Origin of the sequence: uncultured Roseovarius sp. (assembly GCF_947489715.1) — a bacterium.
Classification (GTDB): Bacteria; Pseudomonadota; Alphaproteobacteria; order Rhodobacterales; family Rhodobacteraceae; genus Roseovarius.
Genome location: NZ_CANLER010000005.1, coordinates 112977 through 168835 on the forward strand (window position 1 = coordinate 112977; position 55859 = coordinate 168835).

58 protein-coding genes (2 of these 58 cut by a window edge) are annotated in these 55859 nt (G+C 56.4%); 20 read left to right on the forward strand and 38 right to left on the reverse strand.

Going from position 1 to position 55859, the window contains the following annotated elements; all coding sequences use genetic code 11:
• Positions 1-147 carry the start of a 6,7-dimethyl-8-ribityllumazine synthase gene (locus Q1B27_RS14095; RefSeq protein WP_299848427.1) on the reverse strand. Its footprint begins 399 nt before the window's first position, so only the first 147 of its 546 coding nucleotides appear in the window; the start codon lies at positions 145-147; the stop codon falls past the left edge of the window.
• Positions 148-151: 4 nt separating this feature from the next.
• Positions 152-1303, reverse strand: coding sequence for a 3,4-dihydroxy-2-butanone-4-phosphate synthase (gene ribB, locus Q1B27_RS14100; protein ID WP_299848428.1), 1152 nt, complete (start codon positions 1301-1303; stop codon positions 152-154).
• Positions 1304-1602: 299 nt separating this feature from the next.
• Here ribB and Q1B27_RS14105 point away from each other — a divergent pair, with 299 nt between their 5' ends.
• Complete coding sequence (locus Q1B27_RS14105) at positions 1603-2301, forward strand: VPLPA-CTERM sorting domain-containing protein (protein WP_299848429.1); 699 nt, start codon at positions 1603-1605, stop codon at positions 2299-2301.
• Positions 2302-2651: 350 nt separating this feature from the next.
• On the opposite strand, the gene Q1B27_RS14110 is transcribed toward Q1B27_RS14105, so the two are convergent.
• Positions 2652-3578 (reverse strand): GlxA family transcriptional regulator, encoded by a 927-nt coding sequence (locus tag Q1B27_RS14110; RefSeq protein ID WP_299848430.1) that lies wholly within the window; start codon positions 3576-3578, stop codon positions 2652-2654.
• Between the two features lie 249 nt (positions 3579-3827).
• Here Q1B27_RS14110 and Q1B27_RS14115 point away from each other — a divergent pair, with 249 nt between their 5' ends.
• The 3 genes from Q1B27_RS14115 to Q1B27_RS14125 are packed head-to-tail and all read left to right on the forward strand — an operon-like array spanning position 3828 to position 6259.
• Positions 3828-4760 carry a homocysteine S-methyltransferase family protein gene (locus Q1B27_RS14115; protein WP_299848431.1) on the forward strand — a complete coding sequence of 311 codons (933 nt, stop codon included), beginning with the start codon at positions 3828-3830 and terminating at the stop codon, positions 4758-4760.
• 24 nt (positions 4761-4784) lie between these two features.
• Positions 4785-6005 (forward strand): NAD(P)/FAD-dependent oxidoreductase, encoded by a 1221-nt coding sequence (locus tag Q1B27_RS14120; RefSeq protein ID WP_299848432.1) that lies wholly within the window; start codon positions 4785-4787, stop codon positions 6003-6005.
• Positions 6002-6259: a hypothetical protein gene (locus tag Q1B27_RS14125; RefSeq protein WP_299848433.1), complete on the forward strand. Its 258-nt coding sequence runs from the start codon at positions 6002-6004 to the stop codon at positions 6257-6259. Before Q1B27_RS14120 ends, Q1B27_RS14125 begins: the two co-directional genes overlap by 4 nt.
• Before the next feature lie 113 nt (positions 6260-6372).
• Here the strand turns inward: Q1B27_RS14125 and Q1B27_RS14130 are convergent, their stop codons facing one another.
• On the reverse strand, positions 6373-6606 hold the full coding sequence (locus Q1B27_RS14130; protein WP_299848434.1) for a hypothetical protein: 234 nt from the start codon (positions 6604-6606) through the stop codon (positions 6373-6375).
• Between the two features lie 138 nt (positions 6607-6744).
• Between Q1B27_RS14130 and Q1B27_RS14135 the strand changes: the two genes are divergently transcribed.
• From Q1B27_RS14135 to Q1B27_RS14155, 5 genes are all read left to right on the forward strand, one after another.
• Positions 6745-8310, forward strand: coding sequence for a BCCT family transporter (locus Q1B27_RS14135; protein ID WP_299848435.1), 1566 nt, complete (start codon positions 6745-6747; stop codon positions 8308-8310).
• 27 nt (positions 8311-8337) lie between these two features.
• Positions 8338-10191: a glycine betaine ABC transporter substrate-binding protein gene (locus tag Q1B27_RS14140; RefSeq protein WP_299848436.1), complete on the forward strand. Its 1854-nt coding sequence runs from the start codon at positions 8338-8340 to the stop codon at positions 10189-10191.
• Positions 10192-10212: 21 nt separating this feature from the next.
• Entirely contained in the window at positions 10213-10668 is a 456-nt protein-coding gene (locus tag Q1B27_RS14145) for a universal stress protein (protein WP_299848437.1), read from the forward strand.
• A gap of 372 nt (positions 10669-11040) precedes the next feature.
• Positions 11041-11373: a hypothetical protein gene (locus Q1B27_RS14150; RefSeq protein WP_299848438.1), complete on the forward strand. Its 333-nt coding sequence runs from the start codon at positions 11041-11043 to the stop codon at positions 11371-11373.
• 12 nt (positions 11374-11385) lie between these two features.
• The gene (locus Q1B27_RS14155) at positions 11386-11670 is read left to right on the forward strand and encodes a hypothetical protein (protein WP_299848439.1); all 285 of its coding nucleotides are present in this window, start codon (positions 11386-11388) and stop codon (positions 11668-11670) included.
• A gap of 150 nt (positions 11671-11820) precedes the next feature.
• On the opposite strand, the gene Q1B27_RS14160 is transcribed toward Q1B27_RS14155, so the two are convergent.
• From Q1B27_RS14160 to Q1B27_RS14240, 17 genes are all read right to left on the reverse strand, one after another.
• The gene (locus Q1B27_RS14160; RefSeq protein ID WP_299848440.1) at positions 11821-12003 is read right to left on the reverse strand and encodes a hypothetical protein; all 183 of its coding nucleotides are present in this window, start codon (positions 12001-12003) and stop codon (positions 11821-11823) included.
• Between the two features lie 585 nt (positions 12004-12588).
• A complete protein-coding gene (locus Q1B27_RS14165; RefSeq protein WP_299848441.1) occupies positions 12589-13005 on the reverse strand; it encodes a diol dehydratase small subunit in 417 nt (138 codons plus the stop codon).
• The gene (locus Q1B27_RS14170; protein WP_299848442.1) at positions 13002-15290 is read right to left on the reverse strand and encodes a propanediol/glycerol family dehydratase large subunit; all 2289 of its coding nucleotides are present in this window, start codon (positions 15288-15290) and stop codon (positions 13002-13004) included. Before Q1B27_RS14170 ends, Q1B27_RS14165 begins: the two co-directional genes overlap by 4 nt.
• A 50-nt stretch (positions 15291-15340) precedes the next feature.
• On the reverse strand, positions 15341-16012 hold the full coding sequence (locus Q1B27_RS14175; protein WP_299848443.1) for a cysteine hydrolase family protein: 672 nt from the start codon (positions 16010-16012) through the stop codon (positions 15341-15343).
• A complete protein-coding gene (locus Q1B27_RS14180) occupies positions 16009-16638 on the reverse strand; it encodes a hypothetical protein (protein ID WP_299848444.1) in 630 nt (209 codons plus the stop codon). The genes Q1B27_RS14175 and Q1B27_RS14180 overlap by 4 nt, the downstream gene beginning before the upstream one ends.
• A 24-nt stretch (positions 16639-16662) precedes the next feature.
• Positions 16663-16947 carry a BMC domain-containing protein gene (locus Q1B27_RS14185; RefSeq protein ID WP_299848445.1) on the reverse strand — a complete coding sequence of 95 codons (285 nt, stop codon included), beginning with the start codon at positions 16945-16947 and terminating at the stop codon, positions 16663-16665.
• A gap of 50 nt (positions 16948-16997) precedes the next feature.
• The gene (locus Q1B27_RS14190) at positions 16998-17234 is read right to left on the reverse strand and encodes a EutN/CcmL family microcompartment protein (protein ID WP_299848446.1); all 237 of its coding nucleotides are present in this window, start codon (positions 17232-17234) and stop codon (positions 16998-17000) included.
• Complete coding sequence (locus Q1B27_RS14195; protein ID WP_299848447.1) at positions 17231-17671, reverse strand: hypothetical protein; 441 nt, start codon at positions 17669-17671, stop codon at positions 17231-17233. The genes Q1B27_RS14190 and Q1B27_RS14195 overlap by 4 nt, the downstream gene beginning before the upstream one ends.
• Positions 17671-18282 carry a BMC domain-containing protein gene (locus tag Q1B27_RS14200; RefSeq protein WP_299848448.1) on the reverse strand — a complete coding sequence of 204 codons (612 nt, stop codon included), beginning with the start codon at positions 18280-18282 and terminating at the stop codon, positions 17671-17673. The genes Q1B27_RS14195 and Q1B27_RS14200 overlap by 1 nt, the downstream gene beginning before the upstream one ends.
• Before the next feature lie 2 nt (positions 18283-18284).
• On the reverse strand, positions 18285-19862 hold the full coding sequence (locus Q1B27_RS14205; RefSeq protein WP_299848449.1) for an aldehyde dehydrogenase family protein: 1578 nt from the start codon (positions 19860-19862) through the stop codon (positions 18285-18287).
• On the reverse strand, positions 19862-21133 hold the full coding sequence (locus Q1B27_RS14210; RefSeq protein ID WP_299848450.1) for an aminotransferase class III-fold pyridoxal phosphate-dependent enzyme: 1272 nt from the start codon (positions 21131-21133) through the stop codon (positions 19862-19864). Before Q1B27_RS14210 ends, Q1B27_RS14205 begins: the two co-directional genes overlap by 1 nt.
• Positions 21134-21221: 88 nt before the next feature.
• Complete coding sequence (locus Q1B27_RS14215) at positions 21222-22226, reverse strand: phosphotransferase (RefSeq protein ID WP_299848451.1); 1005 nt, start codon at positions 22224-22226, stop codon at positions 21222-21224.
• 21 nt (positions 22227-22247) lie between these two features.
• Positions 22248-23018, reverse strand: coding sequence for a 3-oxoacyl-ACP reductase FabG (gene fabG / locus Q1B27_RS14220; RefSeq protein ID WP_299848452.1), 771 nt, complete (start codon positions 23016-23018; stop codon positions 22248-22250).
• A 17-nt stretch (positions 23019-23035) separates the two neighbouring features.
• Positions 23036-23848, reverse strand: a complete 813-nt coding sequence (locus Q1B27_RS14225; protein ID WP_299848453.1) for an ABC transporter permease — start codon at positions 23846-23848, stop codon at positions 23036-23038.
• Positions 23848-24702 (reverse strand): ABC transporter permease, encoded by an 855-nt coding sequence (locus Q1B27_RS14230; RefSeq protein ID WP_299848454.1) that lies wholly within the window; start codon positions 24700-24702, stop codon positions 23848-23850. The genes Q1B27_RS14225 and Q1B27_RS14230 overlap by 1 nt, the downstream gene beginning before the upstream one ends.
• The gene (locus Q1B27_RS14235; RefSeq protein WP_299848455.1) at positions 24702-25787 is read right to left on the reverse strand and encodes an ABC transporter ATP-binding protein; all 1086 of its coding nucleotides are present in this window, start codon (positions 25785-25787) and stop codon (positions 24702-24704) included. Before Q1B27_RS14235 ends, Q1B27_RS14230 begins: the two co-directional genes overlap by 1 nt.
• A gap of 73 nt (positions 25788-25860) precedes the next feature.
• Positions 25861-26994: a PotD/PotF family extracellular solute-binding protein gene (locus Q1B27_RS14240; RefSeq protein ID WP_299848456.1), complete on the reverse strand. Its 1134-nt coding sequence runs from the start codon at positions 26992-26994 to the stop codon at positions 25861-25863.
• Positions 26995-27197: 203 nt separating this feature from the next.
• On the opposite strand from Q1B27_RS14240, the gene Q1B27_RS14245 reads away from it, so the two are divergent.
• The 3 genes from Q1B27_RS14245 (at position 27198) to Q1B27_RS14255 (ending at position 31347) form a co-directional block, all read left to right on the forward strand.
• The gene (locus Q1B27_RS14245; protein WP_299848457.1) at positions 27198-28238 is read left to right on the forward strand and encodes an AraC family transcriptional regulator; all 1041 of its coding nucleotides are present in this window, start codon (positions 27198-27200) and stop codon (positions 28236-28238) included.
• 531 nt (positions 28239-28769) lie between these two features.
• A complete protein-coding gene (locus tag Q1B27_RS14250; protein WP_299848458.1) occupies positions 28770-29252 on the forward strand; it encodes a hypothetical protein in 483 nt (160 codons plus the stop codon).
• Between the two features lie 154 nt (positions 29253-29406).
• The gene (locus Q1B27_RS14255; protein WP_299848459.1) at positions 29407-31347 is read left to right on the forward strand and encodes a sigma-54-dependent Fis family transcriptional regulator; all 1941 of its coding nucleotides are present in this window, start codon (positions 29407-29409) and stop codon (positions 31345-31347) included.
• Positions 31348-31553: 206 nt separating this feature from the next.
• On the opposite strand, the gene Q1B27_RS14260 is transcribed toward Q1B27_RS14255, so the two are convergent.
• The 9 genes from Q1B27_RS14260 to Q1B27_RS14300 all read right to left on the reverse strand — a co-directional run bounded on the left by Q1B27_RS14260 (position 31554) and on the right by Q1B27_RS14300 (position 41972).
• Positions 31554-32597: an NAD(P)-dependent alcohol dehydrogenase gene (locus tag Q1B27_RS14260; RefSeq protein WP_299848460.1), complete on the reverse strand. Its 1044-nt coding sequence runs from the start codon at positions 32595-32597 to the stop codon at positions 31554-31556.
• A gap of 60 nt (positions 32598-32657) precedes the next feature.
• Positions 32658-34295, reverse strand: a complete 1638-nt coding sequence (locus Q1B27_RS14265; RefSeq protein ID WP_299848461.1) for a molecular chaperone GroEL — start codon at positions 34293-34295, stop codon at positions 32658-32660.
• Between the two features lie 48 nt (positions 34296-34343).
• Positions 34344-35159 (reverse strand): iron-sulfur cluster assembly protein, encoded by an 816-nt coding sequence (locus Q1B27_RS14270; protein ID WP_299848462.1) that lies wholly within the window; start codon positions 35157-35159, stop codon positions 34344-34346.
• A gap of 4 nt (positions 35160-35163) precedes the next feature.
• Positions 35164-36189, reverse strand: a complete 1026-nt coding sequence (locus Q1B27_RS14275) for an amidohydrolase family protein (protein WP_299848463.1) — start codon at positions 36187-36189, stop codon at positions 35164-35166.
• A gap of 89 nt (positions 36190-36278) precedes the next feature.
• Positions 36279-36650, reverse strand: a complete 372-nt coding sequence (locus Q1B27_RS14280; protein WP_299848464.1) for an MmoB/DmpM family protein — start codon at positions 36648-36650, stop codon at positions 36279-36281.
• Between the two features lie 19 nt (positions 36651-36669).
• Entirely contained in the window at positions 36670-37734 is a 1065-nt protein-coding gene (locus Q1B27_RS14285) for an aromatic/alkene monooxygenase hydroxylase subunit beta (RefSeq protein WP_299848465.1), read from the reverse strand.
• A 51-nt stretch (positions 37735-37785) separates the two neighbouring features.
• Entirely contained in the window at positions 37786-38844 is a 1059-nt protein-coding gene (locus Q1B27_RS14290; protein WP_299848466.1) for an NADH:ubiquinone reductase (Na(+)-transporting) subunit F, read from the reverse strand.
• Positions 38845-38933: 89 nt separating this feature from the next.
• A complete protein-coding gene (locus Q1B27_RS14295; RefSeq protein WP_299848467.1) occupies positions 38934-40598 on the reverse strand; it encodes an aromatic/alkene/methane monooxygenase hydroxylase/oxygenase subunit alpha in 1665 nt (554 codons plus the stop codon).
• A gap of 1101 nt (positions 40599-41699) precedes the next feature.
• Positions 41700-41972 (reverse strand): hypothetical protein, encoded by a 273-nt coding sequence (locus tag Q1B27_RS14300; protein ID WP_299848468.1) that lies wholly within the window; start codon positions 41970-41972, stop codon positions 41700-41702.
• Between the two features lie 72 nt (positions 41973-42044).
• Here Q1B27_RS14300 and Q1B27_RS14305 point away from each other — a divergent pair, with 72 nt between their 5' ends.
• Genes Q1B27_RS14305 through Q1B27_RS14315 form a run of 3 tightly spaced genes read left to right on the forward strand, consistent with a single transcriptional unit; the run spans position 42045 to position 43665 of the window.
• Positions 42045-42326: a hypothetical protein gene (locus Q1B27_RS14305; protein ID WP_299848469.1), complete on the forward strand. Its 282-nt coding sequence runs from the start codon at positions 42045-42047 to the stop codon at positions 42324-42326.
• Positions 42326-43456 (forward strand): WD40 repeat domain-containing protein, encoded by a 1131-nt coding sequence (locus Q1B27_RS14310; protein WP_299848470.1) that lies wholly within the window; start codon positions 42326-42328, stop codon positions 43454-43456. The genes Q1B27_RS14305 and Q1B27_RS14310 overlap by 1 nt, the downstream gene beginning before the upstream one ends.
• A 29-nt stretch (positions 43457-43485) precedes the next feature.
• Complete coding sequence (locus Q1B27_RS14315) at positions 43486-43665, forward strand: hypothetical protein (RefSeq protein ID WP_299848471.1); 180 nt, start codon at positions 43486-43488, stop codon at positions 43663-43665.
• Positions 43666-43677: 12 nt separating this feature from the next.
• Here the strand turns inward: Q1B27_RS14315 and Q1B27_RS14320 are convergent, their stop codons facing one another.
• Entirely contained in the window at positions 43678-44619 is a 942-nt protein-coding gene (locus Q1B27_RS14320; protein WP_299848472.1) for a hypothetical protein, read from the reverse strand.
• 134 nt (positions 44620-44753) lie between these two features.
• On the opposite strand from Q1B27_RS14320, the gene rpoN reads away from it, so the two are divergent.
• The 4 genes from rpoN to Q1B27_RS14340 all read left to right on the forward strand — a co-directional run bounded on the left by rpoN (position 44754) and on the right by Q1B27_RS14340 (position 48720).
• On the forward strand, positions 44754-46109 hold the full coding sequence (gene rpoN / locus Q1B27_RS14325; RefSeq protein ID WP_299848473.1) for an RNA polymerase factor sigma-54: 1356 nt from the start codon (positions 44754-44756) through the stop codon (positions 46107-46109).
• The gene (locus Q1B27_RS14330; protein WP_299848474.1) at positions 46099-46614 is read left to right on the forward strand and encodes a GNAT family N-acetyltransferase; all 516 of its coding nucleotides are present in this window, start codon (positions 46099-46101) and stop codon (positions 46612-46614) included. The genes rpoN and Q1B27_RS14330 overlap by 11 nt, the downstream gene beginning before the upstream one ends.
• 480 nt (positions 46615-47094) lie before the next feature.
• Entirely contained in the window at positions 47095-48249 is a 1155-nt protein-coding gene (argE, locus tag Q1B27_RS14335) for an acetylornithine deacetylase (RefSeq protein WP_299848475.1), read from the forward strand.
• A 141-nt stretch (positions 48250-48390) separates the two neighbouring features.
• Entirely contained in the window at positions 48391-48720 is a 330-nt protein-coding gene (locus Q1B27_RS14340; protein ID WP_299848476.1) for a DUF6794 domain-containing protein, read from the forward strand.
• A gap of 61 nt (positions 48721-48781) precedes the next feature.
• Here the strand turns inward: Q1B27_RS14340 and Q1B27_RS14345 are convergent, their stop codons facing one another.
• From Q1B27_RS14345 to Q1B27_RS14370, 6 genes are read right to left on the reverse strand one after another with little or no spacing between them, the layout of a single operon-like run.
• The gene (locus tag Q1B27_RS14345; protein WP_299848477.1) at positions 48782-49459 is read right to left on the reverse strand and encodes a DUF1028 domain-containing protein; all 678 of its coding nucleotides are present in this window, start codon (positions 49457-49459) and stop codon (positions 48782-48784) included.
• Positions 49456-50613 (reverse strand): SRPBCC family protein, encoded by a 1158-nt coding sequence (locus Q1B27_RS14350; protein ID WP_299848478.1) that lies wholly within the window; start codon positions 50611-50613, stop codon positions 49456-49458. The genes Q1B27_RS14345 and Q1B27_RS14350 overlap by 4 nt, the downstream gene beginning before the upstream one ends.
• Before the next feature lie 11 nt (positions 50614-50624).
• Positions 50625-51038: a RidA family protein gene (locus Q1B27_RS14355; protein WP_299848479.1), complete on the reverse strand. Its 414-nt coding sequence runs from the start codon at positions 51036-51038 to the stop codon at positions 50625-50627.
• 10 nt (positions 51039-51048) lie between these two features.
• Complete coding sequence (locus Q1B27_RS14360; RefSeq protein ID WP_299848480.1) at positions 51049-52191, reverse strand: SRPBCC family protein; 1143 nt, start codon at positions 52189-52191, stop codon at positions 51049-51051.
• 10 nt (positions 52192-52201) lie between these two features.
• The gene (locus tag Q1B27_RS14365; protein ID WP_299848481.1) at positions 52202-53662 is read right to left on the reverse strand and encodes a 4-hydroxyphenylacetate 3-hydroxylase family protein; all 1461 of its coding nucleotides are present in this window, start codon (positions 53660-53662) and stop codon (positions 52202-52204) included.
• Positions 53663-53680: 18 nt separating this feature from the next.
• The gene (locus Q1B27_RS14370; RefSeq protein WP_299848482.1) at positions 53681-54220 is read right to left on the reverse strand and encodes a flavin reductase family protein; all 540 of its coding nucleotides are present in this window, start codon (positions 54218-54220) and stop codon (positions 53681-53683) included.
• Positions 54221-54311: 91 nt separating this feature from the next.
• Here Q1B27_RS14370 and Q1B27_RS14375 point away from each other — a divergent pair, with 91 nt between their 5' ends.
• Positions 54312-55214, forward strand: coding sequence for a LysR family transcriptional regulator (locus Q1B27_RS14375; protein WP_299848483.1), 903 nt, complete (start codon positions 54312-54314; stop codon positions 55212-55214).
• Positions 55215-55223: 9 nt separating this feature from the next.
• Here Q1B27_RS14375 and Q1B27_RS14380 read toward each other — a convergent pair whose 3' ends face one another.
• Positions 55224-55859, reverse strand: partial view of a TIM barrel protein gene (locus Q1B27_RS14380; protein ID WP_299848484.1) — the 3' portion only. It continues 114 nt past the right edge of the window; the window shows 636 of its 750 coding nt (coding positions 115-750); the start codon falls outside the window, past its right edge; its stop codon occupies positions 55224-55226.

The following is a 55859-nucleotide window of genomic DNA, read 5'->3' on the forward strand; positions in this document are numbered from 1 at the left end:
CCAGGTGCCACCCGTGGCCTCGATTTCGGCCTTGGCACCCGCGATCAGGTTGTCAGCGATGTCGCGGTAGAACGGCGCCACCACGATCAGCAGTTTGACCGGCTTATCAAAATCGGCGCGGGGCAGTGAATATTCTTTTTCAGCCATGGGATTATCCTTCGCTCAAAGGGCGTGTGCCGGTGATCGAGATGCCGTAGGCGTCAAGGCCCAGGTAGCGCGTATCGGGGCTGTCGGTCACCAGAATAAGCTCGTGCAGGCCCATTGTCTGCATGATCTGCGCGCCCAGACCGGTCTGTTTAATGGTACGCGGCGTGTCCTCGTCCTCCATCTCACTCGACAGCTTCGGGCGGGGTTGGCGAAAAAGGAATACGGCGCCGCGCCCCTCAGCGGCAATAATCTCCATCGCGCGCGGCAGTTTCCCGGTCGGTCCGCTGGCGGTCTGGTCCAATCCGATGCCCAATACATCCTCCAGCGCATTTAGCGCATGGGTGCGCGTCAGCACCGGTTTGCCATCGCTCACATCGCCCTTGGTCAGAACCACGTGTTCGGTGCCACTGATCTGATCGGCAAAAATATGCATCTCCCATTCTCCGCCATGGGATGAAGAGATGACCTCGCGCCGCACCTCTCTCACCAGATTGTCGTGCTTGTGGCGATAGGCGATCAGATCGCTGATCGTGCCGATCTTCAAACCGTGTTGCCCCGCGATCTTGATCAGGTCGGGGAGACGGGCCATGGTGCCGTCTTCCTTCATGATCTCGCAAATGACACCCGAGGGATGCCGCCCGGCAAGGCGCGAGATATCCACCGCCGCCTCGGTATGACCCGCCCGGATCAGCACACCGCCTTGACGCGCGCGCAACGGAAACACGTGCCCGGGTGTGGCGATATGTGCCGGACCGTTCTGATCATTGATCGCGGTGGCCACGGTCAGGGCCCGGTCGGCGGCCGAAATACCGGTGCTGACGCCTTCGCGCGCCTCGATCGAGACGGTAAAGGCAGTTTCATGCCGAGAGGAATTGTTGACCGACATCATCGGCAGACCTAGATGATCAATCCGCTCAGATGTCATCGGCAGGCAGATCAACCCGCGCCCGTGCATTGCCATAAAATTGATCGCCGCAGCATCGGCGCAGTCAGCGGGAATGACGAAATCACCCTCATTCTCGCGGTCCTCGTGATCGACAAGAATATACATGCGGCCCGCCCGGGCCTCGGCAATGATCTCTTCGATAGGCGCGATGGACTGGCGCAGACCAGCCTCGACCGGACCTGGTTTTTCGAACGGAACAGTATCTGACATCTGACCCCCGGAAATGTGCCCCGGTCAGATACCGCAGGGGCCGGGCGTTGACCAGAGCGGAGTTTGACGCGCGCATCATTCAGTGCCCGAATCACGGCGACACAACGGCTATTCCCACAATCTGCCAGTGATCAATTCCACCTGAACCAATCGTTTGTTGCCGGGATGTGAACAGATTTGGCCAATTTATGAGAAATTCAGGCAAAATATGCCCTTTCTGAGGCAAAAGCGTTGACTCAATTCGGCCTCGCCAACCATATACGGGGCTATCTGTGTATGCGTCATGAGTGAGAGAGATTATGAATTTTAAGACAGCAGTTATCGCTGCCGCGGCAGCGATCGTCATGGTGGGAACAGCCGCATCGGCAACAACCACCTACAAAGCCACAAGTCATTATGAAAACGGATCACCCGAGCATTCGGTCTGGTTTGGTTGGGGACCGCAGGGCGCCTCGGGCAGCAAATCGAACCATTTCCTGTTTGAAAACACCGTCGGTGGCGAAAACCCGTATGGGTCCTTCACCGTCAAAGGCAACACCGCGTCGTTGACCGGTACTGTGCGCAACGCCGCACTTCAGGGTTTCGACCTGAAGGTTGACCTGGTCGAAGTTGCAGATCCGGGCACATACAAGACCGTTCCGGGTGCGAACCCCGCAACGTGGAAATTCTATGATTTCGTATCGGCCACGCTGATGTCGAAAACGCCCGGCATTGCCAGTTTCTTCCTCGAAATGCGCGGCCCGGGCCTGAAGGCACAATTCGGTGTCGGTGCAAACGACAAGGATGCAAACCTGCTGGGCTTCTCAAGCTGGTTTACCGCCTACGAACTGGACTGCAAGAGCGACCAGTGTCAGCGCTATGATGGCGACATCAATATCGTTCTCGAACCCGGTGGAGGCTCCGGCGTAGTACCACTTCCTGCATCGCTTGTCATGCTCCCCGCCGCGTTGGGGATGCTGGGCGCCGTTGGCGGTTTCGCCCGTCGCCGCAAAAGCTGATCTATCGGCATAAAGTTTCTGAAACGCCCGCCATAAGAGCGGGCGTTTTTTTGCCGTTAGCCGTCGCCGCCAATGCAGATCAGACAAGAGCCTGACAATCTTCTACTAATGACCAATTTGTGCCTATTGCAGGCTTGGCACCATTGCCCGGTATCAAGGAGCATAGCGACGCCGGGCAACGATTGCCATTGAAGCGCTATTGGTCAAAGCGACAATGGCATGGGCGGGCGCTTCTGCAACGCAAACAGGTGTAGGCTGTGTGCTTGCAATGGGTTGGTTCTTTGCAAGTGGGCCTCAGTATCTTCGGTAAATGTCTTTGCAACTTCTGATTAAACAACGTTTCAGCGTGTTCAGAAAGCCATCCCGTCGAACGACAAAGGGATCGGAGACAGGCGTTTCTTGCGATAGGTAGAGGCGGGCATTCCGACGTGCCGGCGAAAGGCATTTCGGAAGCTTGAGGTTTCGGTGTAGCCAACTTCGTCAGCAATATCTTCAATGGGCATTTCTGTGGTTTCCAGCATCTGCTTGGCTTCTTCGATTCTCAGGGTCTGGATATAGTCGACCGGGGTTTGCCCGGTTGCCTTGCGAAACCGACGCAGCAGACTGCGTTCCGTCAATCCGCTCCGTTCCGCCATGGCCGCGACCGGAGAAGCCAACGCGTAATTGTCGGCGGCCCAAACCTGAGCCTCGGCAACCAAACCGTCTTCATGCTGGGCCCCAGCCAATAAAGAAGCATAGTGCAATTGACCTTCACTATGCGGTTGCAACAAATACACCTTCGCAATGCGTCTTGCCTCTTCTTGGCCAGCAATTCGACCAATGAGGTAAAGCACCAGGTCCCCCCAGGCCGACGCTCCACCTGCGGTCACGATCCTATGCCCTTCGCCGGCGGGGATCAGAATTCTTTCTCGCTGCATTCTGACCTCGGGAAATCGCTTTGCGATGGCGTCACAAAAGCTCCAATGGCTTGTCGCATTCAGGCCGTTCAAGAGACCAGTTGCAGCAAGCAACAAAGCCCCTGAACACACCGATGTCATCATGGCCCCTTCTGAATGTACCTGAACGAGCCACGGTATCAGCTTCGCGAAAACGTCGGGTGGCGGTGTATCAGGAGCGAAGTGCAGGTCAGGAATGATCACGAGGTCCGGCTGCCCGAAATCCTTAAGGCTCCCATCCGGTGTGATCCGTCGGCCATTGATGTCTGTGTAAGGCTCACCATCCAGCGTTAGCAGAGCCGGAGCAAAAACCGGCGGCTTGGGTTGCGTTCCGTGCAGCATTTCCCAGTCGCGCCCGACCGATGCCAGCGCATCAAGAATGCAGAATACGGTGGATGTGCCTGCGCAGGGCATAGCCACGACCGCAGTGCGGCAGACGTTGTAATTAGGTGCTTTTGACATGTCCGATTTTCACCGATTTGGTCACTTCACGACATATCACGACTCACTCTCTTCCGGCAATACCGTCACAGAACGGACGCATGTCCATATCGACACACCAATGACCAAACCATGTGAATGGAGATGAAAATGACACATAGAAAATTGCCCCATGAAACCAACCAGCTTTTTCTGACAGATGCCGGGTTCGAGACATGGCTGTTATTTATCAAAGGGTTTGATATGCCTTGTTTTGCGGCATACCCACTGTCGCGAGTTGCCGATGGCCGCGCTGCAATCGAAGAGTATTTCAAGCCGATCTTTGACCTCGCTCGCGAGAACAATACTGGCCTTGTCCTCGATACAAACACATGGCGCGCCAATCCTGACTGGGGACAGGAACTGGGGCACGACCTAGATCACCTGCGCGCTGTGAACGAAGAAGCTGTCACATCGGCCATGAACATGCGGCGTGACTTTGGACAGGGGCTGAACGTACTCATCAACGGTGTTATTGGCCCTCGTGGCGACGGTTATGATCCCAAGACAATCATGAGCGTCGAAGAAGCGCAGGACTACCATGGTTTTCAGGTCGCTACTTTCGCAAAAAGCGGTGTGGACATGGTTTCCGCGCTCACAATCACCAACATCCCCGAGGCGATCGGGGTTGCAAACGCCGCGGCAAAAGCCGGAATGCCCTGTGTCATCAGTTTCACACTGGAAACCGACGGGTGCTTGCCAACCGGGGAGAGGCTCGGTGACGCAATTGCGCAGGTTGATGCGCGGGCCAAGACAAAGCCTGCCTATTTCATGATCAACTGCGCGCACCCCGATCATTTCGTCGACATAATCCCGAAAGACGCCGATTGGATCAAACGTATCGGGGGTGTGCGTGCAAACGCGTCGCGCATGTCTCATGCAGAGCTAGATTGTTGTGAAACCCTCGATGACGGCGATCCGGTTGAACTGGGCGAGCAATACGCAGCCCTACGCCAATTGCTACCGAACCTGAAAGTATTCGGCGGATGCTGCGGTACGGACCACAGACATCTATCGCAAATCTGCAACTCTTTGGCCGCTTAAGCGCGCTATTTCAAGGAGCCTACGATGAAACCGAATCCATCAAAAAACGCCATCGTAATTGGTGCGGGGCTGTCCGGCCTTGCTACAGCCAAGGAACTGCGAGCAAATGGCATTCCCGTGGTTATTCTGGAAGCCGCAGATCAGATCGCGGCTCCTTGGCGCACACGCCACCCGCGGCTACGTTTAAACATCCACCGCCGGTTTGCCCGGCTTCCGGGGCAACAGGTGATCCAGCACAAGGATACCTACTTGCCTCGGGATTCCGTGGTTGAATATCTGACCGACTATGCCAACCATTCGGGCGTTCCAATCCACTTTGAGACGCGAGTAAATGCCGTGATGCGGCGGGATTCCGGGTGGTATATCCAGACGAACAATGGAGATTTTCAGTGTTCTGACTTGATCGTTGCAACCGGGCGCGAATGCGTGAAATCCATGCCGATCTGGCCCGGCATGGATGTGTTCGGGGGCGTGATCATCCACTCTGCCGATTTTGCTGATCCCCGCGAATATGATGGGAAAAAGGTTCTGGTGATCGGCGCCGGCAATTCCGGCTCCGATATCTTGAACCACCTGTCGCGCAGCAAACCCGCGCAAGTCTGGGTGTCGGTGCGACACGGGCCCGCGATCCTGCCAACACGCATTCTGGGCTTCCCGCTTCACCGTCTGGCAAACCTGTTCGCACGGATGCCAAAATGGTCCCTGGATCCGATCTTTGCGGTCATGCAACGTTTGTTCTTTGGCGATTTACGCCGTTATGGATTGCGCCAACATACTATGGGCGGGGGCACGCGAATGCTCAAGGATGGCGTGACATTCGCACTGGATGACGGATTTATTGCAGCCTTGAAATCGGGTCGTTTTGAGGCGGTTGAGGAAACCGTCGGTTTCACTTCCAACGCAGCCGAGCTGTCCAACGGGCGCGAAATCTGCCCGGATGTGGTGATTTGTGCTACTGGCTACAGCCCCGGTCTGGATGATCTATTCGATCATCTCGGAGCCTTGGACAGCCAAGGCTACCCCCTGCACCCTATGGGTCAGGAAGATACCAGGAACCCGGGCCTCTGGTTCACTGGGTATGGTGTGGTCTTCCAAGGCTTCTTTCACGCGGCAGGCATAAGCGCCAGGCGAATAGCGACAAGCATAACGGCTCGGGTTTGTTCTGCTGAGGACGCGCATGTCCGGCGCCGCGCAGTCAACACCAACAACCGACGAACGCTTTCTTTGAACGGGATAGACCAATGACCACCATCGAAAAGCGCGGAACCGTGACCAGTCAAGCAATCCATAATAGACCCCAAAGTTGTTCTATTTGTGGAATGGCCATCGTCGCCGCGCAAAAGATGATCGCGCAACTACCAAACTACCGGATTGTGCCCTGCGCGACCTCGGCCTTGAACATTGTTCCCATTCGAAAGGCGACAAAACACTCGGCGGTGCGCTGGTTTCGGAAAGCCTTTTTCCCGAATTGTCAGCTTAATGACAATCCAATCGGATAGATTTGCCTGAGTTAGAGCGTTTCCAGTTTTCGTTGAAACAAGCATCATCGCTTTTCGCGTTCGAGCGTAGCGAGAGGCAGCGAACAAGCGATTCAATGTGAACTGGAAACGCTTTAGGCAACGGCATTCCCTTTCGGCACTTCTAACTCGCTCGTGGCGATATCTTTCACCTGCTTGGCTAAAATCCATCCAAAATCCGATACTATCCGCGAAGGCCCGATCTGGTTAAAAATCGGACCGCCGGACATCGAAGCATTCGAATGTAGATTGTGGGCCACTGTCAGTTTTCTGATCAGCAGGTGCATTATCTGGCCCATCGCAAATAGATCTGGCGCATTGACCAGCATGGGCGAGATGTCGCTTAGGCACTTACGATTCGTTGAAGTGTTTCTGCGCTGTCAACCTTGATTTGCGAAGAAATACAACATCCCATGGGTTTTTACCAACGACCAATTTCGCGTCTTACGGGTAACAGGGGGTGGATAATGTCAATTTTCAAAGGTGCTTCCTTCAACACGGTATTCATCGTCGCCATGGTCTTATGCTTGGCCATTGGCGTCTGGGGCGTGATCAGCCCAAACAGTATGACGGGCTCGGCCCAAGCATTTACGAGCTACCTATTGAACGGAGCAGGCTGGATGTGGCTGGCAATGTGCTCGGGCTTTCTACTGCTTGGCGGCTATATGGCGTTCGGACCTTATGGAAACATCCGGCTGGGAAAGGACGACGAAGAACCGGAGTTCGATACGGCCTCCTGGATCGCGATGTTGTTTGCTGGCGGGATGGGTTCGGGGCTTTTGGTCTGGGGCGCAGCGGAACCAATGTACCACTTCGTCTCTCCCCCAGGAATGGAAGGCGAGACGGCGCAAGCTGCTCGAGAAGCACTGGTCATCACGAACCTTCATTGGGGTTTGCACGCCTGGTCGATCTATGGTTGCTGCGCGCTGGTCATTGCCTATTTCACGTTCCGGCGAAATGAGCCGTCTATGATTTCGACGCCGATCAAGCATGTCTTCAAGGGAAAAACCGGCGATAACGTGGGCAAGGCTGCTGATATCCTCGGCGTCATCTCGGTCGTATTCGGTCTTGCAGGGTCACTGGCCATGGGCGCGCTTGCGGTGCGATCTGGCATGTTCTACGCGTTCGACACGCCGCAGAACAACAACATGTCGATGATTATTTTGGCGGCCCTTTTCGTCTGCTATATGTTGTCTGCAACGACCGGTGTCGACAAGGGCATCAAGATCTTGTCGAACCTCAACATGGTGCTGACAGTGGCGATCATGCTTCTGGTGATCTTTGCCGGACCCACACAATTCATCATGGAAACTTTCGTGGATTCCATCGGTCAGTATTTCAGCGCGATCATCACGAAGTCATTCACGCTTTATCCCTTCGAAGGCCTGACAGGATGGACGTCGGGCTGGACATTGACATACCTGATCTGGTGGCTGGCTTGGGGGCCTTTCATCGGCATTTTCGTCGCGCGAATTTCGCGCGGACGCACAATCCGGGAATTCATCTTTGGCGTCGTTCTGGTGCCCACGATGTTCTCGATGCTCTGGTTTGCAGCCTTTGGCGGTGCTGGCTTCTACATCGAGATGTTCGGCGGTGGCGGCTTGAAAGAGATCATTTTCGAAGATGTCTTTGCCGCGCTCTTCGCTTTCCTGGGGTACTTTCCGGGTGGCGCACTTCTTGCAGGCTTGGCTGCGGCTCTTCTCTTCATCTTCCTGGTAACGTCGGCGGACTCAGGCACGTTCGTGCTTTCGATGATGACAACCGACGGCAATCTCGACCCGCCAGTGGTGCAAAAGATGATTTGGGGCGTCCTGATCGCTGTCCTGACTTTCTCGACCCTGGTGACCGAGTCGGTGACCGTGGCCAAGGCGATGGCAATCACAGGCGCAATTCCATTTGCGATAATCGTCCTGCTGCAGATTGTGGGCTTCATGCGCGAAATCCGAAAAGAAATCGCAGAGCCAGAGGAAATCGAAGCCCAGGGTGTAACCGAGGGTAGAAACCCCGAAATCGCCACTGAAGGCAGCGCGTAGCACCAACCGGAGGGAAAGGAGATTCTTATGTTCAGATCGACATTCACTTTAATTCTCGCCGGCGTGTTCATGCTGACAGGGTGCTCGGAAGAAGAAAGCTCGATACGTATTGGATCAAAGAGTTTTGGCGAAAGCCGGATCCTGGCGCACATGATGGCTGCAATCGCGACCGAACAAGGTTTGCCAGTGGAAGGCGTTGTTGAATATGCCAACACGCCCGCCATTCTCGAGGCGTTGAAACGTGGAGATATCGACGCCTATCCCGAATACAATGGAACGGGTCTGGTCATGCTTGGGCAAAGCCCGATGGCCGATGGCGATGCGGCGACCGCGCGTGTGAAGGAAATCTTCGAACCACTTGGGATTTCGTGGCGCGAACGCGTTGGCTTTGCCAATAATTACGGGCTGGCAATGCTGCCCGACCGCGCCGATGAACTTGGTCTGACGACAATGACAGACCTGGTTGCCCGCTCTTCCGAGGTGACGTTGGGTATAGAAGATGATTTCGATGAACGCCCACTGGACGGCCTCAGCCCGATGATTCAGCGTTACGGTTTCGAATTCGCCAGCGTGGAACAAGTGCCGTTGGCGGATCGGGGCCAACTCTATGATTTGCTGCTGGACGAGAAAGTGGACGTCATCGAAGTTTACACGACCGATGGTCAGATCGCAGATTACGGCCTTGTTCTACTCGAAGATAACCTGACATTCTTCCCGGTTTATGAACTTGCACCGATCGTTCGGATGTCGTCGCTGTCTGAATTTCCTGAATTGGGTGTTGCGCTGGATGCATTGGGCGGCAGGTTTTCAGATGCTGAGATGCAAGCGCTCAATCGGAAGGTCGACCTCGAAGGCCGCTCTCCTGATGCTGTCGCGCGTGATGCGCTTGCGCGTCTCGAACTGATCTCTTCCGGCGCGGTGGAAGCCGAAGATCCTCTTCTGATTGCCACGTCGCCCATACTGACAGATAGCGAACATGCCGGTACGTCTCTCAGGGCGGTTCGGCGCGCATTTGTCGGGCGCGAAGTTGCAGTCGAACCAAGCATCAACCCGTTGCAAGAGGTTGGAAACGGCAACGCACGGCTTGCCATGGTTGGCGCAGAAAGCTTTTTTGATATTTCAGGCCCTGCACCGCGCCGTTTGAACCAATTTGAAAGCGTTGCCGCGGTAGGGGCCAATGTGTTGCATCTGATTGCAAAAACAGAGACCGAGGCCGCTCAATCTCTTCAGGATGCATCCGCACTTGTCGTTGGTACGGAAGGCTCGTCGACATATCAACTCGGATTAATACTCAAGGATGCGCTTGGCTTAAGCGCCGACCTGATCGCGATCGAAGCTTCTAGCGCCACGGATCTGATTGCGGCCATTGACGATGGTAGTAAAGTTGCGCTGGTTGCAGCCCCGCTTGGCATCGACGCGATCGAAGATGCGTTTGATGGTGCCGGGTTGAGGCTCTTGCCAATCAATGGCTGGACGGATGGCGGAAACCTGGTGAAATATCCTTTCCTGCGCCAGACACGTATCCCCGGCGGCACCTATGGGCTTCAATTCACCGCAATTGAGACACTGTCAAGCCAGGTGGTGCTTGCCGGCCCTGCCCCGGTGGCGGTCGCATCAACCATTGGCGAACAGGGGCCTGGCGCCACGGCAGCACCCAGCCTGAAGCCAGTACCGTCCAGCACCGTAAAGGCGCTGGCTGGTGGGATTACCAATGGCGAGATCGTCGACCCGGTGTTGCCAATTGCAGTCGCCTTTGCACCTGAGCTTCCGGAACCACCCGCGGCGATGAACCCATCGGCTGATGTGTCGGTCCTGAATATTCTGATCGTTATGATGTTCGTGTGGATATTCTGGTTGTATACACGCCGCGAAGTTCGCTGAACCACGAAAGGCAGGCTGAAAATGACTGATAACATACTTGTTCCAATCGATTTGGCGGACCAGGAAACGGGTTTGAAAGTGATCAAAGAAGGCGTGATGCAGGCCAAAGCCAGGAATGGCGACATGACAGTGATGACAGTCGTGCCGGATATTCTTTCGGGTCTCGATTTTCGCTATGCCATTCGCGGCGAAATGGGCGGTTCGGAAGATTATGATCTCAAGGGGATTGTGCAAGAGGCCCTGGAACGGTTGAATGAAATCGTGGCGGAACACACCCCAAGCGGCATGAGGGTGAAAACCATCGCGCGTCATGGAACAGCCTACGAAGAAATCCTGAAAGTGGCTGACAAAATCGGCGCCACTCAGATTGTGATGGGCGCTCACAGACCGTCACTGGCGGATTACCTTATCGGACCAACAACGGCGCGCGTGGTGCGCCATGCCGAGTGTTCGGTCAATGTCCTCAGAACCGTTTGAAAATCGCAGGGCACTCGTTTTCGTGAACGATTATTCTTCGCCTGGGATCTGGTGAAAGCGCTTTCCTGAGACGGCAGATGATCTGACAATTGTGATGAAAACCGTCTGTATTGCCGCGCGTAATTGCAGTTTGAATTTTTTTCTTCGCGGACATGGCGAAGGGTGGCTATGAGTGGTCGCGCAGCAAAACCAAGTGATCTGCACAAGGTCGCCTTCGGGCTGGCAGGAAAAGACCAGCAATGCTCAGCGTTTTTCCGCCCTCCACCGCTCAATCAGTAGGTGAGCCGCTATAGATGTGATATACTCCCCGTCATTAGCAGGGCCATTTGGCCAAATTTTAGATCGAATATTATTTTGAATACGGAGGCTCTTATGCCAATTTCCCCTTCGCCGGAACCCTTTCGGCTGTCTCTCCTCGAAAGTCCTGACGGATCCGAACTCCTAGTTTATGCCAATGCTACTGGCTGCGGCATCTACCTATTGCAACGCATTGTCGTCTGCACCGAATCCGGCGGTTCATCTATCTGTCGCTTCTTCCGTCCGGGCGGCTTCTTCGACTTCGCTGTCGGCGGTGCACAAATCGAACCAAACATAACGATCCTGAAGGCCCGAGTACCTGCACCCGGCGGTAACTACACCGCCTATGCAGATGGTCACTTCGTGCGCATCGACCGGCGCGCGACAACCGCGGTCGAAAGCTTCTGAGGAGGAAAGATCATGACAGACAGTGTGTTCAAACTAGCCGTCGCCGGAGCGATGGAAATAGACGAGGTCATTGCGGCAGCAGATGCTGTCCCGGGTCAAACCTGCGAAACGGCGGAGATCCGAGGTGTGGAATTGCAGCGCATTGACCGGGCCAAGGAAACCACGGTGGTGTTCTTTACCAGTGGTGAGGAAAGCGCGCGTGCTTTCCAGAAGGTTGTCGAAAAATCCGGGCGAAAGGCACGCGTCGACAAAGCCGACCCAAAGGAGCTCTTGTCCAGCGAACCGGTTCAGAATTAAAGCACCTCAAGTTTGCGGTGCCGCTTTGATCACGGTCACCGCAAACGCGGGTAAAAAACGTAGTCATGCCCTCGAAATATAACCGACGCCTGGGAACCAGCAAATCGTCTTAGTTGGCCTGAAAAGCTTCGCTGTCGATAGCTTGATGCCTTAACCTTGGTTCGGCCCGCGCAAAGAGCGGATTGCTTGGCGGATCGCCTTCCAGTCGTTTGCTTCGTCAACCTTCTCCGCCTCTTTGCTTTCTCTCATTTTTTTGGAAGCTTCGGCTTCGGCCCGGTCACCATGCGAGCTATATAACGCACGTGCATATTCTGAGACTTTGATTGCATCCATTCTTTCCATCCTTCCTGCCGTGGTGCGGCGCGGCTTGACCTTAGGGATTCGAAAGGTAACTCCAGTCATACATCAGCCAGCGCCCCGAGTCAGGGTGCTGACGCACAGCAAACCTTACCGGAATCTGGTTTGCACGCTCAGCCAAAATTTGTGCGCTGAGTGGTTCCACACAAAAAGACAGGCTCAAAAAACAACCAGATAAGACTAAATCGCGCCTTGAACATGCGACCGCCAGTCCAGAAGCCTCTACCAGAAATTGGAACATGGAACTAGCAGCGGACAAAGACAGTCTTGTTCAAACGCGAGGCACAATCGGTTTTTTGACCGAGTATATACAACGAAAACCTGGGACGGGATTACGCTAACAATCACTCTGGACTATGGCAAACGTAGATAGGTTTTCAGTGCCATGACAATTATTATGTCGGTGGACGAGTTGACCGTCGAGAAAATAGCGCCGGGCGCAACCTGTTTCTTTTTCCCGCTGTCTATCTGCCCTTCGTCTTATTAGCTGATCGAAACGGATAGAACAGTGCTGGTTGTTAGGTTGGCCGTTTCTCAAATTTTATCAGATGTCGCACCGAATTACCGATCCAGGAGACCTCTTTGTCGATAAATTTCCGCAGCACGGTCGACGAAGTCGGCAATGATCTTTGCACCATATTCTTCACGCAAAAGTTCGGCTTGTTTTGCAAGGCTTTCGCAAGAGTGTACGCGGCCAGGGCGCAACATCTCGTAGGTTTGCATGATCACCTCTTGCGGTACGTCAATCAGTTCCGCACCGCGCTCGAAATTCAACGCCAGTGTCTCACGCCCAGCGGCGCGCGCGATTTCTGCTTGCGCCAACAATGCTTCTCGTGAGATGCGCAGATCTTCAATTTCAATGTCACCGCCGGCAATGGCGTCCAGGGTAATCTTATCCAACGATAACCCTCTCGGGCCGCTGATGTTTTTCGGTCGGGTTTCGGAAAGCGGATAATCCGTTAAGGCGGCTTTTTTCATGGAGAGACCCTGTTGGTGTTGTCGAGGAATTTCGGCATAACTCCTTCCGGTGCGCGGGCTGGGTCAACAAGGCCTGTTTCGATTGCATGTATCAGGGCGACTTGTGCGTGAAACCGCGCGCCCAATGCCTCTCCCTGCGTGGGGACTAAAATAGGGTCCACCTGCTGTTTGTGCGCATAAAGCGCTGCATTACGACCCATTTCGCGATAGTGTTCCAATGTCGTGATTGGCGCGTTGGAGAATAACTCAAGGTTATTGTGCGGCAACCGATCACTGGAATGGATCACCGCCGTGCCTTTGGCCTGAATGCCGATTCCAATGCCCGACCCAGACAACTGCGCCGCCGAAAGACCCAGAAACGAGGTGTCTGCGGTATGGTGCATCCGGACAACCCGCGCGATGCCACCTGTGGTTTCAACACCGTCTATCAAGCATTTCAGAACCTCGGAGAGGTTGTGTCCACCTGTTGTCTGAAATAGCTGCAATCCGAAGGCCGGGCTGATGCCGATAACCACCTCGATGGTATCTGAGCCTTGGCCGGCGACATCCGCTTCAAGATACACGATGCGCTTCGCCTCGGCCTTTTTGTGGCGCGCCTGGGCGCTCAGGACTTCGGATTGGCCCAAGGTGTCGCGGATGCCGATGATTTCGTCCCGCCGCGTTTCCGTCAGCCGATAGCCGGTGCCAGGACCTGCATAGTCATTGGCGTCGTTGATGGCGCTGATCACACGGTCATTTCGCACAATGGCAGAAGTTTGTAGATAATCACCAGTCACCCTGAGTTTGACTAGGTTAAGAAGGTTCTGCGCCTCGGTGTCAAATCCGCGTTTGGCCAGCGCACGGATCACGTCGACCACCGTCAGGCCGCGTTGCTCGATAGATTCGCTGATGCGGGTACTTTCACCTGCCGAGAAAGTATTTGTTTCCCGAGAGCCCGAGGCGACGATAACACTGGCTTTCATCTCGGGTGTTGGATGGGCAAGTTCCAGCTCCTCAAGCACCGCCGACAGGGCCTCGACAGCCCGCGTGCGCAGTTCAAGTGCAGTGGTTTCAGCCAGCGGGGTCAAGCCACCATCGGCCTCAAAGTCACGCTGCAAAACAAGATAATCCTCCAGTTCTTCGGCGTTGAAGAGCGAGGCGTTGAAGGAATTGTCATAGGCGGGAATTGACCCAAACCCCGAACAGATGAAATCGGACCCCGCAATCAGGTAGGGCATGATCTTGGCACCGACGCGGATTTCGGATTCGGTGGCACGGGCATCGTTGCCGCTGGCGCATTCAAGATCCAGCCAGACGGCCAGCAGGTTCTCGGCCATCATTTCACGCATGCCACCCGCGATTGTCGCAGTTAAAGGTGCGCCATCAATGCCACCGTTCTGCGTACCCTGCACGCCCATGCCACGCTGCAGACACAAGCAGCGCGCTTCCAGGTACAGAAGTGATTTCGCTTCGTGAAAGCCCATCAACAATTCGGACCCTGCGCCCGACGTACAGCGCGCCTTGATCCCGCGCGAGGCATAGGCCGCCACCAGAAACGCTTTGGACCACGGCGTATCATCGCCATCGGTGAAGCTTCTCTCGGTGCCATAAACTGACACGGTTTCAGCATAAGAGGTAAACCCCGCCATGCCGATGCGCAGTTCTTCTGCCTCTTCGCTGGAGCATTGAAAAAGCGCACCCCACCGCCCCACAACCGAGCCCACAACGCAGGCCAGCGCGTTGGACCAGGCATTACGCGACACCCGCATGGTGGTTTCCAGCTCGTCAAAACCCAACCCCACCGCAACAGCCGCATCCGCGGCCAATTGCAGTGGATCGTCCTTGGCATTGGTGACATGTGCCTGATTGCCGGGTGTCTTGCGCGGGCGCATCTTGGCATAGGCAAAGGCCAATTCCAGCGCATTCAGTCGCGAAACCACATCAGCCAGTTTCGCAGGCGTCAAACCGTGCGCAAGCCGTACCAGATCAGCCCGAGGCACATGCATATCGACCAGCATCCGTGCAAGCGTGTCAGAGCTCATCGCCATCGCTTCTTCAGCAATCGCCACGTCAAGGTGGTGATCGGCGATAAAGGCGTCGATCATGTCAAAATCATGCGCCAGCACGCCATCCATGCTGGCGATCCTGCCACCAGAGATGTCGACGCCAGACGCAGGATCAGAGGGGCTTTTGAAAGCGGCAAACCCGTTGGCCGCATCCTCGCGCGCAAATTTGTCCAGACGTAGAGGGCGCTCGTCCCATTCGGAGTAGCGGCGCCATCGGTTCGGTGCAGGCGGTTGATTCAAGTTTCAATCCTTCCTGGTTCCTACGGCCCTGCCCCCGTCGCGATTGTCTGCTAGGGGGAGGTCGCGAAAACATCCTCACTTTGCACGACATGGCAATAGATCATGTTGATGATCTCAAGCTCACGTCGATGCAGATCGTCAGTGGCAGCGGCGCAGCAATCTTCGACCACCACCACGTTGAAGCTTTCATCAGCCAGTGACCGCACGGTCGAGCTGATACATTGATCGGTGAAAATTCCGGCGACGATCACATTGCGAATGCCCATATTATGCAGGATCAGCCGCAGGTTTGTACCGGTCAATGCGCTATCAGTGGTTTTCAGCACCGTGATCTCATCACCCTGCGGGGTCAAAACCGGTACCATATGGCTGTCTTCGCGATCTTTGGGCAAGAGCAGATAGTTGAAGCCGGGTTTCTTCTGGCTGAGCGATCGGTCGCGACCATCATCCTTCTGGCAGGCGATGCGGGCAAAGATCACCTCGATGCCCGTGTTGCGCGCCCAATCGGTAAGTGTCACCGTATTGGGAATGACCTGCCCGTTCATTCGGTCAAAAAATGGCTGCCAACGCGCGGCCTCAACCGGGTCGTCGGGCACCTCGAGATAGGTGTTTTGAATATCAATCACCAATAGCGCGGTTTCGGGCGACGGCAGGTCCAGATCATCGGGATCTTCTGCCAGCTCGTAATAGAAACTGCGATAGGCACTTTTCCAATTGCTCATGCCTTGCGACCTTTCACTGACTGCAGTGTGGCGGTGATGGCGTCACGTGCTTTTTCCATCTCGGCATGGGTGCCGGACATGAAAATACGCCCTGAGGCACCCATCATCTGCACGTCATTTGTGACTGCACCGGGGGCTACACGTTCAGCCTCGTTCGCGGCGACACAGGCAAAAAGTGCCGGGGCCATTTCGTAAATCAGAAGCGAAACACCCGGCACCAGGATCGACGCATCGCGCGACCGGTTCAGGATGATTGCATGCTGATCCGACAGATTGTCGATGATGTCGTGGAACAGAACCTTTGGCGCAAGCTGATCGGTGGGTTTGGCACCGATCCCCTTGAGGATCGCATGCCCCGCCTTATCCAACTCGCCCGCATCATCCGAATGCAGCTCCAACAGCCCAAACTGGCGTTCGGTAAACAAGATCCCCGGCTCCATATCCGGGGATTCCTTCAATGCCAGATCAGCGATCCGGTGGATCGACAGCGCCGGCGCCACCTCGATGATCAGGCTGTTTTGCCCCTCATAAGGTGGATAGCCCCTCGCGCGAAGCGGCGTGGCAAGATAGGCCGCAAACTGTGGTTGCAGATCGTTGATCGGCAAGTAAACCCGTAGTTCGGTCATCGTTCCGGCCTTCTTATGGTTCGATTACTTGAGCTTGGCGGCGTCGAAATGCTTGCCCAGATCAGCATGTGGACGTGGAATGACATGCACGGCCACGACTTCGCCAATCTGATTGGCGGCTTCGGATCCGGCCTCTGTAGCTGCCTTCACGGCACCCACATCGCCTTTGACCACGACCGAGACCAGCCCACCGCCCACTTCGTTACGCGCGGCAATTTCGACGTTGGCCGCCTTGACCATCGCGTCTGCCGCCGTCAGTGCCGCAACATATCCGCGGGTTTCGATCATTCCGATTGCCTGACTAGCCATGATGATACTCCTTTTTCAGGTCAAATTCAGTTGGGCAAAGAAAGCCCGCTTCAGGTTTCGTCGATGGACCCGATGATGAGAGCATCAACCGGAGCCTTGTGTTTTGTAAAAAACGCCGCCGCGACAGAGCCTTGGGTGATCAGAACCTCTTCGCCAATCGCACAGCCCAGCGGGTCGAAGGCGACAATCGTCGCGCCGTCGGCGTCAACTTCCAGCAATGCGCCATTGGGCAGCGTTTCGATGTGTTTACTGGACCAGACCCGGCCCTTAACCGTTCCTCGGATCATGATTGTGTCCTTTCGACTTTGATGCCACGGCGACGCAACTCGTCATGAGCCAACGGGGTGAACCTGACCGGTTTTGCCGCCCTGACACTGCGTGTGCCTTTGGGCAGCGCGGCGATGTCACGTTCAGAGACCAATCCGGTGCTAAACTGTGCGGTGGCGGGTGTATTCGGAACTGGAGCCGACGGTTGATGCGCCATGACCGGTGCCGCCTCGTCATGCGAAAGCCGAAACCGGTGACGCCCCCCAAGAATGTCGGCGCGCATGCGGCCATCTTGCGCCATGCTCAGCAATTTTTGCGCAAAGGCGTTCAGATCCGCGGAGGACCGGATGGCAACCACCTCTTCGGTCACAGGTGATGCCATTGGTGCGACCTCGGGCCGTAGTCGCGCCAACTCTTCGCTCAGCACTTCACGGATAAGAGAACGCAAATCACCCACTATGCTGCTCCCGCCTGACGAAGGGCATCTTCGGCCGCGTTGCGGGCATTGCGCACTTCGGCCTCATCACCGGCCAGGTAAAGCCGCCCGTTGGGACCGATCATGCGGTAGTCAATCACCTTGATATTGGCCGCTTTCTCGGCCTCGTTGCAGGCCAGCATCGCATAGGATGCGGATTGGCATTCCAGCAAATACAGGCTTTCTCCGCCCAGGATCATGGACCCCATGCGATTGCGGTTCATCAAGAACGCATGCTGATGATCAACCCGGGTGACGATCTTAGAGGCCAGAATCTTGGGCGGCGCTGCATCCTCGCGACGGGCGCCAAGCGCTTGCAAAACGGCGTCAGCCGCCGCATGAACTTCAGCAGTGGAGCCGGAGTGGAATTCAAGCGTGCCAAACTGCCGTTCAACCACCAGAAGGCCTGCCTTGACCTCTGCGCTTTTCAACGCCACATCGGTCAGCGCCTCGATATCCAAGCCCGGCGCGATTTCAATAATCTGCGCTGCCATCCGGGCTCGTGGCAGGCTGCCGCGCATCCAGGTTGCAACATAGGCCAGGGTCTGCGGCTGCAATTGGTCGATGAATATGAAGGATCTCAGATCGGCCATGTCTACTTTCTCAGAAGATCGCGCAGCTCTGCCGCAATCAGGCGGCGCAGCTCGTCTTTGGTTATGTTGTCCATCGAAGAGGCCGCAGAAGGTTGAGGTGTCGAAGGCGCGGATCGCGTTACCCCCGGGACGCCGTCCGCTGGGGCGGAGGGTAGTGCCCCGCGAAAACCGCGCCCGATTCCGTGATAATTGCCAAACGGCTCGTCCGCTTCGGAATTATAGGCCACCCGCGTCCAGTGGACCAAATGCTGAGGTCCGACATTTTCCCCAATCGACGAGCGTCCGAAGAAACCCGTGCCGATGGTAAAGGTCGGTGCCAGATTGGTGGCAAAACCGGCAGCGCCCTGAGAACACGGCGCGTTGACAACCACACGGTACACTTCGACCATGCTGGCATATTCCATCACCGATGCTTCATCCCGTGTATGGATCGCGGCCGAATGCCCGGCCCCCGCCAACCGCAACACCGCACGCGCCTGGGAGAGGGCCTGCGCGCGGGTTTTGGCGACATGCATAGACAGGACCGGGCATAGTTTTTCGCGCGACAAAGGTTCTTCCACGCCGATCAGGGTAATGGGGGCGACCAGGATCTTGGTGTTCGCTGGCACCCGGATACCGCATTCCTGTGCGATCCATGCGGCGTCGCGGCCAATTGCTTCGATGTTGAACCCGCGCGGATGAAACAGGAACCGCCGCAAGACCTCGGTATCTTCCTCCGAGCAGATATAGGCACCTGCGGATTTCAGGGCCATTTTCAACTGGTTTTCCACCTCGGACAAGGTGATCAGGACACTTTCATTGGTGCAAAGAACTGAATTGTCGAAGCTCTTTGAAGCCACGACGCGCTGTGCCGCCTTGGCGATATCCGCGCTTGCATCAACAAAAACCGGCGCATTGCCCGGCCCCACACCTACTGCCGGATTGCCCGAAGAATAGGCCGCACGCACCATCGGCGTGCCTCCAGTGGCAAGGATAACGTTGGTTTTTTCGGATTCCATGAAAGTATCCACAAGCGGGATCGACGGCTTTTCCAGCACCTGAATGATCCCTGCCGGAGCACCGGCCTCTTCGGCCGCGCGGGCCAGCATGGTGACCGCTTCGATACTGGTTTCTCGCACCGCCGGATGCGGAGACATGACAATCGCATTGCGCGTCATCAGGCACAGCAGTACCTTGTAGTTGATCGTCGCAATCGGGTTGGTCGAGGGTGTCAGCGCAAATACCACGCCCGCCGGGCGTGGTATTTCAATGATCTTGCGGGCTTCATCGACACGCGGGTTGACGTAATCCTGATCGCGATAGAATTCGACCAGCGGTTTGGCCGTCAGTTCGTTCTTGATCTTCTTATGCTCGGCTACGCCAAAGCCGCTCTCGGCCACGACCTTTTCGGCAAACTCCGCCGCGTGAGCATGCGCCGCCTCGGCCACCGCATCGACGATACGCATCGTGGTGTCGCGATCATAGCGATCAAACACGGTGGCGGCCCACCTCGCGCGTTCCAGCATCAGATCAGCCTGACCCCGGCGTGCGGCAGGGCTTTCAGAGATGTCGATCAGGGAGTTGAAAAGCGCGGGTTCCATCACACCATCCTCCGCCGGTCGCCCATCACTTCCGCACGGGCCAGTTCCACTGCAATCGCAACACGCCGCAAAACTTCCTCGGCGTCGGCCTGCGTCAGCAATAACCCCGGTTTGAATTGCAGAACGCGCGGATCAAGGGTCGAGAAAATCGCCCAAACACCGTTTTCGTAAAGGTGTTTCATTACCGGCTTGGCACCCTGTTCATGATTGAACTCCAAACCCATGATCACACCGTGCTGACGGATACCGATGAAGAAATCCGGGAAGGCCGCCATGATATCGTTGAGACCCGCGCGCAGGTAATCCGAGATGTACTGCACCATCGTGCGCACCTCTGTGCGTTGCACGATCTCCAGCGTTTTCATCGCAACGACGCAGCCCAACTCCGCCCCGCCCATGGTCGAGATATGGCCAAAGCCGTCCTCTGACAGCCAGCCGCCGCATTTTTCCGAGATCAGCACACAGGCAATCGGGTACATCCCCCCCGAGATGCCCTTACCGGTGACCATGATATCGGGCTCTACGCCGTATTTGGTGCAGCCCCACATCTCACCGGTGCGCATCAGACCGGTTTGGACCTCATCAGCAATGTAGAGCGCGTCATACCGCTCACACAGCGCCTTGACCGCTGGTAGATACCCTTCCTGCGGCATCGGGAAGCCATAGGTTGCCGGGATCGTTTCCATGATAACGGCTGCTACATCGCGGCCCTTCAGCGCGTCCTCCATCGCCGTCAGATCATTGAACGGCACCTGTACAAACTCGCCTGCGGTGTCATGCGACAGGAACAGTTTCGAAAACCGGTCATCGCCGGTCTTGACCGCAAGACCGGTATGGCCGTGATAAGCCTTGACGATCGAGACGATTTTCTTGCGCTGTTTGGCGTGCCGGGCAGTCTTGAGGGCGATGTCGATCGCCTCCCCGCCGCCGGACCCAAAGGCGGTATATTTGAAATGCGACCCCGGCGCGCAGGCCTGCAACGCCTCGGCCAAGGCGGTGCGTGCCAGTGCGGGAAAATGGTGGTTGCCCATGTCGAACCGTTCGGTACCGGCCTTCAGCACTTCGACCAGTTCGGGATGGCGGTGACCTAGGTTGTAGGTACCACCATTGAGGTGCAGGTCAATCAGACGCCGACCGTCCATGTCAAAGAGGTAATACCCCTCGCGGCGATCGATCACCAGGTCGACACCCATGTCGATCCAGTCTTGCGTTTTGCCCGGATTCCAAAAGGTTTTTGAGCGATCCAGGAACTCTGTTTTGGCCTGAGACATCGGGACGTCCTTTCAGAAGATGCCACCAGTTAGGGTGATTCCCGAGAGGTCGGCTTGACCGCAGATTGCGATTCCTTGACATCCTGTTTCAGCCGAAAGCCTTTAGATAGACCGTCCCCAATTCTGCGGTGACACGCGCAAAATCGGGCGCAAGTGCCTGCGGTTCAGGCGCCTCGATATGGCTGCCGATCCAGGCCAAAAGTGCCATCCGCCGCAGCATCACGAAAGTGTCGATCTCGGCTTCTTCAGCGTTGCTCAAGGGGCGGATTTTATGATATCCCCGCACCCAGGCCGCCTTGAGGTCGGGCACCCGCGGATCGTCCTCCATGAAACTGATGCCAGCAGCAAAATCGTAGAGGAACCAACCGAAACCACTGTCATCAAAATCAATCAGCCGCGTGCCATTTCCGTCAATCAAAAGATTCGCCAAGCGCATATCCGCATGGATCAGGCCATAGCGTTCGGGCGATTTCCCAAAGGCATCAAGACGTCGTTTAACCGTCGTTTCGACCTTTTCCAGAACTTCGCGCAGATCTGCATTCACATTGGGACCATCGCGCCAGTTGCCCCAGGTGGGATGATCGCCGAATACCGCATCCGCATCCCACGTCAGGCGCTCGAACCCCTCGGGCCGCGGCCATCCGACCGAATGGATATGCGTGCGGGCGGCAATCTCGCCCAACTCTTCGAACGGGCCGGTCAAATCACCGCTTTCGTCCGGTTCGGACCCTTCGACGAAATGAAACAGAACCATGTAGCGCGGGTCGACCAACCCCTCGGCACGGCCCACTTGGATCGCCTGGCCATCCCGGCCCAGATAATGCCCGGGCGTCACCACGGCGTCAGCCTCAGCCAAGGCCGCAATCCATTCCAGTTCGCATTCGATCGCACGGCGACTATGATAGTTTTCGCGATGGACGCGCAGGATCGATTTGTATCCGCCCGCAGCCTCAACCAGATAGGTGGCGTTTTCCGACACGTTGATCAGCCGCGCCTGGGCGTCATCAGGCAAGTCCCACAAGCCGAGAGATGCGTTAGCAAGCCTGTCCAGATGCTTGAGGAGTTCCTCAAGCGGCATATCATGTCCTGACATGGTTCCTCCCTTTCGGGTTGGTTAAATCTCTTCGATAGCTTCCAGCGATTCCGGAATGATCTGCCCACCGTCCACGACGATCTGCTGGCCGGTGATATAGGCCGCCTCATCCGAGGCAAAGAACAGGGCCGCATTGCCAATGTCCTCAACTGCGCCCAGGCGTTTCAGTGGGATCGAAGCCGCCATTGTATCCAGATAGTCCTGACCCAGATCCTGTAGACCTTCGGTATAGATATTGCCGGGCATCACGGCATTGATCGTGGTGTTGTAGCGCGACAATTCCATCGCCGCCGTTTTCAAAAAGCCCAACTGCCCCGATTTCGACGCGCCGTAATGCGCCCAGCCCGGAAAGCCGGTGACCGGTCCGGTAATTGAAGAGGTCAAGACCACCCTGCCCTTGCCGGCCTTTTCGAAATGCGGGATCGCCGCCTTTACACACAGGAACGACGAGCGCAGGTTTGTTGCCATGACCCCATCCCATTCGGACGGATCCATATCGACAATCTTGGTCTGCGGAAACGCTCCGGCATTGGCGCACATCACGTCGATGCCGCCTTGTTTTGCGGCCACATTGGCAACCATTGCCTGGACGCTGTCCCAATCCGAGACATCGCAGATTTCATAACTGACATCGCCCTCGATCTCGGACGCTGCCTTTTTCATGGCCTCTTCACCGCGCGCTGTAATGGTGACCTTGGCACCCTGTCGGGCAAAGACCGTGGCTATGCCGCGACCGATCCCCTTGGACCCGCCGGTGACGATAACACTTTTGCCTTCGAGTGATGTAAGCATGTTTTCTCCCTTTCTTTTCAATTCTCTGCCGCACGGGATTCGCGCACGGCACGCACCAGCCAAGCGACGCTGAACGCCAGCAGGATCAGCACAAATGATCCGACGACCGACATAACCCCAAGTGTCGGCACCAGTGGTGAATATCCCGACACCATCTTGGCATAGAGCCATTCCGGCAAGGTCGAATCCGCCCCGGTGGTGAACAGCGACAACGGAAAGTTTCCCCAGCTCAGCAAGAAAGCAAACAGCCCCGCTGACACGATCCCCGGCATCAATAGCGGCAATGTAATCTCGCGCAGGATCGTCCAGGTGCCCGCGCCCATATCGCGCGCGGCCTCTTCCAATGCGGGATCAAAACTATAGGCGCGGATGGCGACGATCAGCGTAGCAATCGGCGCGATCCAGACAAGATGGGCCACGATGGCGGTTTTCCATGTGGGGATGATCCCGACCGAGTTGAACCACATCAAGAGCGCCAGCCCCAGCACCGTCTGCGGAAAGAATATCGGCAGCAGGATCAGTTTCTGAAACAGGGTGCGATAGCGCCAGTGATAGCGGGCAAATGCCAGCGCGCCAAAAAACGCTACCACCATCGAAATGACCGTGACGATCACAGCGACTTTGAGTGATGTGAATAGCAGATCGCGTACCGTGTCACTGGCCAGCGCGTCGCCGTACCACTTGGCCGAATACCGTTTGATCGGAAAGCTCAGGTAACGCGCCTTGGAAACCGAAGCAAAGCCAACGGACACAAGCGGCAGGTAGAGAAAAGCAATCGTGAAAATGCCATAGGCATAAAGAGCGATCCGGGTGGAACGAGACGGGTTCATCAGCGTTTCCTTCCCATGATCGCATCAAGGTCAATCCGGTTGACGCCAAAGATCGCCAACCCGCCGATGATCACGATCAGGATGACGGACAGGGCCGCACCAAGGGGCCAGTTCTGCCCGAAAGTAAAGGCGGTTTCGATATCATCCGCGATCACGATCACCGCCTGCCCGCCCAGGATTTTGGATTCCGCCAGCGCACCCGCAGCCAGCACGAACGACAAGAGCGAACCCACCATGATACCGGGTGCTGCCAATGGCAGGTCGATCTGCCGCAGGATTTGCCAGCGGGTTGCGCCCAGGTCGGCGGCGGCCTGACGTGTGTCATCCGGCACCATCGAGATGCCCTGTGCCAGCGGGAAAAGCATGAACGGCAGGTAGACGTAGACCAGCCCGAAAATGATGATACCGGTGTTGTAGAGCGGACTGTCGTAACCGATGCCCGTCAATGCGCGGAAATGCCCTTCGAACAACCCGCCTTTCATCAGCGTCAGCACCCAGCCAAAGAGGCGGATGTTTTCCGATACGAACAGGCTCATCACCACGGCAATCGTCAGGATCAGAGAGAACCTGCCAAACACCTTGGCCATGCCATACGCCAGCGGCCAGCAGATCACAAAAAGGATCAGGGTCGAAATCAGCGCCATGCCCAATGACCACAAGAGCGACTTGTAATAACCCTGATCGAAGAACACGGAATAGGCCGAGAAATCTGGCAAATGGGCCAGGTCAAACACCTTTTGCGGCATGACAGAAAAGAGCGCGACGACCACCAGCGGCGCCAGAAAGCTGAGTGCCAGGATCGCGGCAAGCGGTAAAGATGACAAAAACCCAAGCTTGCGGTCAATCTTCTCCATCACGCCCCCCTGATCAGGTGAACGTGGTCGGCATCAAACCCAAGGACCACCTCGGCCCCTTCGGCACCATCAAACCGGTCCTCGCGCAGCTTTTCGATGGTCAGGGTCTGCCCGGCAGAGGCTTCGACCTCATATTGGATACGAGACCCAAGGGCATATTCCGCCCGCAATATGCCACGCACGATAAAATCGGAGGTGGCGGAACTGGTCAGAAACCGCACATATTCCGGCCGCACCATCAACGTGCCGGTCACGCCGTTATCCAGTGAAATTCCAAAGTCACTGGCATCGCCGTTAACATGGATTTCGATGCCCTTGCCGTGTAAACCACCCGTCGCCGTGCCCTCAATATCGAATAGATTCACCTCGCCCATGAACTCCGCCACAAAGCGGCTGATCGGGCGGCCATAAATTTCATCTGCAACAGAAATCTGTTCAAACCGGCCTTCTTTCATAATGGCGATCCGGTCGGACATCACCATCGCCTCTTCCAGCGAATGGGTAATATAGACAAAGGTCTTGCCGGTGCGCGCGTGCAGCGATTTCAACTCTTTTTCCAGAGTTTTGCGCAAGCGGTAATCGAGCGCCGACAAGGGTTCGTCAAAAAACAGGATCTCGGGATCAAAGGCCAGCGCACGGGCCAGCGCCACGCGTTGTTTCTCCCCGCCCGAGCATTGCGAAATGCGCTTGTCATAATAGCTTTGCGGCAGGCGCAGCAGGTCCAGCAGTTCCAATGCGCGTTCTTTTCGCACCGCCGGGGCCGTGCCCTTCAGCTTAAGCGGAAACTCGATATTCTGTCCCACGCTCATATGCGGAAAAAGCGCCAGCGACTGGAACACCATGCAGGTCGGACGCAGGTTGGCCGGGGTCTGGTCAATGCGGGCGTCGCGCAACCAGATTTCGCCGTCAGTCACTTCGTCCATGCCAACCAGCAGGCGGATCATCGTCGATTTTCCGCTGCCTGACGGGCCGACGATGGTAAAAAATTCACCCTCTTCGATATCAAGATCAACCCCGTGCAGGGCCGTAAAGGAGCCGAATTTTTTCACGACGTTTCGAAGCCGCAAAATGGGTTGCGATTGCATGAATTGATCCCGGACTAGGAAATTTCAGGGGGGTCACCGGGGCAAATCATATGCCCCGGTGTATCTAATGCGGTCAGGACCGGCGCGCCTCGGTATAAATCTCGATCAGCTTATCATAGGAGGTCACAACCTCGTAATCCAACGAGCGGTCCATCTCTTCCGCCAGGCTGTCCATCTGGATCGCATCCAGTTCCTCGGCGTCAAACAACGCCATGACGTCCGGGCTGCCCATTTGCGCGACCGGATTGTAGGTGCCTTCGGTAAAGGCCACCGCCTTCGAGATATCCGGGTCCTGAACAAATTCCAGGAAATCCTCGGCCAGGGTGCTGGGGTCCGGGTTGTTGACGGCCGAGGTCAGCTCGATCCAGACAACCCCGCCCTTACCGTCGACAGGCCCGGAATTGGGCGTAATGGCACGGACATTCGTTGCCCCATCATAGCGGGCTGGTGAGGCAGTATAGGTACCGCCGGTGAAATAGGCGTCAATCTCGCCGTTGATCAGCGCCGTGTTCATCGCAACCAGATCATCAGTCAGCAGTTTCGCGCCACCAAAGATCTGTTCGGCCACGGCCTTGAACTTGGCCTGATCGTCGCCCTCGACCGGGGCAAAGGGGTTCAGACCTGCTGTCAGGCACATGTGCATCACGTTCCAGTTGTCATAGGTCAGAACGCCGTAACGGTCCTTCATCGCCGGATCGAGGAACAGGTTCCAACCCTGATCTTCGGCCATCTCACGACTGATGACATCCGTATTCACAACAAAGCTGAACGGCCCATAGCGCTGCGGCATTCCGATCAATTCGCCATCGCTGGCAAATGAAAGCGGATAGGGTTTCGCAAACTCTGGCAGCATCTTTTCGAAATAGGGCATGAACCGATCTTTGTTCAGCGGCTTGATCAAACCTTCGGGATAAAGCTGGTCTCGCGCCCAGGGCTGGTTGACATTGATCAGATCCCAGACCGAGGTCTCGCCCGCGCGCAGTTTGTTGATCATATCCGGATCGGAAGTGCCGCTTTCGGCCCGTACCGTGGCACCAGCATTCGCCGACCGGAACGGCCCTAGAACCTCGTCCGAATTATATCCCTCCCAGCACAGAATGTTCATCTGATCGTTGCGGGCCGCGAATGCGGGCGACAACGGTCCACCGACGGCCAGACCAGCAACTGCTGCGGCACGGCCCGTGAATTGTCTTCTGGTAAGTGTCATGGTTTTTCCCTGTTGTTGGCCAATAAATTTCTTGAGTACGTTCAGCCTAGACAGCAAAGCGGGCTCCTGACTTGACACTAGATGTTTGAAATTTAACAGCAGCGCCCGCGTCACGGGCAGCGCCTACAACCCTAGGGGCCTGTGTTTTGCAGAAATTTGAACTTGGCGTATGCTTGTCCGTCTCAAACGCGAATCGGTCTAAGATGAACGCCAGCACCGGAATTTCCGAAATAACCGCCCCTGCCAAGGTGCTGTCTGCCGCCGCTGACGGCGCGGCCCGGTTGTTTGAAGAACAGGGCGGATGCCTCGATCGGATTTTCGGACATGCGGGGATCTCAGAGAAAGAACTTGATAGCCCGGTTGCGGAAATCAACCTGTCGCAATACTGCCAAATGTTCGAAACGGCGGCTCGGCAGACCCAGAATGACAATATCGGCCTGCAATTCGGTCGCACCTTCCAGCCCCGGCAACTTGGCATGCTTGGCTATTCGGCCATCAGTTCCCCGACGCTTGCCGCCGGTTTGCGCAACATGGAGGCGTTCTTCCCCGCGCATCAGGAACAGACCCGCTTTGGCCTCATTCAGGATGACGGCATCCTCTGGCTCAGCTATCGCATCGTCGATCCGCGCATCCGGAACCGCCGTCAGGATGCGGAACTGTCGCTTGGCATGTTCTGCAACGTATTCCGCAGCGCATTGGGCGAGGACTGGTCCCCGCTCGAGGTACGTTTTGAACATGCAAAGCCCGAACACGCCCATGAACACGAGGCCGCCTTTGGCGCGCCGGTGGTTTTCAACCGCCGCACCAATGCGATCGCTTTCCGCCGCAGTGACCTTGATGCCCGCATGCCTGGGCATGATCCCTATCTTTTCTCGATGGTCAAAGCCTTCTTGGAAAACCGCTGCAAGACCTCCGACGACCCGATGGATTTTGCCACGGTCGTGCGCAATGAAATCAAGATGCAATTGGGCAGCAGTATTCCAAGCCTCGGCGAAATTGCGACAATTCTTGGCATGCCAGGGCCGTCATTTCAAAAGCAACTGCGCAAATATGGGCTATCGTATAACGACATTCTTCGCGCCGCCCGGCACGAACTTGCACTGCACTACATGGACGATTCCGACATGCCCCTGACCGAAATCGCCTTTAACCTGGGTTATTCGGAACTCTCCGCTTTCTCCCGCGCTTTCCGCAACTGGACCGGTATGAGCCCCCAAAGATATCGTCGGGTTTCATGCGGTTGACCTGCCATTGCTTCAAGCGAAGTTGAGAGAAAATACGGCAAGAAATACGATCATCAACGCGATCAAAAGCTTATCTACCGGGCCGTTGCGACATACGAATTACTTTTCGGCTTTTCCAGTTCCAAAAAATCAAAAAAAGTCAGAAAATATACTCCATAAACGGCAACCGTTATGAGCGCATCAATGTCATGATGTTAGCATTTCCCAATAGATGCCTCAGCTTGCGCTAGCAGGATTGTGCATCCTCTAGTGACACATGTCGCTGATGGGAAACGCCCGTGGCTTCGAATTAAACTGTAATATTATATTACACTTTCGCAGGCGAAATCGCGTTATTTTATTGGGTAATAGTGTCTCATTCTGGACTCAGCCCTCCCCTGCCGCTAGGCTGCCTACCCTAACAATAGGACGAAACGACGCACCAGCCAATGTAGTTCCAGTGTTCAACTGGTTGCAATGCAGCATCCCAGATTGTGGTGCGTTTAATGTGTTTCTGGCGCTTCAAGAAAACGATGCAATTGGAAAAATGACATGGTTGATATTTTCTCTAAGAACGATGGCCCGCGTCGCGAAGACGTCGAAGCCAAAAGGCTCTTGCAGGGAAACATGGGCACAATTCACAAGCTTGCCGACCAAATCAGCAATGGCGAGTTTTCTCGGTCTCGTGCAGCCATGGCTAAGGCAAAGCAGGAACCCAAAGCTGAAGGGCTCAATATTCATATCCTGGGCGGTGCATCAAAGGCATCCGAGCCATCGCCCGTCGTTCGGGTCAGCATCGACGAAAGGGTGATGATCATGGATGCCAACTCCGGGAAACAGATGATTTTCCTGGGCCAGTTGCGGTTGAAAGATCGCGTAAAGTTTTTCGTTTTGGCGACAAAAGAAAATGGTTTTGTTTCGCCCCTCGACCCCGACATTCAAACCAAGCTGCAAGATCTAAACGGCATTGTGATTGAGAACGAGGCGATAAAGGAAAAATTCGCCACCGTGATCAGCGAGCGGCTTGGCCTATGAATGCACCGCACAACCGAACCGCCAGAGCGTCCGCCGGATAGATATCGCGCTAAGCTCTTGAAGGAAGAACATGCGAGCCAAGTATTTTACACCACACGCAAGCCAATCTTCAAACCCCAGACAACCGGAAGTGGCAGGGACCCAGCATGACACGATGAACGCCTGGGAAGCGTTTGTTGAAACTGGCACTGCAACCGAAAAAATCGAGAAAAGCGTCAGGCGGGAAATTCTGGATTCCTGGGCGCGATGCACGGACATGGGCATAAGCGCCCTTTCAGGGGCGACACCTCAAAAAGTCGGTGAGGATGGGGTTGAGGAGCTGAGGCGGAAAAACGCTTCCTTGTGTCAGGCCGCCCGCGCCGCTTTCGAACGGCTGGGACCGCATCTTTACGAATCCGGCGCAATCCTGATTTTGACGGACCGGACCGGAACGATCATCGACGCAATTGGCGATGCTCAAACTCTGGATACGGGGCGGGCCATTCAACTCGAGATCGGCGGCGTCTGGGATGAGCGGGTCATCGGCACCAACGGGATCGGTACAGCGTTGCGCACCGGAACACCGACATATGTTCACGCATCCGAGCATTATTGCCAAGGTATCAAATCCTGGACCTGTGCAGGGGTTCCGGTCTTTGACCCTCTGGACCGTCAGATTATCGGCGTGGTCGATCTGTCGGGGCCGCCCGACATATTCCGCCCTCATAACATGGCGCTTGTTGTGGCTGCCGCCCGGGAAATTGAAATCGCACTGGCCGAACAACAACGCGAAGAACGCACCATTCTGCTTGAGGCCTTCATCGACCTTCCCAAGGCGCACAACAGCAACGACGCGGTGGTCCTCCTGAATTCTTCGGGCCGGATCGTTTTCAGCAGAAATACGGAAAGGTCGCTGGAAAACGGAACCGGCGAGCTGCCAATCGGCAAGAAGCTTTTGTCTTGGAGTCCAAATATCACGGACGGGGACCTGATGGCCGCCTTGCCGCCCGCGCTTGCAACAACGGAAATCGATTTGCTCAAATTCGGCGGTGAAGTTCAGGGGGCGGCATTGATTTTGCCCGAATTGACATCGTCTCCATCGCGCCCCAGCCCGAAAGGCATCTCGGTAAAACCCAGATACGGTGTGGAGGAAGAAGAGTTCACCATTCTGGGCGATTGCCCGAAAATGCAGGAAGCGATCGAATTTGCACACCGCGCGGCAAAGGCAAACGTCACCGTGCTGGTCCAGGGTGAAACCGGGGTCGGCAAGGAATTGTTTGCGCGTCTGATCCACAGCTATCACACCGACAAGAAAACCCCTTATGTCACCGTGAACTGCGCGGCGATCTCCGGGGAATTGATTGGCGGGGAACTTTTCGGTCACGTGGCCGGTGCGTTCACCGGCGCGTTGCGCGAGGGCAAGCAGGGCAAGTTTGAACAGGCAAACGGTGGTGTCCTGTGCCTCGATGAAATCGGGGACATGCCGCCGGAATTACAGACATATCTGCTGCGTACGCTTGAACAGCGCGCAGTCTATCGGATCGGATGCTACAAACGCCGGCCGATAGATGTTCAGCTGGTGGCAATGACAAATCGGAATTTGCGTCAGGATATCGAAAACGGCCGTTTCCGACGCGATCTTTTCTATCGAATTGGCACAATCGTTATTAACGTGCCACCCCTGCGTGAGCGGGGGCGCGATATTGATCTTCTGGTAGATTATTTCAACGGCATGTTGTCCACGAAATTCGAACAGAAACCGCTTGAATTCGACAGCACGGCGATGGCGGCATTTCGCGCCTATCAATGGCCGGGCAACGTGCGAGAGTTGCGCAATATCGTTGAAAGACTTTGCCTGCTGCACAGCGGCGGGATCGTCACCGCAGATGACCTTCCCAATGAGGTGACCGAACCCGAAGGCAGTGATTTCTTATTCGGAAAGGCAACTGAATCATCATCCAGAAAAATGAACCTGAGCAGTATCGAATCCATCGCGATACAACGCGCCATTGACCAGGAGAATGGAAATCTGACGAGGGTGGCTTTGTCCTTAGGGGTCTCTCGACCGACATTGTATCGGAAAATCCGAGAATACGGCCTCGACCGGGGGAAATAGAAAAACGGCGGCAGAGTTTTCCGCCGCCGTTTCTTTGAACTGATTTGCCCGGGGAAGAGGAACGAACAAAAAGTTCAAATGTTTTTGCCTACGCGGTTCTTGCCTTGTGTGGCGTGATCCGCGCGGGAACTGCGCGAAACCTCAGATGGCAGGACATTCGCGCCATTAACGGGCCGGCCTTGCGACCCGTGCTGATGAGCAACTGATCAGGGAACAATCACCCCGCGACCGGTGAAACGACGGTTTTTGAAGTCATCAATAGCCTGATTGATGTTGTCCAACGAATACTCGGTCTGGTGCATCTTCACCAAACCATCCGCGTTCAACTCCATCAACTCGACCAGTTCCGTATAGTCCCCGACAAGGCTGCCCCCGATCTTTATTTCGTTGACGACCAACTCGACGGTAGGAACCTCGATCGTGCCGCCATATCCGACGACAATCAGCTCGCCCCCCTGTCGCAACAGCTTCCAGCAGATGTTTTCAACGCCCAACTCTCCGACAAAGTCGATCACGACATGGCTTCCACCGCCGGTGGCGTCCATAACCTCCTCGATCAGGTCCGGCCCACCATCCAGCACGATATCCGCGCCAAGATCCTTGGCCAATGCCTGCGCTCCAGGCTCGCGATCCACGGCGATGACCCGTGCGCCGCACAGGTTTTTCAGGCATTGTATGGCAATGTGGCCCAGTCCGCCGACCCCAAGCACGGTGACATAGGCACCGGGATACACCAATCCGGCGGCGCGCTTGGCCGCGCGATAGGCCGTGATGCCCGCATCCGCCATTGGTGCCACTTCCAGCGGGGTCACATTGGTGTTCAGTTTGATCAGCGAACTTTCGTTGGTGATGAAATACTCGGCAAATCCACCATCCAGGCCAAGACCCGGAAACAGGCCGTGGTCACAATACATGTCGTGACCATAGCGGCAGTTCAGGCAAATTCCACAGCTGCGATGCGGGTGGCAAATCACCGCGTCACCGGGCTTGACGGACGTGACATTGCTGCCGACATCCTCAACCCAGCCTGCGTTTTCGTGCCCCATGACATAAGGTAGCAAGCTGCCTTCAACATCCATGATGTTCTGCCAGACACCCTCGATGATGTGTAGGTCCGTGCGGCACAGGCCCGCTGCTCCCACTTTCACGATCACTTCGTCGGGTGAATTGACTGTCGGGGGCTTCACATCCTCGATCTTCAACTCAACATTCATGGCCGGATCGTATTCGTATAACCGTGCGGCTTTCATGTTTGGTTCCTTCTTTTAGTCTTGTAGCCACCCCGCTATCCTGCGGGGCCGGATTGCAATTTATGGACGTCCCAGCAATTCGGCACCGCCGCCCAGGGCGGGCCCTTCGGTCGGGTCTGCTTCGCCTTCTGACAAATCGCCAACCAGGGTTTCCGTCGTGAGGATAAGCGTGGCCACGGACGTGGCATTGACCAGCGCGCTGGCCGTCACGCGAACCGGGTCGATGATGCCAGCGTCGAACATGTCCCGAAACTCGCCGCTGGACGCGTCGAACCCGTGACCGTTCTGTGCCGATGCCACCGACGCAATGACCGCTGTGGGATCCGCCCCGGCATTGGACGCAATCCGCTCTACGGGCTGCGTCAGGACGGACCGGACAAGCTCCACACCTTTGCAGACATCGCCTTCGTTGGTCGAAACGATGTCGTCCAGGATCACGCCGATCTGTGCCAGCGCCGTACCGCCACCGGCAACGACACCGTCCTCGGCTGCGGCCCGAACCGCGCACAAGGAATCCTCGATCAGTTGGATCTTGCGCTTCTGTTCGACCGGGGTGAATCCGCCGGCATAGATGACGGCTGTGCCACCAGACAGTTTCGACACACGTTCCCGCAGTTTGTCCTGTTCGATATTGGGTGGCGCGGCGTCATGCTGACGCTGCACCTGAGCACGGCGCGCCCGGATCGCAGCAGGATCACCTTCACCCTTGAGGACGCTGGTCAAAGAAGAGCTGACCTTGACCTTCTGCGCGCCCCCAAGCTGGGACAGGGTCACGTTCTCGATCTTCTTGCCGAGATCCCGCGCAAGCACTTCACCACCGGTCAAGATCGCCAGGTCGTCCATCATCGCCGCGCGCCAATGGCCGTATTCGGGCGGGTGCACAATCAGGTACTTGCCAGCCCCCCCTTCATCCATGAGAGAAATCACGACTTCAGGCGCGATCTCCTCGGCAACGATCAGCAATGGACGGTTCTGCTGATCGGCAATGGCGCGCACGTTCTTGAGGATATCGGGATGCAGGATCTTGTGATCCGTCATCAGGATAAGTGGGTTGTCCAGGACCGCTTCCATGTTGTCCTGATCGGTCACCATGTGATGCGATATGTACCCCCGATCAAAGGACATGCCCTCGACCACTTCAAGCGAGGTATCAATCGTGACCGCGAAATCGGCGCTGATGACACCCTCTTTTCCGACGCGCCTGAAAGCCTCAGCGACAAGAGATCCCAAATCGGGATCCGTGGCTGAAACCCGCGCGACGGCCTCAAGGTAAGCGGGGTTGTCATCGCAAGAGCGCGACGTTTCATCCAGCCCTTCGATAATCTTCTCAACCGCAAGCTCGATCCCCTTGCACAAATCGACCGGCCTGACCCCCTGCGCGGTGATTTCCACACCTTTCTGGATCAGCGCATTGGCCAGTACGATCGCTGTCGTCGTCCCGTCGCCTGCAACCTCATTTGTCTGCATGGACACCTCGCGCACAACCTGCGCGCCCATGTTTTCAAACCGGTCCGGCAACTCGATCTCAGAGGCGATGGTCACGCCATCACGGGTCACCAACGGCGTTCCAACCGGGCGGTCGATCATCGCGTTAAGGCCCTTGGGGCCAAGCGTTGGTTCCACCGCAGCAGCCAGTTTGGAAACCCCTTTCGCAAGTGCGCGTCGGGCGGTTCCGTTATGTATCAGTAGTTTAGCCATAATATCTCCCTGCCGCTGGTCTTTTGCCGACGGCTTGATCTGGTGTTGTCAGGTTTCGTTCGTGCCGGGTTGGTAGCCGTCTCTGAGCGGGACGCGGTTCTGGATGAAGTCGATCAGGGTTGGACCGTCATCACTAATCTGGGCTTCCTTGTATCTGGATGCCTGAAGCCCCCGGCACAGCGCGCCATTGAATTCCATGTTGATCCGCACACCGCGAAGCTTGGCCAGGTATGCCTTCAACCCCTCAGCGCTCAGTCTTTCGCCACTCCAGCTCACGAATGCCGGATCACCGGGCTTTTCAGCCAAAGCTTGCGACAAGAGCAGCGACCTGTAGCGCGGCTTCTGTTTCGCCTCTTCCCCGGTTTCGAATGGAATTGCGTCGAAAGCACCAAGCGTCATGTCAACGATTTGCGCACATGAATATCCGCGTTCCTCCAGTGCAAGCAGCACTGTTTCCTGACGGCGCATAAACGCTTTTTCCTGAAATTTGGCGCGTACGGCATTCAGGTCACCGCCTTCGCAATACTCGGCAAAAACATCGTTGAAATTCCTGCCGCCGTTGACACCGGCATTCACGCGATCCGCAAAGCAATGGTCATGCAGGGTAACCTTGACGTTGTGAACCCATTTCATCTTGCTGACTTCGCACCGAAGGTCGAACGCCATGAGGAACGCGAAATTCGGAGAGCACCAATAGGTGGGAAGCCGAAACTCGACTTCCACCGTTTTCATATCCAGACTGACCTCGACCCGCTCGATGAAACCCATGTCCGTCACGGGTTCATCAAGCTCAGGGTCGGTCACCTGATCAAGACAGCTCCAGACCTCAAGCTCTAGTTCGTCTCTTTGCATTTCCAACAGCATCAGACTATTCCGCTGCCATCTGGACTGGCGAGGCGCTAAGCTGCTTTTTCTTTGCCTCTACGTCGATGTTGTAGAGTTTCGCCGCGTTCAGCCCGAGGATCTTTTCCTTGACCTCATCGGTCAGCTGGATACCACCGCGTTCCGCGGAAATGTCTTCAGGGATCTGGTATTCCCAGAATTGCTCGACAAGCCATTGCGGCGTCCAAATCGCATAATCCGACCCAAACAGCAGCTTGTCCTCGCCAACCCACCACAGCAATTCGGCCATAACCTCGCCGAAATACCGCGGACGCGAGAAGATGAACGGCATGGCAACGGCCAGCCCGCCATAGACATTGGTTTCCTGCGTGGCGATCCAGCAGAAATCGTCCAGCCGGGGCAACCCGCAATGCTCGATGATCCAGTTGAGGTTCTGGAAATCGGTCGCCGCGTGGTCGACATCGTGAACATCGAACGCATCCTTGCTGAGCGGGATGATCGTGGGGCCCTTGTGGACGTGGATATTCTTGATGCCCAGCTTCTCGCACAGCTCGAAACATTTATAGGCCGCAGGATCGTTGAGGCTCCAACCCTTGCTTTCACCATTCCATTCGGCGGTGTACATTTTGACACCCTGAATATCGAAATTTTCTTTCATGTAGTGGATGTATTCGAGCGCTTTCTCGCCATCGCGTGGATCGAATGATCCGTTGACGATGAAGCGTTCAGGGTGGCGCTCGGCCATCGAACTGCTGCGTTCGATGCTGGAAAATCCGGCCTTGTAGAAATCCCGCAGATAGGTCGACTGGATGATTGCCACATCATCTGGGCCGTCGACAAAGAGATCACGATAGACATCATCAACGGAGTATTTTTCAAAACGGCCCTTTTCCCAAAGCTGCTCGGGCGGGCTTAGGTTGGTGTGATAGGCATAGAAGCAATCAATGAACTGCTTGCCGTGTATGTTGCTTTGGTTCTCCGGGCTGCCATCCCAGAAATGGGTGTGGCCGTCGACGATAAAGACTTCCTTGCCTTCCTTGGTTACAAACATCTGATCCTCCTTGGGTATTCCGCATTGCTTTGTTTTTGATAGAGAGGCGTGCAAACCCGGACCGCAGCCCGGGCTTGCCTGGTCATCGGCTATTCGATGTATTCAAAAACATCGTCCATGTTGCCGAACAGGACGACAGTGTTGTCATCGACACGAACCATCCGGCCGTAATGGGTTGACGTGTTCACCTCGAAGGTTTCCGCCGTCATTTCACGGCCCAGGAACTCGCTGATTTCATCCATTTTGAAGACCAGCTTTCCTTCACCATCGACCCGGATTGTCGCCGGGTTGTGGGTGATGGTCACGTTGGGGTCTTCGTTCATGAATTCGGCAATAGCGCGCGCTTCCACCGAGTCGTTCATGGTCACGCCGCACTGGTGCGAAATGGTCTGCTTGAAATCAATATCCTTCATGGATTTGAAGATGTTATCTTTGGTCGCGTCGCGTGCTACATTCGACATTTGCTAAACTCCTAGCTAATTAACGGCTCAGGCCGAGTTCGTTGAGAATCTGGCCGACACGCTCGTTCGAGACGGCTTTCACATCTTCGAAAGAAACCGGCTTGGAATGCGGCTGTGACCAGATCGGCTGCAGCGCCTGAGCGGCCTTGTTCGCCAATGCGCTATGCTTCTGAACCCAGGACTGGAACAGGGCCTTGTTGTGGGCGCCATGCTCTTCGTCATTCGCAAGCAGGAACATCAGGTCAATCGCGTTTGCCAGATTGCGCTCATAGTCGGCTTCGGCGGCCGAAATGACCGGCGGCGTGATGAAGTCGTTATTTGCCGCTGCGGCCTGCATGAAAAAGCCGGACCGGACAAGTTCACCCACCAGCGGCTCAAAGATGATATTGATCGCGAAATATTGCTCAAGGTAGTCTTCCGACCCCATGATGGTCTCGATCGCTTCGCGGCACGGTTGCCAGATCGGATCTTCCATCCAGGCCTTCTTGCCCAGCGTGTCATCCCAGCCTTCGATGTCCATGCCGATTTCCGCCAGATAAAGTGTAATGTCCTGGCACAGGCGCATCTTGTAGGAAGAGTTGGTCAGCGTGGCGTTGTTGATCATCTGAGTGTAGCCATAGCGCTGCGCCTGCATCAGCGATGTGCCCAGACCGAATTCAGCGTGTTTCCATGCGCCCAGATGGGTTTGCAGAATGCGGTTCCAGACCTTGTCGAACGCGTTGGGGGCGCCGGCCTTGCGGGCGTTGTCGACCACCGACTTGACCATCGAGCAGATCTTGGACTGACGCTGGTAATGCGTCCGCTCCCATTCCTGGTCGGGCGCGCGAAAGGCGTGCCAGTTCGAGCTAAGCGCCGCCGTGTTGTCCTTCTGATACGCACCGCCGCCCTTGCCGCCTTCGAACTCGATGATCCAGTTCTGGATCAGGTAGCGTTCGGGATCGGGCTGCACATCGACGGTAACGTCTTCGTAATGCGTCGCGCGTTTGCCCCGCGGTTCGAAATAGTTGTATTTGCGACTGGTGGATCCAACAAACGTTGCGGCACCTGCGGCACCTGATCCGACGGAACTTGATGTAGCTACCATTGTAGCCTCCCTTGATAGTTTTCATTCACATGACTAGCGATCAGCCCAGCATCAGTGGGCCGATGAACCGGAAGTCGGTGTGAATTTGTCGTAGAAAATGCGGTCTGACTCGAAGTCGTTCATGAACAACACAGGCGTCAGCGCGTCGATCATCGGGGGCGGACCGCAGGCATAGATGTCGCCCTCGCCGTCCACGTCCAGATCCTTGAGGCGGCGATCAACGCATTCATGAACAAACCCGCGCTCGCCGTGCCATGCGTCATCGTCATTGGCGTGACTCAACACCGGGATGAATTCGAGGCCCGGATGGGCGTCGGTCAGCGCGGCGATCTCGTCAAGCTTGAACAGATCGTCCTGCGTGCGTGCGCCATAGAAAAAGTAAATCGGGCGATCTTCACCACTGCTGATCTGGTCATGCAGAATGGACCATACCGGTGACATTCCCGACCCCGCTCCAACAAGGATTACGGGTCCGTCTCTTTCTTCCCGTCGGAAGCACATCCCGTAGGGTCCGCTGATTTTGACGGTTGCGCCTTTTTTGATTCCGCCCGCGTCGAGTTCGTTTGAGAACTTTCCGTCCGGGTATTTTTTGATGATGAACGAGAGTTTTTGGGCTTCGCTCGGCGGATTTGCCATGGAGAACGAGCGTGTAATCTCCTCCCCTTTTTCGGTGGTAACCGTGATGTCGACATATTGCCCCGCCCAAAATTTGAGCGGTGTATCAATTTCAATTTCCACACCGCGAATGTCGTGGGTCAGCTTTTGGAAATCGACAATTCGGCCATCGAATTCTTTGACCGGAATGGATTTCGACAAAACCTCCTCGTCGTAATTCAGGAGTTCGATTTCGACGTCGCTATAGGCCAGCGTTCTGCACATCAGTACGTGGCCGCATTCCTTTTCAAAATCATTGAGAGCGAAAGTTGAATATTTCAACATTTCGGTCTCGCCATCCAGCTGAACGCATTTGCAGGCCGAACACTGGCCTTCCTTGCATCCATGCGGCAGAGCTATACCCTGGCGGAATGCGGCGTCCAGAATGGTTTCATTCTCCTCGACCTCAATTTCCACGCCAACCGGTTCAAAACGAACCTTGTATACTTCGACCATCAATCGTTTCTCCTGTGGCTCGAAATCGCTCCCGGATTTCGAACATTGCTGGGTGCAAGGGCCCCTGAAGGCCCTTGCAGTAGGTTGGTTTAGTTGCACGGTGAGATGGTGAAGCCAGCCCGGTACTCGGCCAGGTGCGCTTCACGGTCAGCCTCGGACATGCCACGCAATGCGTTGAGCGGCGAACCAAGGGTATGACCGCGGACATGATCCAGCGTCCACATATCCTTGTCGTCGAAACGCAGATGCGGCTGCGGCACGAGCGTCTTGCCGTCTTCACGGACAAAGTTGAGGTCTGTGATGGCATCCGCCAGATCCCAGCCGTCGTAAACGGTTTCCCACTCACGCTTGCCCGAGAACTTGCCCATGGCAGGCGTCGGCCGGCCCTGATACTCGTCCGCAAAGGCCTCAACCGCTGTCCAGCGATCCAGCTCGTGCGCGAAGGTGTGCAGTTGCCCGTCGATTTCATCGACAACCATATCCTCGCGGATAAGGCACGGCACCAGGCACGACCAGCAGCGATGTGGATAGACGTAGCCAACCTCTTCGTTGAACGTGATGATCTTCTGACCCGGAACGCTCAGTTTGGCATACCATTTCCAGAAGTCACCGAACTCCGCGTACCAGCCTGGATATTTGTGCTCGAACCATTCGAAGTCTTTCTCGGTCTGAGCTTCGATCCGCCAGAAGTTCACCGGCCAGCCGACCGCGAAGAACTGGGCAACCTTGTGCACATAGTTCTTCTCGGTGATCCGCTTCCAGGCTTCCTGTACATCGTCGTGATGCACTTTCACGCCGTATTTTTCGAGCGGCAGCATGTAGGTCCGGTAGTAGTCTTCAAAGATCCAGCGATGCCACATTTCCGCGTAGGATTCCTTTTCCTTGTCGCGGTTGGTGGTGCCGTATTCGATGAAGGTACCGATCGCCGCATCGACGATGGCGTGGTTCTGCCAGAAGGCATAGCGCAGGTCGCGCTCCAGCAATTGATGGTTTTCCGGCTCTTTCAACGCCGCCATCAGAAGCGAATGACCGTTACCGATATGCCGGCTTTCGTCCGACTGAACCGACAGGAACACGGTCGGCAGGGCATAGTCGCCATTCCGGGCCGCTTCCGAGGGCATCGCCACGAACAGAGTATTGGTGAACGCGGTTTCCGCAACAACGGTCAGGTACATGCAGGCGGCGGTCATTGTGTCGCCGGTGATGAAACCTTCGCCGAACTGACGGCCGATCGTGGTTGCGTAACACTTGCCAAAGGCTTCTTCGGTGATGTCGAAACCCGCCGGGTCGATGTAGTTTTCCATGTACCACTTCTTCAGGTTCATCTGAATTGTGGAGTGACGGAATTCATCGACCATCTGCATGGTGAAACCGGTACGAAGGTCCTCGCCCGGTGCCAGACGGGCCACCATGGCCATCGAACGCGCGGCCGAAATTTCGGGGAACGGAATGATCGCCAGGAACAGCTTCATCCATTCGATCCAACGTGGTTCCACATTGCGGAACATGTCGCCCCGAAGTGCCGCATCCAGCGCGCCGTAAACCCGGTTGTCCTTTTCTTCCTCCATCGGGAAATAGGACCGAAGAACCTGTTTCATCGGATCGCGTGGTGCCTTGGTGATTTTGTAGTCCGTCGGAAAAGTATTGGCTTCTTGGACGTAGGTTGGGTTCCAACCTAAGTCGGAGATTTTCTTGGTGGCTTCACCCACCGAAATTCCCCGCTGGGAAGTGATCTTGTTTAGCGTTATCGCCATGCCATGAGCCTCCTTTAGCTCTGACCGATCAAACGGTCTTTTGATGGCAGCACTCGCTGCCGGTTTGAGACCGGAGCGCCTGACCAACACATCGAAATGCGCGGTCAGGTGGGCCGGTCGACTGGATCACGGCAAAGGTTGGGGGGATTTGATGACCAGTTCAGCCTTCCAAGGCAGTCAATTCAGGCTCCTCGGAAGCAAAACTTTATCTGGTCCATCCCTGTTCCTTCGTTCTTGGTGGTTCCCGATTTCGTGGGAACGCGGCGTTATGCAAAGATGGATGCAAGTGCCGTGCCAGATCGGGCCGGCAGCGGGAAAAATCGAAGGAGGTAACAGCGTTTTTCGGCGTAGTTGATTGTTTTTGCTGCGTTAATTGTTATTAATTTTTTTGCCTGTTTCAGTCGCCTGCAAAAAGGCGTTGCGGGGACAAACCGGCGCGGGTGTTTCACAACTTTACGAAGTTTACAGTCCGGTGCCGCCTTTACGATACATGATACACACGCGCAGGCCCGTCAGATGCATGTGTCAGACGCGTGTGCCAGGCTCGTGTGTCTGTCGCATTGCTGACTTCGTGTTTCTGACCGCATGACGTATCCGGTGCCCGCCACCCGGCAATAGCAGGATCGGATTTTCAAAAGAGGCATCGCCAGCGATGCAGCATCAAATCCCCGACGTGCCGTCAGTTTGAAAGCGTCCTGAACCGCGTGATCAATGTTGTTTCCCGTCCCAAAGTGATTCTCGCAGATTGCGGGCCGCAAAAACCGGCGCGAACCGCGATTGTAAATCTTTGAAACCTTCAGGTTTACACCGTGTAACAAAGCGTGACTCTTTGATCGTTCAGGCCTTGAAAAACTGCGATTCCACCCAGGAAATCAAGGCGATTAATCTTTGTTAACAACCTTTCAAATGGTATTTTCGATGATGTTTTTCGATCACGGAAATAGCCGTCAGCACGGCGATACGTGATCGCTCAAATGGGGTGGTAGTGGGGTTGATCAACCCTCCGGCGAATGTGCCGCGCGCGGCGGTTCGAAACCCGCCCTCAGAAGGTGGAGGCAAGAAATTACCGTTTTAACAAAACCCGGGCTTTGCCACCGAATTTCAATTTGGACGATCGGTTTTCGCCGCGTGTGGAAGCTGGTCCCAGATTGCTTCGATATTGCTGCACATCTGGCCGTGGACCTTTTGCAATATCTTCTCTCTGACGTCTTCCTGGACAAGCGCAAGAGCTTCCTGGGCTTTGACATAATTCGTTGGGCTGGGCGCGTCGGCTGCCATCCTTGCGGCCTTGGCAAGCGCGCTATCGGGCCCGGTGATTTCGGTGCTGGCCAAACTCAGCTCGTTAAAAAAACGATCCGTCGCGTTCTTTTTCATGGTGGAAATTCTCCGATGCCTTCGATGCCTTCGATGCCGGGGTCGATTTCCAGATCAGTAGAGGAATAGCAAATGACCGGTCAATGCGAAGATATCACAAAACTGTTCGAGAAAAGGATGGCGCTGGTTTGTCTGCTGTCACGCGCGAATGCCGAACATCTGAGAATTCTGCAACTCAATAGCGGGTTCGACATTCTCTTGATGAAGAACTCGGACTCAACCGACGTCGCTGACCGCCAAAACAAGGCAGAACAAGACCTTGGTGCCACTCAGGCATGCATTGACGCGCTCGAAAAAGACGTTGCAGCGATTGATGCGAAAATCGCTGCGGCCACGAATTTGGAGGATAGATAATGGTAGAAAACAGCTCCTCGGGACTGTCACTATTCGATTTACTGGCCAGAAACTGGCGACTGGACGACGCCGTCGTTCAGACCGCGTTCAATCACGACGAAACCGGCGCGGTCTTCAGGGTTGCATCTGGCAAGCTGGCCCTTGCATCAACAAAAGACGCCGAAAGCCCGAAAATCCGAACCCGCATGGAGTTGGAAACGGGCAGGACAACGATCCGCCCCCGCGAAAACCCTGTTGCACCTCTGAAAACGCCGGACCTTTCGGTCCGCAAAGACCTGCCGGTGATACGTTTCGGCCCACAGGGATTTGCCGCGATAGACAAAAACTGCGCCCTTCAGCACGTTACCGCCGGCGGTCAAATCGTTGCGAAGAAAACTGATATTACCCAGCAGGTTACATCCCTTTGCAGCACAGTTACCGGCGACATGATTGCGATTGCACAACGGGACGAGATTACGCTGATCCCGGTTGATGACTGGTCGTCCCCGGTCAAGATCCACCTCGATCACGAGGTTACATGCCAGGCGTTTTCGCAAGATGGCAGAACACTGGCCGCCTGGGGCGCGTCCACACTCAGCCTGATCAGCCTGCGCGACCTCGACGCAACGCCCAGGTCCATCGACTGCGCGGGCGGCGTGACCGAGATCAGTTGGCAGAAATCCGGTGCGCATCTGGCCTGCGCCTGTTCAGACGAAAGTCTCTGCATCGTCGATGTTCACGGCGGCACATCGCAGCGGGTGGAGGGGTTTCCAAGCCCGGTGCGCAACGCGGCGTTCAGCGAAAACGGGAATGCGCTGGTGGCGTCCGGCGCATTTCGCCTTGTCGGATGGGACGCCCGAGACCTGCCGCAGGATGACGCGCCCGGCACGCCGCTCACGACCGGCAAACCCGGTTTTGTCGTTCTCAATGTCATTGCGGCGCACCCAAAACGCAACATTGTCGCGACCGGCTATGCCAGTGGCCTGGTGACGCTGGCCAGTGTCGGAACGCCACAGGACATGATGCTGCACCAGGAACGCGACACCGAGGTCAGCAGTCTTTACTGGTCAAAAACCGGTGAGCATCTGGCAATCGGTTTCACCTCCGGTGAGGCCGCGATGGTCACCTTTCCCTCGCAAATGTTCAAATAACTCCACTCATTCACAAAAGGAAACGCGATATGGCAGACAAGCTTTCACCCGAAGAGCAAAGCAAAGACAAGTTTTTCGGAGAATTGTCCCGGTTATCCGAGGAAATGATCGAAGAGCACGGCAAGGATTTTGCCATGGGCGCATTGGTGATGGCCGCCCAGTGGATCGCCAAAAACCAGCTCGGACCGCAGGAAGAGATCAAGCACTAAGATAAGATCGGGCTAAACCGTAACCTCTTCTGTGTCATCGACATCGAGTGTCCAGATCATCTGGGCCATCGCGATTTCGGAAATCAAAGGGGTGAGTTTGGCCAGCCCGCCAGCCGCCCCTGATTGATCTAGCTTGGAAACCGCGGCCAGGTCTTCCCCAAATTCTGTTCTGAGGCCATGAGAATACGCACACATCTCCTGCAACCGAAGTGTCACGAAATAAAGGCAGTCGCCGGTCTTGCTGAACTGGCCCGATGCCGCCCCCGGCCCATCCGTGCGGACCGGTCGAAAAGACGTGTGCACCGCAGTGCCCAGGATCGCGCCAACCCGCCTGCGCCAGGCCGCGTATTCACCGCTCTGATCGAATTCCAACCCGGCCCGGTAAAGCTGCTCGCTCACCGCCTTGAATGCGCGTCCGCCTGCAATGTGACGGCGCCAGAACTCGGTTGCTTCATCGGTGGTGGCGCATTCCACAAAGCGTCTGGCCAATTTCGGACGGGCAACAAAGGCCAGCGCCATATCCACATCTTCCGAGATCGAACGCGCAATTTGCATGGAGGGGGTCGGCAAATCTGTCAGAAACAAAACCCGGATCGCGTCCAGCTGTTCGATCATCCGAAATGTCAGCGCGTGCAGCGATTCCCATTGCTGAACACTCAGCCCGGTCTGTTCCGTTCGCACCGCATGACCGGCCGAGGCATGCAATGCCGCCACCCAGATGATCGCCTGATCGAACATGAAAAAATTGTCGATGGGCCGGCTGTCTGCGCCGATGTTCCATTCTTCCGCATTGCGAAAACCACGCAGGCGCACGATTGTGTCCTGCCAAACTCTGTCCAGATCCAGACCGCGCGCAGACCACATCTGACGGGTATGCGCCAGAAGCTGTGGCGAAACGCCCGGGTAGTTTCGCTCGAAAGACACAGACGCGGAAGGGTTGGGATTGGGTGTCATGACAGGGAAGAGTTTCCCTTACTGCACTCGGTCGATCAACGACAATCCGCAGAACCGTGCCGGAATCGGCAGCCTGTTCCGTCAGTTGCCGCCAACTGTGACCTTATCACTGCATTTCCAGGCCCGAGGTGACCATGGGATTCCGCCTCACACCTGCTGCCCGTCAGACGGGGGTGCTGAACCAATCCATGGTTCAAGCCTTCAATGTCATGCGCATGGACAAGGTCGAGTTGATCGAACACCTCGCGAACGCGATCGAGGAAAACCCGTTTTTGGAGGCTGACCGGCCGGCTTTGGATTTGCCGGTCAACCGGTCGGCCCATAGTGCCGGATACACTCCTGAAGACATCAGCAGCCGCCCGAACGGCCTCTACCGCCACATCGCCGACCAACTGCCGCTGATCTTGGAACAGGAACATGAATACCGAATAGCGCAGGCCTTTTTACTGGAGCTTGAGCCGAGCGGTTGGCTCGGGCTCTCGCTTGAGGAAATAGCCCGAAAATTTGGGTTTTCCGTCACAGAAGGCCTGCCCGTTCTGAAACGTCTTCAGACAATTGATCCAGCGGGTTTGTTCGCACAAGACCTCAAGGATTGTCTGCGCCTGCAGGCGTTGGATCGCGATCAGTTGGACGACGTTATGGAAATCCTGATTTCCCATTTGGATGAACTGCTGCATTGCGATGTGGCAACGCTGGCCAACCGGTTGAAGATCAACCCCGCTGACGTGGCACAGCGCCTGTTTCAGATCAGAAGAATGAACCCCAAACCCGGTTCCTGTTTTGAATATGACGAGACATTGCTGCGTCAAAGCGATGTCATTCTTCGTGTTGAAGACAAGGATCTGGTAGTTGAACTCACTAATTCCAGTTTTCCGACAGTTCGTCTGGCGCGGGCAATGGATACGGGCGGCCAGCGCTCATCCGATCGGCAAAAACACCTCAACGAGTTGATCCGTCATGCGAAATCGCTGAAATCTTCTTTGGAATATCGAAATTCGACAACATCCGCAGTCGTCGCGGCAATATTTGCCCGTCAGCGGGATTTCCTGATCCATGGTTACGCGGCGCTTCGCCCGATGAGCATGGCCGAAATTGCGTTGGATGTCGGGATCAGCGACGCCACGGTCAGCCGGGTTCTCACCGGGCTGACGGTCCAGTGCCCGCAGGGAAACATCGCCGCAAGATCCTTGTTCTGCGAACCGGTTTCCTATTGCAAACAACCGACAACCCGGCACACAGCGTTCGAGATGATCAAGCAACTGATCGCGACAGAAGACAAGTTATCACCGCTCAAGGACCAAGAGATCGCCGGTGAACTGCAAAAGCTCGGCCTTGCGATTTCTAGGCGAACGGTTGCGAAATACAGAAACCACCTGGGGGTTTCCTCGCCGGTGGTGCGCCGGAAAAACGCTGAGCTTATGGCCCTTTCTGGATGGTCCCAAACGCCCAATTCGACCACAACAACCGAAAAGCAAGATAATGCCTGCTAGACGCACAGACATCCTTTCCGCGAAGGCAACACTGCGGCCATTTTCCAACGATGACGCTGACGAGGTGTTCGACGCCCTTCAGGACCGCCGCCTGGCGCGCTGGTTGGTCGCTTTGCCAGTTCCGGTCGACCCGGCAAGTGGCAAAGATTACCTGCGGTTTCTTCAAGATCCAGAAATCCACGCGCGCACTTTGCGTGTCGATCGCAAATTTGCGGGTTTGGTCAGCCTGGGATCGGAACTCACGTTCTGGATCAGGACAGGCTTTCATCGGAAGGGGCTGGGCACATGGGCTGTACAGGAGTTTCTTGACCAGTTGCCTACCGACATCACCAAGGTAGTCGCGTGCTGCATGCTGGAAAATGCCGCCGCGACCGGCCTTTTAACCAAGCTTGGCTTTTTCCAGCTTGGATCGTCTTTCAAACGGTTTTCCTTTGCCCATGGGCACGCGGTCATGTTCATGCGCTTCGAGCTTTCCCTGTTGTCCACGACGAACCGCGCAAACTGACCATCAACCGGTCATCGCAGATTGCCATTTCGAACAATTTAAGTGCGCGGCAAGATCGAGGCTAAAACGTGCAAAATCATGCTGGGCCAAATCGCCAATCACATGAAAGAAATTGATCAATCAATTAGTGCGTTAGGGAGCAGCATTTTTTCGCGGTGCCACCAACAACAACCGCACGGTCTGTTAAACCCGCCAAACACCGATTTCGACACCGACGTAATACCGACAAAATACCGACGTTATACCGACATGGGTTTTTCAGTGTTTTCAGCGCATTAACCCGATTCTCCCGCCTCGGGCGCATCGGCGGGATATTTCGGCGATCCGGATTGCACCCCACGGCGCCGCCATTCACTGCATTTCGTTTTCTTTTGCATCGGGGGTTCTGGGGGATACCGTCATCGGATAGGGTCAGGACGGGAACGGTGTAGCTGGCGCCATGTCCCAACCTTTCGCCCATTGCCACACAGGACCGCCCAGATGAGTACCGCCGACATCCTTGCCCGCCTGATCGCGTTTGACACGGTCAGCCGCAACCCGAACATCGACCTGATGACCTATGTGACGGGGCTCTTGTCCGAGGTGGGTGTAGAGGCGACGCTGATCCCGAATGCGCAGGGCACCAAGGCCAATCTTCTGGCCACGATCGGCCCCAAAGATGGCGGTGGTGTCATGCTGTCGGGACATACCGATGTGGTCCCCGTCGAGGGGCAGGATTGGACCAGACCCGCCTTTGAACTGACCACAGATCAGGGCCGGTATTACGGGCGCGGGACGACCGATATGAAGGGCTTTGTTGCCTGCGCGCTGGCCGTCGGGATGAAAGCCGCGAAACGCGAATTGAAATCTCCGCTGCATCTGGCGTTTTCCTATGATGAAGAGATCGGATGCCAGGGTGTGCGCTCAATGATCGACCTGCTGCAAGACGCCCCGGTGCGGCCCGCGATGTGCATCGTCGGCGAACCCACCAGCCTCAGCGTGGCCACCGGTCACAAGGGCAAGGTCGCTCTGAAGGCAAAGTGCACCGGGCGTGAAGGCCATTCGGCCCTGGCACCCATGGCACTGAATGCGCTGCATCTTGGGTGCGATCTGGTGCAGGTTTTGCGCGACATACAGGCCGAACTGCAGGAAACCGGCGCACAGGATGGCGATTATGACGTGCCCTACACCACGGTGCACGCGGCCCGGATGGCAGGGGGTGTGGCACTTAACATCGTGCCCAATCTTTGCGAAGTGGATTTCGAAATCAGGAACGTGGCGCAGGACGATCCGCAGGCCATTCTGGCGGATATTCGTGCCCGCGCAGACAAGATCGTTGCGACTGCCCGCAATCACGCTCCCGAGGCAGCGATCGAGTTCGAGGTCAACTTTTCATACCCCGGGCTTGATACCAGTCGCACGGCAGAGGTGGTCCATTTCGTGCAGTCACTGACCGGTGTGAATTCCACCAACAAGGTCGCATTTGGCACCGAAGGCGGTCTTTTCTCGCAGGATCTCGACATTCCCACGGTCGTGTGCGGCCCCGGCTCGATGATGCAGGGACACAAACCCGATGAATATGTCGAGATCAGCCAGATCGAACGCTGTGACGCGATGCTGGATACACTGCTTGAGCGGCTGGAAGCGGGATTGTAACGAACCGCCTCAAGACACAAATTTCGGGAATGCGGACTTTACCGGCATTCAACAAATTGACGTTGAACTATCTGAGGCAACAATAATATCGTGGTGCTGGGATCGTCTCTAAGCCTGGATAAAGAGTGATAATTTCAAGAAATGATACGTGCGGTACTGGCAATCTATCTTTTGAGCGCGTCTCAGATTGCACTTGCAAACACGCAGTCAAACTGGCCCAAAACATGCGTTGACGCTGTTGACATGCTTCTAAAAGATTTACCCATCGAAGAAAAAGAGAAGCTTGCCAAGTTCAAGGAGGGCGAGCTCTTTTTGCTCCACCATGGGTTCGGAACGAACATTCGCAACGATTTCGGTCTTTGGAATGGAAATCTTGCCTTAATCAAAGACTGTAGCGGTAAACAAAATACTCATCCTGACGATGTCTCGATGAGTATTATTCAACGTTTATGGGAAAGGCTGCAGCACTAGAGGCCAATGGAAAAAAGACTAAATTACTAATGTCCGATTTGGGCCCATTCTGGCCGCCGGATCACGGGTCGCCCGCCACCCCATAGCTGGGGGCTGCCGCCGGGTTGATCGCACGGTTGAGGTAGTCCAGCATCTGTGGCTCATACGCCTGCCAAAGCGACCGCAATTTCCGGATCGGGCACTCATCCTCCCAGTCGACCCGCAGATCAACCAGGTAAAACGGCATCTTGTCTGCAACAATCAGCGCGGCGGAATGCACCGGGCCTTCCTCGCCCCCTGCCGCAAGGCCCCCTTCAAGGCTTGAAAGCAGCCGTTCTGCCAGATGCGCCGCAGGTTCGGCCATGAAGCCATCGCTGATACCCTTGGCCACGGCGGTTGACGACAGCAGGTTGCCTGCCGCGACGCAATCGGTATCCTCGCTGATCGCGTTGGTGCCAAGGATATGCGCGCCGGTGAAATACGCGGTGGTGCCCTGCGCATCCACGGCGGTCAGTTGGCGATAGTCGATATTGTCGCGATCTTTCGTGACCCCGGCGATGGCCTCGGTGGCCGATTGCCCGGCTTCCATCGCATCCAGCACCAGCGTGGCCAGATACGGATCGGTGATGTTCTGCGTGGCCACGGCACCCACCCCCGCACGGGCATGGGGACAGCGCGAGCCCACGGAGATCGACGAGGTGGTGATCGCCACCCCGAACTGGCCCGTACGGGCGCAGCGGCCCGCGATTGAAAAGGTCATGTCTTGGCTCCTTTCCCGTCGCCCAGTCGGCGCGACAGGTATTTCTGAAAATCGTGGATTTCGCGTTCCAGCCAGCTGAGCGGGCCGGGCGTGGCCTGCATCGAACGTGACCCCGCATAGATGCCTTCGACAACCTGGCGATCCTCGGTGTTCACATGTTCGAAAAACGTGGTCAACTCGTCGATCCAGGCGGTGCGTTCATCGGCAAAGCCCAGCATCGCGTCAACCTCGGGGGCGATCGCCACGCCGAAACGCACATCGACCTGACCCACGCCCCTGGGCCGCAGGCTCAGATACCACAGGTGGTCCGGGGCCAGCACATACATATGGGTCGGAAACACCGTCGGCAGCACCGAGGTGTTGCGCCAATCACCGTCCAGCCGCGTGTTGTCGGGATGCGCCTGCCCGTAGGTGGCGTTGCCGGTTTTCATGAAGGTCTGGTAGGTGAAGGCGTCATGGATGTCGTCCGGGAACACGGTTTTTTCCACCGGGAACCACGCGCCGACGGTGGCCTTGTGGGCCACCGGCAGGTGGTAGCCTTCCATGAAGTTCTCGGTCAGCAGCTTCCAGTTGGTGTTCCAGACATGCTCCTCGTGCAGCACGGGCACATAGTTTTCCATCCCGTAGCGCGACACCACGTCGTGCAGGGGCGCCAAAGCCTCGACCACGGGCATGGCGTCGGGGTTGAGGGTGATGTAAATCCAGCCATTCCAGATTTCCGTGCGGATTTCCGGCAAGCAGATATCCTTCTTGCTGAACCCTTCGGTGCGCTCCATATGGCCCGCGCCGATCAGCTTGCCATCAAGGCTATAGGTCCAGGCGTGATACGGGCACACAACCCGGCTGGTACAGCCCGTGCCTTCCAGAAGCTGCATCATCCGGTGGCGGCAAACATTTGAAAAGGTTTTGATTTCTCCAGATTTGTCACGGATGCAGAAGATCGGATCGCCGGCAATGGTGAAGGTCAGGTAATCACCGGGATTGGGGATTTCCGCCGCCAGGCCGGGGCAGACCCAATCGCGACGGAAAATCGCATCTTCTTCCAGCGCGGCGATGTCGTCGTTCCAGTAAAGCGCGGGTTCGGCGCTGCGGGCGCGTTCAAGCGGGCCATTGGCGGTTTGCGCCAGTTGCGCCAGCAAATCGGCAGACGTCATGGCAGTGCCTTTCAGTCGGGGATGACAGCCGTCACCTCGATTTCAACCACCCATTCCGGCCGTGCCAGAGCGGGAACGACAAGGCCGGTCGAACAGGGATGCACCCCTTTCAGCCATTTGCCCATTTCCTGATAGACCGCCTCGCGGTAGCGGATATCGGTCAGGTAGACGACGATTCGGCAGACGGCCTCCATCGTGGTGCCAGCCTCTTCCAGCAGCATCTGGATGTTCTCCATCGTCTTCGCGGTCTGCTTGGCCGCATCACCGGCATGCAGGCTTTCGCGGGTATCAAGATCCTGGGCAACCTGACCGCGCAGGAACACCATCGTGCCCCGCGCAACGACGCCCTGGCTTAGATCGTTATCCAGCTTCTGCTCGGGGTAGGTTTCCTTGGTGTTGAAGGGACGAATGCGTTTGTGCATCATATTGGTGGTCCTAGTCTGCCGGGTTGATCCGGTCGTTGAGATAACAGGCGAAATCGTAATTGGGCCGTTCCAGATGGCTCAGGTGCCCCGGGGCCGCGACATCGGAACAAAGACCGCGATAGACCTTTTCGGTGCAGCCGCGATCTTCGACATTCACATCATCCAGCAGTTTCTTGACCGCCTCGAAATGGCTCTGGGCCTGCGCATCATTGACGAAATCGGGCGACATGCCGCCGCCGAACCGGATATCGACCTGTCCTACCCCGTGCGGATGCAGGCTGAGATACCAGAAATAGCCGGGCGTCAGCGTGATCAGCAGGCTGGGATAGATCGCCAGCAGGAAGGTCATGCGCCGCCGGTCGCCCTTGAGGCGGGTATTCGACGGATGCGCGTTGGCCAGGGTGAAATGCGGTTCCTTGTAGATCCAGTGGTAGTTGAACGCAGGCTCCCCCGGCGGACAGACCATTTCCTCAAGCTTGCTGAGCCCGCCGATAGTGCCCGCATGACAGACCGGCAGATGATAGCTTTCCATGAAATTCTCGGCCAGCACCTTCCAGTTGGTGTCCCAGCGATGGGTCTCGAAAAACGTCTGGGTGTAATTCTCCATCCCGAAATCATCAATCAGGTCGCGCACGCCGGAAAGCTGCTCGGCCACCGGTGGCGCATCGGGGTTGAGCGTGACCATGACCCAGCCCAGCCATTCCTCGCACCGCACCTGCGGCAACGCGTAGGCATCCTTGCAGAAGCTTTCATTCAGCGTCATCGCAGGCGCACCGCGCAGACGGCCATCAAGGTTGTAAGTCCAGGCGTGATAGGGGCAGACGATGCTGCGCGTGTTGCCTGACCCTTCCAGCAGTGTCGACATCCGGTGCAGGCAGACGTTGGATTGCGCCCGAAGCTGCCCGTCCCGGTCGCGGATGACCATGATCGGCTGACCCGCCAGATCAAGGGTCGTATAGTCGCCCGGATTTGCCAGCGCATCGGCGCGGGTGACGCAGAACCAGTCCTGCTTGAACACGCGATCCAGCTCGGCTTGCAGGAAATCATCGCTGGTATAGACCGATTTCGGCATGGCGCGGGCCCGCTCGAACGGCTGCGCGACGTTCTGGGACAGTTCCGCCATGGGCGAAAGTGATGTGTCGTGCTGCGTCATGGTCCGCTCCTTAGTGTCGAGTACCCTTACCCCAGACGTTATCAGAAAGGCCGGCTGCCCGATGGGCAAATTCCAGCGGACCCTGCCAGTCGAAATTGCGGTAAACGGCGGCCAATTGGGCGAAGGGCGGCGATTGCGCGAAAAGCTGGAAGGTAAGGCGATGGCCCGCATAGTCCGAATTCAGCAGATCCCGCGCCAGGCCCAGCAATTTACGCCGGTCATCGGCGACCCATTCGTCGTTGATGGTATAGAACTTGTCCAACCACGGTTTGGTATCCGGCGCGGCGAAAGTGGCCGCATCGGGGGTGACACAGATCTGCCCACCACACAGCTCGCGCGCCAGATGCATCATATGCGGCAGGTTGGTCAGCGCATGCACCCGGCCTGACATCAGCATCGACTGATTGGGCATCAGCAACCCATTCGGGCTTTTCTCGGCCATCGCCACGGATGCTGTCAGGAAGGCGTCGATACCTTCGCGCCAGACCGCCAGTTCCGACAGTTTTTCCTGCACGGCCTGCTGTTTATCAAGCCCGGTCTGCTTCACGTTCCAAAGTGCCGCGCCAATGATCAGATCAGCGTATGACAGCGTGCGCTGCACGAAGGGAAAGGCCGAATAGCGGTGCAGCGTGGTGCGGATGAAACTTGCCGCCCGCGTGTGCTGATAAAACAGAACATCCTCCCACGGCACCAGCACATCGTCGAGGATCATCAGCGTGTCGATCTCATCCACGCGGTTCGACAGCGGGTAATCCGCCTCTGGCGCACGACCGGCAAAGCCCGTGCGGCAGATATGTTTCACCCCCGGCGCGTTCATGTGCACGATGCAGCCCAGAGCATAATCGCTCAGCTTATCATTGCCCCAGTTGGCAATCGTCGGCTTCAGGAACGCCTGGTTGGAATAGGCGGCGGCGGTTTCGTATTTGGCGCCGCGAATAACGATCCCGGCATCGGTTTCGCGCACCACATGCACCAGCATGTCCGGGTCCTGATCCTGCGGCGCCTTCGATCGGTCGCCCTTGGGGTCGGTATTGGCCGAAACATGGAACGGGTCGTCCTTGATCGCCTGATGGATATGACGCTCGATATTGGTGGCAAAGCGCGGGTCGATCTCGTTCAGGATGTCTTTGCCATCCCAGAGCGACCACATCTCGCCGATGGTTTCATCGCCCACACGAGTCACGACACCGCCGACATCGTTCATCACAAGATCGACCGCATCGCGCTTGTCCTGCCAGTCCTGCTGCTCAAAGGGCAGCCGCAGGCCGATGGCAAAGCGCTCGCCCTGTTCCTCATAGGTCATCGCGTCTTGCGTTTTGGCATCGTGCTGCATGTCGTAGATGCGCGCGCGCACGTCGATCACGGGTTTGATTTGCGGATGGGCGCAGGGATCATCGACTTTCTCGCCGTTGATCCAGATCTGGCGGCCATCATTTAGGGATGCGCGGTATTCGTCTCCGGTGCGGATCATGTTGGGTTTCCTGTCAGGTTATAGGGGGCGCAGCGCCTGATAGGCGCGCTTGGAAAAGGCAAGCGGAGCGGCGTCGCGGCTGAATGCCTGCGCCACACGGCCGATGAAGATACGATGGGTACCCGCGTCATAGGCGGTTTCCACCGTGCAGTCGAAATTGGCGATGGCGCCGGACAAAACCGGCGCGCCGGTCGCCGCACTGTCCCAATCCGCGCAGGTGAAATCATAGGGGGCGATGTCGCCAGGACGTCCAGCAAAGCAATTGGCGATATGTGTCTGATCGTCGCCCAACAGGTTCACGCAAAACGCGTTATTGACCTCGATCGCATCAATCGCCGGGCTGCGGCGGTTGATGCAGACCAGCACCAGTGGCGGCTCTGCCGACACCGATGAGAACGCGCTGACTGTCACACCAAAACGGCCTGCAAGACCATCGGTTGTCACCACCGACACCTGCGTTGCCGCCCCCGCCATGGCGGCGATGAAGCGATCGGGGCTTTCATGTGTCGGCCTGTTTTCGTTGATGGGGTCGGATATCATCCGAAGAGCCATTGTCATTGTCCTGTCCTCCGCTGAACCAAGGGTAGCGGATTGCGACAATTTATCAAAATTCATTGTATTTAGGATATTCATAGTCATAAACTATATGATGCATCGCTTCACTCTGCGCCAGCTTGAATATCTTGTCACCTGCATTGATTGCCGGTCAGTCGCGGGCGCGGCGGAACGGCTCAATGTCTCGCAACCGACGATCTCGGTCGCGATCACCAAGCTTGAGGAGCAGTTGGGCGTGCAATTGTTGCTGCGCCATCCGTCGCGCGGGGTCACGGCAACGGCGGCGGCGGAAAAGGTGCTGCAATCGGCGCGCAGCCTGTTGGCACATGCCACCGATCTGGAACGTCAGACGATGGAGACCGGCAACAGCGTGGTCGGCAAATTGCGCCTTGGCAGTTTCAGCACGCTGGCCCCGACGGTCCTGCCCACGCTGATCCGAACCCTCAGCGCGGAGCATCCGGGCATTCAGCTGGACCTGCGTGAAGGACCACAGGACCAGATCGTGAATGCGCTCTATGACGGGCAGCTTGATCTGGCCCTGCTATACGACATCGAACTGCCCGACGATCTGCACACAGCACTTCTGGCGCAGCGGAAACCCTATGTTGCACTTGCCGCAGATCATCCCCTGGCACGGCAGAAAACGGTCGCCTTGTCCGATCTGCAAGCCGAACCGCTGATCCTGCTGGAGGTGGCCCCCAGTCACGACTATTTCCTGGGGTTGTTTCAGGCGATTGGGCTGGAGCCGACAATTGCCCACGCCTCGCCCTCGATCGAACTGGTGCGTGGCATGGTCGGCTGCGGTCTGGGTTATTCCCTGCTGGTGACGCGGCCCGATGGCGACCGCACCTATGATGGCAATGAACTGGCTATTCGCCCGCTGCGTGACGAGGTGCGATCCAGCAAGGTGGTTCTGGCCCGGCTGGCAAACCTGCGCCCCACGCAATTGATGAAGAGTTTCGAGGACGTGGCCCTGCGCGTGATGCAGCAAGTCTAACCCGTAACCTCAGAGCTGTGCGCGCCATGACAGGCCCGCCTCGGTCGTGGTCGCGGGCCGGTATTCACATCCGAACGGACCAGCATACCCACAAGCCTGAAAATCTGCGAGGAGTGTTTGATACTCCAACGCGCCCGCAAACGGCTCTGCCCTGTTTTCAGCCGCTGCAATCTGGACGTGACCGATCTGACCGGCATGGGCCCTGAACAACTTGGGTACATCTCCGCTTTCGCGATGGATATGGTAGCAATCAAACAGTATTTTCAGCCGAGGGTGATTGACCTGCGCCAGAATTCCCGCAGCCTGATCAATCGTGCGCAGGAAAAACCCCGGCAGCTGTTCCGCCGAAACCGGCTCGATCAGGATCGTCTTGTCGGAAGCATCCAACGCATATCCCAACGTTTCAATATATGTGTCATGCGCCGCCGGATCCGAGGTCAGGCCACCCAGAACATGGACCGCACCTGCACCGATATCCTCGGCGATTTCCAAGGCAAGATCGACGTCACGCCTGGCCTGATCCTTCATGCCCGGAATGGCGGCGCAGCCGAAACTGTCGCCCATACGCACATTGAGGCCGTAGACCGGCAAATCCGTTTCTGCCAGTACGGCTTTCAGCGCATCTCGGTCGGTGCTTTGCGCTTC

What these genes read in the sequence shown, in the direction of transcription:
- ribB (WP_299848428.1), bottom strand. Translation starts at nt 1,303, where the DNA reads ATGTCAGATACTGTTCCGTTCGAAAAACCAGGTCCGGTCGAGGCTGGT.
- Q1B27_RS14105 (WP_299848429.1), top strand. Translation starts at nt 1,603, where the DNA reads ATGAATTTTAAGACAGCAGTTATCGCTGCCGCGGCAGCGATCGTCATG.
- Q1B27_RS14110 (WP_299848430.1), bottom strand. Translation starts at nt 3,578, where the DNA reads ATGCTGCACGGAACGCAACCCAAGCCGCCGGTTTTTGCTCCGGCTCTG.
- Q1B27_RS14115 (WP_299848431.1), top strand. Translation starts at nt 3,828, where the DNA reads ATGACACATAGAAAATTGCCCCATGAAACCAACCAGCTTTTTCTGACA.
- Q1B27_RS14120 (WP_299848432.1), top strand. Translation starts at nt 4,785, where the DNA reads ATGAAACCGAATCCATCAAAAAACGCCATCGTAATTGGTGCGGGGCTG.
- Q1B27_RS14125 (WP_299848433.1), top strand. Translation starts at nt 6,002, where the DNA reads ATGACCACCATCGAAAAGCGCGGAACCGTGACCAGTCAAGCAATCCAT.
- Q1B27_RS14130 (WP_299848434.1), bottom strand. Translation starts at nt 6,606, where the DNA reads ATGCTGGTCAATGCGCCAGATCTATTTGCGATGGGCCAGATAATGCAC.
- Q1B27_RS14135 (WP_299848435.1), top strand. Translation starts at nt 6,745, where the DNA reads ATGTCAATTTTCAAAGGTGCTTCCTTCAACACGGTATTCATCGTCGCC.
- Q1B27_RS14140 (WP_299848436.1), top strand. Translation starts at nt 8,338, where the DNA reads ATGTTCAGATCGACATTCACTTTAATTCTCGCCGGCGTGTTCATGCTG.
- Q1B27_RS14145 (WP_299848437.1), top strand. Translation starts at nt 10,213, where the DNA reads ATGACTGATAACATACTTGTTCCAATCGATTTGGCGGACCAGGAAACG.
- Q1B27_RS14150 (WP_299848438.1), top strand. Translation starts at nt 11,041, where the DNA reads ATGCCAATTTCCCCTTCGCCGGAACCCTTTCGGCTGTCTCTCCTCGAA.
- Q1B27_RS14155 (WP_299848439.1), top strand. Translation starts at nt 11,386, where the DNA reads ATGACAGACAGTGTGTTCAAACTAGCCGTCGCCGGAGCGATGGAAATA.
- Q1B27_RS14160 (WP_299848440.1), bottom strand. Translation starts at nt 12,003, where the DNA reads ATGGATGCAATCAAAGTCTCAGAATATGCACGTGCGTTATATAGCTCG.
- Q1B27_RS14165 (WP_299848441.1), bottom strand. Translation starts at nt 13,005, where the DNA reads ATGAAAAAAGCCGCCTTAACGGATTATCCGCTTTCCGAAACCCGACCG.
- Q1B27_RS14175 (WP_299848443.1), bottom strand. Translation starts at nt 16,012, where the DNA reads ATGAGCAATTGGAAAAGTGCCTATCGCAGTTTCTATTACGAGCTGGCA.
- Q1B27_RS14180 (WP_299848444.1), bottom strand. Translation starts at nt 16,638, where the DNA reads ATGACCGAACTACGGGTTTACTTGCCGATCAACGATCTGCAACCACAG.
- Q1B27_RS14185 (WP_299848445.1), bottom strand. Translation starts at nt 16,947, where the DNA reads ATGGCTAGTCAGGCAATCGGAATGATCGAAACCCGCGGATATGTTGCG.
- Q1B27_RS14190 (WP_299848446.1), bottom strand. Translation starts at nt 17,234, where the DNA reads ATGATCCGAGGAACGGTTAAGGGCCGGGTCTGGTCCAGTAAACACATC.
- Q1B27_RS14200 (WP_299848448.1), bottom strand. Translation starts at nt 18,282, where the DNA reads ATGGCCGATCTGAGATCCTTCATATTCATCGACCAATTGCAGCCGCAG.
- Q1B27_RS14205 (WP_299848449.1), bottom strand. Translation starts at nt 19,862, where the DNA reads ATGGAACCCGCGCTTTTCAACTCCCTGATCGACATCTCTGAAAGCCCT.
- Q1B27_RS14210 (WP_299848450.1), bottom strand. Translation starts at nt 21,133, where the DNA reads ATGTCTCAGGCCAAAACAGAGTTCCTGGATCGCTCAAAAACCTTTTGG.
- Q1B27_RS14215 (WP_299848451.1), bottom strand. Translation starts at nt 22,226, where the DNA reads ATGTCAGGACATGATATGCCGCTTGAGGAACTCCTCAAGCATCTGGAC.
- fabG (WP_299848452.1), bottom strand. Translation starts at nt 23,018, where the DNA reads ATGCTTACATCACTCGAAGGCAAAAGTGTTATCGTCACCGGCGGGTCC.
- Q1B27_RS14225 (WP_299848453.1), bottom strand. Translation starts at nt 23,848, where the DNA reads ATGAACCCGTCTCGTTCCACCCGGATCGCTCTTTATGCCTATGGCATT.
- Q1B27_RS14230 (WP_299848454.1), bottom strand. Translation starts at nt 24,702, where the DNA reads ATGGAGAAGATTGACCGCAAGCTTGGGTTTTTGTCATCTTTACCGCTT.
- Q1B27_RS14235 (WP_299848455.1), bottom strand. Translation starts at nt 25,787, where the DNA reads ATGCAATCGCAACCCATTTTGCGGCTTCGAAACGTCGTGAAAAAATTC.
- Q1B27_RS14240 (WP_299848456.1), bottom strand. Translation starts at nt 26,994, where the DNA reads ATGACACTTACCAGAAGACAATTCACGGGCCGTGCCGCAGCAGTTGCT.
- Q1B27_RS14245 (WP_299848457.1), top strand. Translation starts at nt 27,198, where the DNA reads ATGAACGCCAGCACCGGAATTTCCGAAATAACCGCCCCTGCCAAGGTG.
- Q1B27_RS14250 (WP_299848458.1), top strand. Translation starts at nt 28,770, where the DNA reads ATGGTTGATATTTTCTCTAAGAACGATGGCCCGCGTCGCGAAGACGTC.
- Q1B27_RS14255 (WP_299848459.1), top strand. Translation starts at nt 29,407, where the DNA reads ATGAACGCCTGGGAAGCGTTTGTTGAAACTGGCACTGCAACCGAAAAA.
- Q1B27_RS14260 (WP_299848460.1), bottom strand. Translation starts at nt 32,597, where the DNA reads ATGAAAGCCGCACGGTTATACGAATACGATCCGGCCATGAATGTTGAG.
- Q1B27_RS14265 (WP_299848461.1), bottom strand. Translation starts at nt 34,295, where the DNA reads ATGGCTAAACTACTGATACATAACGGAACCGCCCGACGCGCACTTGCG.
- Q1B27_RS14270 (WP_299848462.1), bottom strand. Translation starts at nt 35,159, where the DNA reads ATGCTGTTGGAAATGCAAAGAGACGAACTAGAGCTTGAGGTCTGGAGC.
- Q1B27_RS14275 (WP_299848463.1), bottom strand. Translation starts at nt 36,189, where the DNA reads ATGTTTGTAACCAAGGAAGGCAAGGAAGTCTTTATCGTCGACGGCCAC.
- Q1B27_RS14280 (WP_299848464.1), bottom strand. Translation starts at nt 36,650, where the DNA reads ATGTCGAATGTAGCACGCGACGCGACCAAAGATAACATCTTCAAATCC.
- Q1B27_RS14285 (WP_299848465.1), bottom strand. Translation starts at nt 37,734, where the DNA reads ATGGTAGCTACATCAAGTTCCGTCGGATCAGGTGCCGCAGGTGCCGCA.
- Q1B27_RS14290 (WP_299848466.1), bottom strand. Translation starts at nt 38,844, where the DNA reads ATGGTCGAAGTATACAAGGTTCGTTTTGAACCGGTTGGCGTGGAAATT.
- Q1B27_RS14295 (WP_299848467.1), bottom strand. Translation starts at nt 40,598, where the DNA reads ATGGCGATAACGCTAAACAAGATCACTTCCCAGCGGGGAATTTCGGTG.
- Q1B27_RS14300 (WP_299848468.1), bottom strand. Translation starts at nt 41,972, where the DNA reads ATGAAAAAGAACGCGACGGATCGTTTTTTTAACGAGCTGAGTTTGGCC.
- Q1B27_RS14305 (WP_299848469.1), top strand. Translation starts at nt 42,045, where the DNA reads ATGACCGGTCAATGCGAAGATATCACAAAACTGTTCGAGAAAAGGATG.
- Q1B27_RS14310 (WP_299848470.1), top strand. Translation starts at nt 42,326, where the DNA reads ATGGTAGAAAACAGCTCCTCGGGACTGTCACTATTCGATTTACTGGCC.
- Q1B27_RS14315 (WP_299848471.1), top strand. Translation starts at nt 43,486, where the DNA reads ATGGCAGACAAGCTTTCACCCGAAGAGCAAAGCAAAGACAAGTTTTTC.
- Q1B27_RS14320 (WP_299848472.1), bottom strand. Translation starts at nt 44,619, where the DNA reads ATGACACCCAATCCCAACCCTTCCGCGTCTGTGTCTTTCGAGCGAAAC.
- rpoN (WP_299848473.1), top strand. Translation starts at nt 44,754, where the DNA reads ATGGGATTCCGCCTCACACCTGCTGCCCGTCAGACGGGGGTGCTGAAC.
- Q1B27_RS14330 (WP_299848474.1), top strand. Translation starts at nt 46,099, where the DNA reads ATGCCTGCTAGACGCACAGACATCCTTTCCGCGAAGGCAACACTGCGG.
- argE (WP_299848475.1), top strand. Translation starts at nt 47,095, where the DNA reads ATGAGTACCGCCGACATCCTTGCCCGCCTGATCGCGTTTGACACGGTC.
- Q1B27_RS14340 (WP_299848476.1), top strand. Translation starts at nt 48,391, where the DNA reads ATGATACGTGCGGTACTGGCAATCTATCTTTTGAGCGCGTCTCAGATT.
- Q1B27_RS14345 (WP_299848477.1), bottom strand. Translation starts at nt 49,459, where the DNA reads ATGACCTTTTCAATCGCGGGCCGCTGCGCCCGTACGGGCCAGTTCGGG.
- Q1B27_RS14350 (WP_299848478.1), bottom strand. Translation starts at nt 50,613, where the DNA reads ATGACGTCTGCCGATTTGCTGGCGCAACTGGCGCAAACCGCCAATGGC.
- Q1B27_RS14355 (WP_299848479.1), bottom strand. Translation starts at nt 51,038, where the DNA reads ATGATGCACAAACGCATTCGTCCCTTCAACACCAAGGAAACCTACCCC.
- Q1B27_RS14360 (WP_299848480.1), bottom strand. Translation starts at nt 52,191, where the DNA reads ATGACGCAGCACGACACATCACTTTCGCCCATGGCGGAACTGTCCCAG.
- Q1B27_RS14365 (WP_299848481.1), bottom strand. Translation starts at nt 53,662, where the DNA reads ATGATCCGCACCGGAGACGAATACCGCGCATCCCTAAATGATGGCCGC.
- Q1B27_RS14370 (WP_299848482.1), bottom strand. Translation starts at nt 54,220, where the DNA reads ATGACAATGGCTCTTCGGATGATATCCGACCCCATCAACGAAAACAGG.
- Q1B27_RS14375 (WP_299848483.1), top strand. Translation starts at nt 54,312, where the DNA reads ATGCATCGCTTCACTCTGCGCCAGCTTGAATATCTTGTCACCTGCATT.